Annotated in this window: 64 protein-coding genes and 3 pseudogenes (2 of these 67 cut by a window edge); 18 read left to right on the top strand and 49 right to left on the bottom strand. The window is 36.8% G+C overall.

The annotated features are described in order from the left end of the window. The 13 genes from purN to AADV52_RS00695 all read right to left on the bottom strand — a co-directional run. A protein-coding gene (purN, locus tag AADV52_RS00755) for a phosphoribosylglycinamide formyltransferase (protein WP_014918438.1) crosses the window boundary here: on the bottom strand, positions 1 to 131 show its beginning. The gene continues 466 nt to the left of window position 1, outside the view; the window shows 131 of its 597 coding nt (coding positions 1–131); the start codon lies at positions 129 to 131; the stop codon falls past the left edge of the window. Positions 132 to 140: 9 nt separating this feature from the next. Continuing rightward, positions 141 to 1178 carry a phosphoribosylformylglycinamidine cyclo-ligase gene (purM, locus tag AADV52_RS00750; protein ID WP_014918437.1) on the bottom strand — a complete coding sequence of 346 codons (1038 nt, stop codon included), beginning with the start codon at positions 1176 to 1178 and terminating at the stop codon, positions 141 to 143. 1 nt (position 1179) lies between these two features. After that, entirely contained in the window at positions 1180 to 2631 is a 1452-nt protein-coding gene (gene purF / locus AADV52_RS00745; RefSeq protein WP_014918436.1) for an amidophosphoribosyltransferase, read from the bottom strand. Then, positions 2607 to 4835, bottom strand: coding sequence for a phosphoribosylformylglycinamidine synthase subunit PurL (gene purL, locus AADV52_RS00740; protein ID WP_014918435.1), 2229 nt, complete (start codon positions 4833 to 4835; stop codon positions 2607 to 2609). Before purL ends, purF begins: the two co-directional genes overlap by 25 nt. Beyond that, entirely contained in the window at positions 4832 to 5503 is a 672-nt protein-coding gene (gene purQ / locus AADV52_RS00735) for a phosphoribosylformylglycinamidine synthase subunit PurQ (protein WP_014918434.1), read from the bottom strand. Before purQ ends, purL begins: the two co-directional genes overlap by 4 nt. After that, positions 5500 to 5754 carry a phosphoribosylformylglycinamidine synthase subunit PurS gene (gene purS / locus AADV52_RS00730; protein ID WP_014918433.1) on the bottom strand — a complete coding sequence of 85 codons (255 nt, stop codon included), beginning with the start codon at positions 5752 to 5754 and terminating at the stop codon, positions 5500 to 5502. The genes purQ and purS overlap by 4 nt, the downstream gene beginning before the upstream one ends. Then, positions 5755 to 6471 (bottom strand): phosphoribosylaminoimidazolesuccinocarboxamide synthase, encoded by a 717-nt coding sequence (gene purC, locus AADV52_RS00725; protein WP_014918432.1) that lies wholly within the window; start codon positions 6469 to 6471, stop codon positions 5755 to 5757. A 203-nt stretch (positions 6472 to 6674) separates the two neighbouring features. Further along, complete coding sequence (gene purK, locus AADV52_RS00720; protein WP_014918431.1) at positions 6675 to 7850, bottom strand: 5-(carboxyamino)imidazole ribonucleotide synthase; 1176 nt, start codon at positions 7848 to 7850, stop codon at positions 6675 to 6677. Further along, entirely contained in the window at positions 7816 to 8301 is a 486-nt protein-coding gene (gene purE, locus AADV52_RS00715; protein ID WP_014563196.1) for a 5-(carboxyamino)imidazole ribonucleotide mutase, read from the bottom strand. Before purE ends, purK begins: the two co-directional genes overlap by 35 nt. A 12-nt stretch (positions 8302 to 8313) precedes the next feature. Further along, a complete protein-coding gene (locus AADV52_RS00710) occupies positions 8314 to 9975 on the bottom strand; it encodes a formate--tetrahydrofolate ligase (RefSeq protein WP_014918430.1) in 1662 nt (553 codons plus the stop codon). A 167-nt stretch (positions 9976 to 10142) separates the two neighbouring features. Continuing rightward, positions 10143 to 10796, bottom strand: coding sequence for a flavodoxin family protein (locus AADV52_RS00705; RefSeq protein WP_003629695.1), 654 nt, complete (start codon positions 10794 to 10796; stop codon positions 10143 to 10145). A 144-nt stretch (positions 10797 to 10940) separates the two neighbouring features. Then, positions 10941 to 11822 (bottom strand): SPFH domain-containing protein, encoded by an 882-nt coding sequence (locus AADV52_RS00700; RefSeq protein WP_003627167.1) that lies wholly within the window; start codon positions 11820 to 11822, stop codon positions 10941 to 10943. A gap of 17 nt (positions 11823 to 11839) precedes the next feature. Continuing rightward, on the bottom strand, positions 11840 to 12154 hold the full coding sequence (locus AADV52_RS00695) for a type II toxin-antitoxin system RelB/DinJ family antitoxin (protein WP_012212140.1): 315 nt from the start codon (positions 12152 to 12154) through the stop codon (positions 11840 to 11842). A 169-nt stretch (positions 12155 to 12323) separates the two neighbouring features. Between AADV52_RS00695 and AADV52_RS00690 the strand changes: the two genes are divergently transcribed. Beyond that, positions 12324 to 12446, top strand: coding sequence for a hypothetical protein (locus tag AADV52_RS00690; protein ID WP_014918429.1), 123 nt, complete (start codon positions 12324 to 12326; stop codon positions 12444 to 12446). 114 nt (positions 12447 to 12560) lie between these two features. Here AADV52_RS00690 and AADV52_RS00685 read toward each other — a convergent pair whose 3' ends face one another. After that, positions 12561 to 13538: a class III bacteriocin gene (locus AADV52_RS00685; RefSeq protein WP_014918428.1), complete on the bottom strand. Its 978-nt coding sequence runs from the start codon at positions 13536 to 13538 to the stop codon at positions 12561 to 12563. A gap of 137 nt (positions 13539 to 13675) precedes the next feature. Here AADV52_RS00685 and AADV52_RS00680 point away from each other — a divergent pair. After that, a pseudogene (locus AADV52_RS00680) lies at positions 13676 to 15190 on the top strand (M1 family metallopeptidase). 98 nt (positions 15191 to 15288) lie between these two features. Beyond that, positions 15289 to 16266, top strand: a complete 978-nt coding sequence (locus AADV52_RS00675; RefSeq protein ID WP_014563193.1) for an SLAP domain-containing protein — start codon at positions 15289 to 15291, stop codon at positions 16264 to 16266. Positions 16267 to 16320: 54 nt separating this feature from the next. Here AADV52_RS00675 and murC read toward each other — a convergent pair whose 3' ends face one another. The 10 genes from murC to AADV52_RS00625 form a co-directional block, all read right to left on the bottom strand. Continuing rightward, positions 16321 to 17634 carry a UDP-N-acetylmuramate--L-alanine ligase gene (gene murC, locus AADV52_RS00670; RefSeq protein ID WP_014918427.1) on the bottom strand — a complete coding sequence of 438 codons (1314 nt, stop codon included), beginning with the start codon at positions 17632 to 17634 and terminating at the stop codon, positions 16321 to 16323. A gap of 88 nt (positions 17635 to 17722) precedes the next feature. After that, entirely contained in the window at positions 17723 to 19624 is a 1902-nt protein-coding gene (locus tag AADV52_RS00665) for an SLAP domain-containing protein (protein ID WP_014918426.1), read from the bottom strand. Positions 19625 to 19790: 166 nt separating this feature from the next. Then, entirely contained in the window at positions 19791 to 19943 is a 153-nt protein-coding gene (locus AADV52_RS00660) for a hypothetical protein (RefSeq protein WP_014918425.1), read from the bottom strand. A 218-nt stretch (positions 19944 to 20161) separates the two neighbouring features. Then, positions 20162 to 20809: a YtpR family tRNA-binding protein gene (gene ytpR, locus AADV52_RS00655; RefSeq protein WP_012212147.1), complete on the bottom strand. Its 648-nt coding sequence runs from the start codon at positions 20807 to 20809 to the stop codon at positions 20162 to 20164. 19 nt (positions 20810 to 20828) lie between these two features. Further along, a complete protein-coding gene (locus AADV52_RS00650) occupies positions 20829 to 21149 on the bottom strand; it encodes a thioredoxin family protein (protein WP_014918424.1) in 321 nt (106 codons plus the stop codon). Positions 21150 to 21218: 69 nt separating this feature from the next. After that, complete coding sequence (gene trmB, locus AADV52_RS00645; protein ID WP_012212149.1) at positions 21219 to 21872, bottom strand: tRNA (guanosine(46)-N7)-methyltransferase TrmB; 654 nt, start codon at positions 21870 to 21872, stop codon at positions 21219 to 21221. A 19-nt stretch (positions 21873 to 21891) separates the two neighbouring features. After that, complete coding sequence (locus AADV52_RS00640; protein WP_014918423.1) at positions 21892 to 23070, bottom strand: ABC transporter permease; 1179 nt, start codon at positions 23068 to 23070, stop codon at positions 21892 to 21894. Continuing rightward, entirely contained in the window at positions 23063 to 23806 is a 744-nt protein-coding gene (locus tag AADV52_RS00635; RefSeq protein WP_003627193.1) for an ABC transporter ATP-binding protein, read from the bottom strand. The genes AADV52_RS00640 and AADV52_RS00635 overlap by 8 nt, the downstream gene beginning before the upstream one ends. A 14-nt stretch (positions 23807 to 23820) precedes the next feature. After that, positions 23821 to 24156, bottom strand: coding sequence for a HigA family addiction module antitoxin (locus AADV52_RS00630; protein ID WP_014918422.1), 336 nt, complete (start codon positions 24154 to 24156; stop codon positions 23821 to 23823). Positions 24157 to 24172: 16 nt separating this feature from the next. Beyond that, positions 24173 to 24364 (bottom strand): hypothetical protein, encoded by a 192-nt coding sequence (locus tag AADV52_RS00625; RefSeq protein WP_014918421.1) that lies wholly within the window; start codon positions 24362 to 24364, stop codon positions 24173 to 24175. 286 nt (positions 24365 to 24650) lie between these two features. Between AADV52_RS00625 and AADV52_RS00620 the strand changes: the two genes are divergently transcribed. The 4 genes from AADV52_RS00620 (at position 24651) to AADV52_RS00605 (ending at position 27014) form a co-directional block, all read left to right on the top strand. Then, positions 24651 to 25088, top strand: a complete 438-nt coding sequence (locus AADV52_RS00620; protein ID WP_014918420.1) for an HIT family protein — start codon at positions 24651 to 24653, stop codon at positions 25086 to 25088. A gap of 9 nt (positions 25089 to 25097) precedes the next feature. Then, positions 25098 to 25433 (top strand): hypothetical protein, encoded by a 336-nt coding sequence (locus AADV52_RS00615; RefSeq protein WP_014918419.1) that lies wholly within the window; start codon positions 25098 to 25100, stop codon positions 25431 to 25433. Between the two features lie 117 nt (positions 25434 to 25550). Beyond that, entirely contained in the window at positions 25551 to 26453 is a 903-nt protein-coding gene (locus AADV52_RS00610; RefSeq protein ID WP_014918418.1) for a peptidylprolyl isomerase PrsA, read from the top strand. Positions 26454 to 26591: 138 nt separating this feature from the next. Continuing rightward, complete coding sequence (locus tag AADV52_RS00605) at positions 26592 to 27014, top strand: PAS domain-containing protein (RefSeq protein WP_014918417.1); 423 nt, start codon at positions 26592 to 26594, stop codon at positions 27012 to 27014. 42 nt (positions 27015 to 27056) lie between these two features. Here AADV52_RS00605 and AADV52_RS00600 read toward each other — a convergent pair whose 3' ends face one another. From AADV52_RS00600 to AADV52_RS00580, 5 genes are read right to left on the bottom strand one after another with little or no spacing between them, the layout of a single operon-like run. After that, complete coding sequence (locus AADV52_RS00600; RefSeq protein WP_014563184.1) at positions 27057 to 28034, bottom strand: 3'-5' exoribonuclease YhaM family protein; 978 nt, start codon at positions 28032 to 28034, stop codon at positions 27057 to 27059. Then, entirely contained in the window at positions 28027 to 30528 is a 2502-nt protein-coding gene (locus tag AADV52_RS00595; RefSeq protein ID WP_014918416.1) for an ATP-binding protein, read from the bottom strand. The genes AADV52_RS00600 and AADV52_RS00595 overlap by 8 nt, the downstream gene beginning before the upstream one ends. Then, positions 30509 to 31729, bottom strand: coding sequence for a metallophosphoesterase family protein (locus AADV52_RS00590; protein ID WP_014918415.1), 1221 nt, complete (start codon positions 31727 to 31729; stop codon positions 30509 to 30511). Before AADV52_RS00590 ends, AADV52_RS00595 begins: the two co-directional genes overlap by 20 nt. An 8-nt stretch (positions 31730 to 31737) precedes the next feature. Further along, on the bottom strand, positions 31738 to 32088 hold the full coding sequence (locus AADV52_RS00585) for a YlbF family regulator (RefSeq protein ID WP_003627204.1): 351 nt from the start codon (positions 32086 to 32088) through the stop codon (positions 31738 to 31740). Between the two features lie 20 nt (positions 32089 to 32108). After that, positions 32109 to 34166, bottom strand: coding sequence for a PBP1A family penicillin-binding protein (locus AADV52_RS00580; protein WP_014918414.1), 2058 nt, complete (start codon positions 34164 to 34166; stop codon positions 32109 to 32111). An 88-nt stretch (positions 34167 to 34254) separates the two neighbouring features. Here AADV52_RS00580 and AADV52_RS00575 point away from each other — a divergent pair, with 88 nt between their 5' ends. Then, on the top strand, positions 34255 to 35112 hold the full coding sequence (locus tag AADV52_RS00575; protein WP_014918413.1) for an RluA family pseudouridine synthase: 858 nt from the start codon (positions 34255 to 34257) through the stop codon (positions 35110 to 35112). Between the two features lie 39 nt (positions 35113 to 35151). On the opposite strand, the pseudogene AADV52_RS00570 reads toward AADV52_RS00575, so the two are convergent. The 4 genes and pseudogenes from AADV52_RS00570 to AADV52_RS00555 all read right to left on the bottom strand — a co-directional run. Beyond that, positions 35152 to 35304 (bottom strand): annotated as a pseudogene (locus AADV52_RS00570) (family 1 glycosylhydrolase); the annotation flags it as partial. Beyond that, positions 35267 to 35395: a hypothetical protein gene (locus AADV52_RS00565; RefSeq protein WP_003627211.1), complete on the bottom strand. Its 129-nt coding sequence runs from the start codon at positions 35393 to 35395 to the stop codon at positions 35267 to 35269. The pseudogene AADV52_RS00570 and the gene AADV52_RS00565, both read right to left, overlap by 38 nt. 17 nt (positions 35396 to 35412) lie before the next feature. Further along, a complete protein-coding gene (locus AADV52_RS00560; RefSeq protein ID WP_237458673.1) occupies positions 35413 to 35709 on the bottom strand; it encodes a hypothetical protein in 297 nt (98 codons plus the stop codon). Then, positions 35697 to 36071, bottom strand: coding sequence for an MgtC/SapB family protein (locus AADV52_RS00555; protein ID WP_230856756.1), 375 nt, complete (start codon positions 36069 to 36071; stop codon positions 35697 to 35699). The genes AADV52_RS00560 and AADV52_RS00555 overlap by 13 nt, the downstream gene beginning before the upstream one ends. Before the next feature lie 271 nt (positions 36072 to 36342). Here AADV52_RS00555 and AADV52_RS00550 point away from each other — a divergent pair, with 271 nt between their 5' ends. Continuing rightward, positions 36343 to 37095, top strand: coding sequence for an MIP/aquaporin family protein (locus AADV52_RS00550; protein ID WP_014918411.1), 753 nt, complete (start codon positions 36343 to 36345; stop codon positions 37093 to 37095). 67 nt (positions 37096 to 37162) lie between these two features. On the opposite strand, the gene AADV52_RS00545 is transcribed toward AADV52_RS00550, so the two are convergent. Next, positions 37163 to 38500 (bottom strand): PTS sugar transporter subunit IIC, encoded by a 1338-nt coding sequence (locus tag AADV52_RS00545; protein ID WP_014918410.1) that lies wholly within the window; start codon positions 38498 to 38500, stop codon positions 37163 to 37165. Positions 38501 to 38700: 200 nt separating this feature from the next. Between AADV52_RS00545 and AADV52_RS00540 the strand changes: the two genes are divergently transcribed. Then, complete coding sequence (locus AADV52_RS00540; protein WP_014918409.1) at positions 38701 to 39432, top strand: MurR/RpiR family transcriptional regulator; 732 nt, start codon at positions 38701 to 38703, stop codon at positions 39430 to 39432. 128 nt (positions 39433 to 39560) lie between these two features. Further along, on the top strand, positions 39561 to 40988 hold the full coding sequence (locus AADV52_RS00535) for a 6-phospho-beta-glucosidase (protein ID WP_014918408.1): 1428 nt from the start codon (positions 39561 to 39563) through the stop codon (positions 40986 to 40988). Positions 40989 to 41053: 65 nt separating this feature from the next. Here AADV52_RS00535 and AADV52_RS00530 read toward each other — a convergent pair whose 3' ends face one another. The 3 genes from AADV52_RS00530 to AADV52_RS00520 all read right to left on the bottom strand — a co-directional run bounded on the left by AADV52_RS00530 (position 41054) and on the right by AADV52_RS00520 (position 43649). Then, positions 41054 to 41383, bottom strand: a complete 330-nt coding sequence (locus AADV52_RS00530; RefSeq protein ID WP_023191303.1) for a hypothetical protein — start codon at positions 41381 to 41383, stop codon at positions 41054 to 41056. A gap of 91 nt (positions 41384 to 41474) precedes the next feature. Beyond that, on the bottom strand, positions 41475 to 42293 hold the full coding sequence (locus tag AADV52_RS00525) for a triphosphoribosyl-dephospho-CoA synthase (RefSeq protein WP_014918406.1): 819 nt from the start codon (positions 42291 to 42293) through the stop codon (positions 41475 to 41477). Between the two features lie 132 nt (positions 42294 to 42425). After that, positions 42426 to 43649 carry an RNA-guided endonuclease TnpB family protein gene (locus AADV52_RS00520; RefSeq protein WP_126096230.1) on the bottom strand — a complete coding sequence of 408 codons (1224 nt, stop codon included), beginning with the start codon at positions 43647 to 43649 and terminating at the stop codon, positions 42426 to 42428. 40 nt (positions 43650 to 43689) lie between these two features. Between AADV52_RS00520 and AADV52_RS00515 the strand changes: the two genes are divergently transcribed. From AADV52_RS00515 to AADV52_RS00500, 4 genes and pseudogenes are all read left to right on the top strand, one after another. Next, entirely contained in the window at positions 43690 to 43947 is a 258-nt protein-coding gene (locus AADV52_RS00515) for a helix-turn-helix domain-containing protein (RefSeq protein WP_157951900.1), read from the top strand. A gap of 73 nt (positions 43948 to 44020) precedes the next feature. Beyond that, positions 44021 to 44284, top strand: a complete 264-nt coding sequence (locus AADV52_RS00510; protein WP_006351721.1) for a hypothetical protein — start codon at positions 44021 to 44023, stop codon at positions 44282 to 44284. Beyond that, positions 44271 to 44453 carry a hypothetical protein gene (locus AADV52_RS00505; RefSeq protein ID WP_014918403.1) on the top strand — a complete coding sequence of 61 codons (183 nt, stop codon included), beginning with the start codon at positions 44271 to 44273 and terminating at the stop codon, positions 44451 to 44453. Before AADV52_RS00510 ends, AADV52_RS00505 begins: the two co-directional genes overlap by 14 nt. A gap of 117 nt (positions 44454 to 44570) precedes the next feature. After that, a pseudogene (locus AADV52_RS00500) lies at positions 44571 to 45721 on the top strand (IS256 family transposase). Positions 45722 to 45984: 263 nt separating this feature from the next. On the opposite strand, the gene AADV52_RS00495 reads toward AADV52_RS00500, so the two are convergent. Continuing rightward, entirely contained in the window at positions 45985 to 46824 is an 840-nt protein-coding gene (locus tag AADV52_RS00495) for a DegV family protein (RefSeq protein ID WP_014918401.1), read from the bottom strand. Between the two features lie 143 nt (positions 46825 to 46967). On the opposite strand from AADV52_RS00495, the gene AADV52_RS00490 reads away from it, so the two are divergent. Further along, complete coding sequence (locus AADV52_RS00490) at positions 46968 to 47453, top strand: DUF1836 domain-containing protein (protein ID WP_014918400.1); 486 nt, start codon at positions 46968 to 46970, stop codon at positions 47451 to 47453. A gap of 307 nt (positions 47454 to 47760) precedes the next feature. Here the strand turns inward: AADV52_RS00490 and AADV52_RS00485 are convergent, their stop codons facing one another. The 5 genes from AADV52_RS00485 to AADV52_RS00465 all read right to left on the bottom strand — a co-directional run bounded on the left by AADV52_RS00485 (position 47761) and on the right by AADV52_RS00465 (position 49836). Then, entirely contained in the window at positions 47761 to 48027 is a 267-nt protein-coding gene (locus AADV52_RS00485; protein WP_230856755.1) for an MFS transporter, read from the bottom strand. A gap of 88 nt (positions 48028 to 48115) precedes the next feature. Then, positions 48116 to 48286, bottom strand: coding sequence for a multidrug MFS transporter (locus tag AADV52_RS00480; protein ID WP_227028457.1), 171 nt, complete (start codon positions 48284 to 48286; stop codon positions 48116 to 48118). Beyond that, complete coding sequence (locus AADV52_RS00475; protein ID WP_014918399.1) at positions 48279 to 48926, bottom strand: GyrI-like domain-containing protein; 648 nt, start codon at positions 48924 to 48926, stop codon at positions 48279 to 48281. Before AADV52_RS00475 ends, AADV52_RS00480 begins: the two co-directional genes overlap by 8 nt. A gap of 9 nt (positions 48927 to 48935) precedes the next feature. Then, positions 48936 to 49139 (bottom strand): hypothetical protein, encoded by a 204-nt coding sequence (locus AADV52_RS00470; RefSeq protein ID WP_014918398.1) that lies wholly within the window; start codon positions 49137 to 49139, stop codon positions 48936 to 48938. A 142-nt stretch (positions 49140 to 49281) separates the two neighbouring features. Beyond that, a complete protein-coding gene (locus AADV52_RS00465) occupies positions 49282 to 49836 on the bottom strand; it encodes a hypothetical protein (RefSeq protein ID WP_014918397.1) in 555 nt (184 codons plus the stop codon). A gap of 145 nt (positions 49837 to 49981) precedes the next feature. Here AADV52_RS00465 and AADV52_RS00460 point away from each other — a divergent pair, with 145 nt between their 5' ends. Next, complete coding sequence (locus AADV52_RS00460) at positions 49982 to 50632, top strand: Crp/Fnr family transcriptional regulator (protein ID WP_014918396.1); 651 nt, start codon at positions 49982 to 49984, stop codon at positions 50630 to 50632. 44 nt (positions 50633 to 50676) lie between these two features. Here the strand turns inward: AADV52_RS00460 and AADV52_RS00455 are convergent, their stop codons facing one another. The 4 genes from AADV52_RS00455 to AADV52_RS00440 all read right to left on the bottom strand — a co-directional run bounded on the left by AADV52_RS00455 (position 50677) and on the right by AADV52_RS00440 (position 54464). Further along, complete coding sequence (locus AADV52_RS00455) at positions 50677 to 51318, bottom strand: hypothetical protein (RefSeq protein WP_014918395.1); 642 nt, start codon at positions 51316 to 51318, stop codon at positions 50677 to 50679. 150 nt (positions 51319 to 51468) lie between these two features. Then, a complete protein-coding gene (locus AADV52_RS00450; protein ID WP_126096229.1) occupies positions 51469 to 52647 on the bottom strand; it encodes an IS256 family transposase in 1179 nt (392 codons plus the stop codon). Positions 52648 to 52888: 241 nt separating this feature from the next. Further along, positions 52889 to 53689 carry an ABC transporter permease gene (locus tag AADV52_RS00445; RefSeq protein ID WP_012212173.1) on the bottom strand — a complete coding sequence of 267 codons (801 nt, stop codon included), beginning with the start codon at positions 53687 to 53689 and terminating at the stop codon, positions 52889 to 52891. Then, a complete protein-coding gene (locus tag AADV52_RS00440; RefSeq protein ID WP_107775406.1) occupies positions 53670 to 54464 on the bottom strand; it encodes an ABC transporter permease in 795 nt (264 codons plus the stop codon). Before AADV52_RS00440 ends, AADV52_RS00445 begins: the two co-directional genes overlap by 20 nt. 138 nt (positions 54465 to 54602) lie before the next feature. Here AADV52_RS00440 and AADV52_RS00435 point away from each other — a divergent pair, with 138 nt between their 5' ends. After that, on the top strand, positions 54603 to 55460 hold the full coding sequence (locus AADV52_RS00435; RefSeq protein WP_035164034.1) for an IS982 family transposase: 858 nt from the start codon (positions 54603 to 54605) through the stop codon (positions 55458 to 55460). Here the strand turns inward: AADV52_RS00435 and AADV52_RS00430 are convergent. Beyond that, complete coding sequence (locus AADV52_RS00430) at positions 55453 to 56418, bottom strand: ABC transporter ATP-binding protein (protein ID WP_014918390.1); 966 nt, start codon at positions 56416 to 56418, stop codon at positions 55453 to 55455. The two genes, AADV52_RS00435 and AADV52_RS00430, sit on opposite strands and share 8 nt — an antisense overlap. Further along, on the bottom strand, positions 56418 to 56582 hold the 3' portion of the coding sequence (locus tag AADV52_RS00425) for a WbqC family protein (protein WP_014918389.1). 447 nt of this gene lie beyond the right edge of the window; only the last 165 of its 612 coding nucleotides appear in the window; its start codon lies off the right edge, out of view; its stop codon occupies positions 56418 to 56420. Before AADV52_RS00425 ends, AADV52_RS00430 begins: the two co-directional genes overlap by 1 nt.

Below are 56582 nucleotides of genomic sequence, written 5' to 3'. Positions count from 1 at the left end.
TTCACTACCGGGGCATTTGGATGATTGCAAAACATTAAAGCCTCGGTTCCGGGAATTTCGCCAGCTTGAAACTTTTTAGTTAAAGCTTCAAAGTTGGTTCCATTCCCAGAAGCTAAAATAGCAACTCTCATTTTTCTCCTCTATTTGATTACGATCTTTTCTTCCCCTTCGGGGCGTGCAACTAATTGACCAATTTCGTAGAATTTTTCATTCTCGCGATTTAGTTGTTCTTTGACTGCAGCAACGTTTTCTACTGGAACGGCTAAAACTAAACCAACGCCCATATTGAAAGTGTTGTAGCAATCTCGTTCATCTAAATCGCCTAGTTTTTTCAGATAATCAAAAATTGGTAAAACAGGCCACGAACCTTTATTAACCACTGCTTGCAAGTCATTGCCATAAATTCGAGGTAGGTTTTCGATAAAGCCGCCACCAGTAATATGGGCAATGCCGTGAACTAAATGCTTTTTTACTAGTGGCAAAACTGCTTTGACATAGATTCTGGTTGGCGTAAGGAGTGTTTCGCCTACGGTTTTGCCCGCTAATTCTGCTGGTTTGTCGCTTAATGAAACGTCGTGATCTTTGAACAAAATTTTTCTAATTAAACTGAAACCATTAGAATGGACGCCACTCGATGGCAAAGCAATTAAATGATCGCCTGCTTTGGCTAAAGAACTAGATAATAAGTCCTCTTTTTCCGCAATCCCAGTTGAAAAACCAGCCAAATCATATTCGTGGGGTTCATACATATCGGGCATTTCCGCGGTTTCACCACCAATTAAGGCAGAGCCGCTTTGCTTGCATCCCTCAGCCACGCCCTTAACTACGTCAGCCAATTTCTTTGGATCGTTATGTCCGCATGCAATGTAATCTAAGAAAAATAAAGGTTCAGCGCCTTGGGCTAGCACATCGTTAACGCACATGGCCACGCAATCGATGCCGACCGTGTCGTTTTGGTGCATCTTTTGCGCAATCATTAATTTGGTACCTACACCATCCGTGCCTGAAACAAGAACGGGATGCTTATAATCTAATTCTTCTAAGTCGAACATCCCGCCAAAACTGCCAATGCCGCCCATCACGCCTTTACGCTTAGTTGCAGCTACCATCGGCTTAATTCGATTGACTAAATCGTAACCAGCAGTGACGTCAACACCTGCTTCTTTATAACGATTCATTTTATAAATCCTTTCTTTGTCGCCGTTCTTGAGCATTGAGAGAAGCTAAATAGCCAGCTTCGTAGTCATCCAATTTTGTTGGATATTTGCCATTAAAGTAAGCAACTGTCAGACCCGATGAGTCTCCTCGATCAGGCACATCGATTGCTTTGATCAAGCTATCAACGCTTAAAAAGCCAAGGCTATCAGCACCGATAATTTTCCGCATCTCTTCTACTGAATAATGAGCTGCCATTAATTCGGCTCTAGTTGAAATATCAATGCCGTAAAAACATGGAAATCTAAATGGAGGACTAGCGATTCTAAGGTGTACTTCTTTAGCACCAGCATCTTTAAGCATTTTGACAATTTGCTTAGAAGTGGTTCCCCTTACGATCGAATCGTCGATGACCGCGATCTTTTTACCAGCAACGACACCACGAACAGCTGACAGTTTTAACTTAACACTCTTTTCACGCAAGGCTTGAGTTGGCTGAATGAAGGTTCTGGCAACGTATTGGTTTTTAACCAGACCCATTTCATAAGGCAACCCCAATTCTTCGGCGTAACCAGAAGCAGCTGACAAAGATGAGTTTGGTACGCCAATTACCATGTCAACATCGGCTGGAGCCTCACGAGCTAGCAGCCGCCCCATTCTTTTTCTAGCATTATGAACAGTCACACCATGTATGATTGAATCAGGACGAGCAAAATAGATGTATTCCATTGAGCAGATTGCTAAATGCGTATTTTTAGTAAAATGATCAATTTTCATCCCATCTCGATCAATGATAATTAATTCACCAGGCTGCACATCACGAACGAACTTGGCACCGATGATGTCAAGTGAACAAGTTTCGCTAGAAACAACGTAGGCGCCATTGTCCAATTTACCAATACATAAGGGACGAATCCCATTAGGATCAAGTGCCGCAATCATGCGATCTTTTTGCAAAAGCAGGAAGGCAAAACCACCGTGAACTTCATTCAGGCTTTGCTTTAAAGCCGAAATAAAGCCATCTTTGATATGATTACGAATCAAGTGAATCAAGATTTCGGTATCAGATGAGGATTGAAAAATCGCACCTTGTTTTTCGAGCTTGTTTCGTAAAGACACGGCATTAACTAAATTGCCGTTGTGGGCTAAAGCAACATCACCGTCTAGAAAATGAAAGAGAAATGGTTGTACGTTTTGAATCGAATTACGCCCCGTTGTACTGTAGCGAACGTGACCAATGGCACTGTCGCCGACCAATTTTTTTAAATCATTCGGATCAGCAAAAGCATCGGATAAAAGGCCACGATCGCGGTGTTGATACAAATGCTCACCATCGCTTGAGACGATGCCGGCCCCTTCTTGTCCGCGGTGCTGCAGGTTATGCAAACCCAGATATGTTAATTGACTAGCATCAGGAGCGCCGAAAACACCGAAGACGCCACATTCCTCATTTAGGCTTTTGATTTCATTAAACAAGGGATGCACTCCTTCCAAATCTTTTGCAATTCAGCTACATCTTCATTTACTTGATCGTTGGCCAGCGAAATGTTCAATTGCTGATCAGCAGTAACTTGACCAATTTCACTAACGGAATCGCCCATTTCTTGTTCAAATTTTGTCGCATTTGCAGGATCAACTGAAACGATCAAGCGACCTGGAGTCTCACTGAAAAGCAGATTTTTATCAAAATCAAGTTTTACCTTTGCACCAAAGTCTGTATCAAAAAGTGTTTCAGCTAAGGAAACGCCTAAGCCACCTTCGCTTAGATCGTGTGCACTTTTGACTAAGCCGTTAGCCATTAATGCTTGCAATTTGTAAAGGTATTGCTTTATCTCTGGCAAGTTTGGCGCATGTGGCAATCCGCTAATTTCACCAGTGATCATCTTTTGCAATTCTGAGCCGGCAAAATCATCATCTGTCTTACCCACTAGATAAATCTTGTCGCCTGCTTTTTGCATGTGCATTGGAATGACGTGATCATAATCCTTGATTAAACCAACCATCCCAATCATTGGTGATGGATAAATTGCCTTGCCATTATTTTCGTTATAAAGAGAGACATTTCCTGAAACAACCGGTGTTTCTAAGATTTCACATGCATCGGCAATCCCTTGACAAGATTGATGCAATTCCCAGAAAATTTCTGGATCATTAGGGTCACCATAGTTAAGACAGTCAGTAATTGCTAAAGGTTGGGCACCACTAGCCACGATATTTGTTGCACTTTCAAGGACAGTTCTTTGACCACCAACTTTTGGATCAAGATAGACAAAGCGTCCATTAGTATCAGTAGTCATCGCAATTGCCTTCTTAGTATGGCGCACACGCAAGACTCCGCTATCTGAACCAGGACCTACAATCGTGTCCGTTCGAACCTGTGAATCATATTGTTGCGTTACAAATTGATCGTTAGCAATGGTTGGCTGGTTCAAAAGATCTTTTAAAGTTTGACCGGCACTTTCAATATTTGGTTGCCAATTTTCACTTTGCTCAGCATCAATGATTCTTTGTGGTTTCTTTTCTGCACTTTTTTCTTCAAGGACTTTTTCAGTTAAAGTTACCACTGGAATATCACATACCACTTGATCATCGTGATGAAGCACGTATCTACCATCATCAGTAATGCGACCAATAGTTACAGCGTCAAGATTAAATTCATCGAAGATCTTTTTAACGTCCTCTTCATGGCCCTTCTTTACACAAAGGAGCATTCTTTCTTGCGATTCGCTAAGCATAATCTCGTAAGCTGACATGTTAGGTTCACGCTGAGGTACCAAGTTAAGATTGAGATCCATCCCGGATTTACCTTCAGTGGCCATTTCAGCACTTGAAGAAACGATGCCGGCTGCTCCCATGTCTTGAATACCAACAAGCCATTCACGATGATTCAAGATCAGCTCCAAGCAAGCTTCCATCAACAATTTTTCCATAAATGGATCACCAACTTGAACCGCTGAACGTTGGGTCGCATGTTCTTCAGAAAAGTCGGCTGAAGCAAAGGTAGCGCCGTGAATACCATCACGCCCGGTTTTAGCACCGACGTACATTACCGCATTGCCAACACCTGTAGCATCCCCATGCTCCATATCTTTGATATCCATAATGCCGACATTCATCGCATTTAATAAAATGTTGCCGTTGTAACAAGGATCAAATGTAGTTTCGCCACCTAAGTTAGGAATTCCCATGCAATTGCCGTAGTCGCCGACGCCTTTGATGGTTTCTTCCATCTTGTAGCGCATTGTTGAGTTATTTTTTAATTCACCAAAGTGAAGTGAGTCAAGAATTGCGACTGGACGAGCGCCCATACTGAAAACGTCTCTTAAAATACCGCCAACACCAGTGGCTGCACCTTGGTAAGGTTCAACTGTAGTTGGGTGGTTGTGACTTTCAGCCTTAAATACAACTGCTTGACCATCATCAATATCAACTACACCAGCACCTTCACCTGGACCTTGAACAACACGCTTGCCCTTGGTTGGGAAAAGCTTCAAAACTGGCTTAGATTTTTTGTAAGAACAGTGTTCACTCCACATTGCGGAGAACAAGCCGATTTCTGTGTAGTTGGGCAAGCGATGAAGCAAATGATCGCAAATATAGTCATATTCACGTTCTGATAAACTCCAATCAAGGTAAGGTTTCTTTTCTTTGATTTCTTCTGGTGTCATCGCTTGTTTCATGCTTGAACTCCTGCTTTTAAAAGTGACTTAAATAAAGGCAATCCATCTGTTCCGCCGAGAATTTCTTCAACGGCTCTTTCAGGGTGAGGCATCATGCCCAAGACATTGCCTTCTTTGTTACAGATACCAGCAATATCATGAAGACTACCGTTAGGATTTTCACCATGATATCTAAAGACAACTTGATGATTATTTTCTAATTCTTCAAGCACATCTTCGTCTGCGTAATAGCTGCCGTCGCCATGAGCAATAGGAATACGGATAAGTTCTTTATCTTCATACTCAGTAGTAAATGGCGTATGTGTATTTTCAACTTCTAGCGTTACGGTTTTGCACACGAATTGAAGACTATCGTTTTTCTTAAGTGCTCCAGGTAGAAGTCCCATTTCTGTTAAAATTTGGAAACCATTGCAGACACCTAATACTAATTTTCCTTCATCTGCCATCTTTTTAACGGCTGGGATGATATTTGAAAAACGAGCGATTGCACCAGTTCTTAAGTAGTCGCCGTAAGAAAAGCCACCTGGTAAAACAACTGCATCAAAGCCATCTAAGCTTTTTTCTTTGTAAGAAACGTATTCGACATCTGCTTTGCAAACAGTGTGAAAGGCTTCGTACATGTCGATATCGCAATTAGAGCCTGGAAAAACTACTACTGCAATTTTCATGCATTTTCCTCCAAAACTTTAATCTTGTAAGTTTCCATATTGAAGTTAACCAGTAAAGATTCGGCGATATCTTTAACATCGGCCTTTACCTTATCTAAGTCATCTTCATCTAGCGTTACATCGAAGAACTTACCAACAACGATTTTCTTAACTTCGTCATGACCAAGGGAATTAACGGAATCGGTGATTGCGGCTCCTTGTGGATCAAAAACTGAAGGCTTGTAGGTTACGTAAATACGGACAGTAGTCATTTAGATCTCCTTAAGTGCTTGCTTGATGCGGGCTAAATCTTGTTCATAAACAGTGGTTAAATCACCGATGTCTCTACGGTAAACATCTTTATCCATGTGCTTCTTGGTCTTTTTATCCCAAAGACGGCAGTTATCTGGTGAAAATTCATCTGCAAGGATGATATTTCCATCTGCATCTTTACCAAATTCAAGTTTGAAATCGACTAATTCCATTCCAGCCTTATCAAAAAGCGGAATCAAAAGCTTGTTAACTTGACGAGACAATTCCCAGATCTTCTTTTGCTCTTCAGCGGTCGCAATATGTAATGCAATCGCATCAGATTCGTTCATGATTGGGTCGTCTAGCTCATCACTCTTATAAAAAAGTTCTTCGACTGGCGTATCGAATTTTTCACCTTCGCCCAAGCCATAACGACTTGAGAAATGGCCAGCTGCAATATTTCTAGTAACAACTTCAAGTGGGAACATGTCGCACTTTTTAACTAATTCTTCAGTGTCTGAGATTTTCTTGATGAAATGAGTTGGAACTCCGTTTTTGGACAAGTATTCAAAAATCAAAGTTGAAATTTCGTTGTTTAAATAGGCTTTGTTCTTAAAGTCATCCTTCTTCTCGCCGTTACCGGCAGTTGCCTGGTCTGTATAAACCACACGTAAAACTTCTGGGTCATCTGTAGACCACATTTCCTTAACTTTACCGGTATACAACAACTTTGCCATTTTATTTTTCTCCTTGGTAAAAACACGAATATTATTAAAGATCAAATACTAATTTGTTCACTTTATGCTGACAATATTATCAACTATTGCTTATAATGTCAATATATTATAGAGCATTAAAAATACTATCACGAAGTATTGTTCGTGTTTTAGTGAAAATGATAAATAAAAAACAGAGCTTTAATAGCTCTGCTTAAACAAGATTAATTTACTTTTGTTTTCCAAATATGGGTGTCATTAATTTCTTGCAACGTTTTTTCAATATCGTCAGTAAGAATTGTAACGTGGCCCATTTTACGATTATGACGGATTTCGGCCTTGCCATAGTAGTGAAAATGCCAGTTGCTCTTTTCAGGAATGACTTTTCTTACGCCGGCTACATGTTGACCCAAAACATTCACCATTACCACTTTGGACAACAGCTTAATCTTAGGCAACGGCCAATTGCAAATAGCACGATCATGGATATCAAACTGGTCAAAATTGCAGGCTTCAATCGAATAGTGACCTGAATTATGCGGACGTGGTGCTAGTTCATTGACATAAATATCACCGTTATCCAGAATAAATAGCTCCACACCCAAAATACCGCACAAATGAATTGCTTCTGCAATTTGCTTAGCAATAGCCTGTGCTTTAGCATAAATTTCTTTTGAAACACGTGCTGGCACAATACTAATATGCAAAATTTCATCGGCATTGTAGTTTTCACTAACTGGGAAAACTGTCACTTCGCCTTTTGCATTTCTTGCGACCATGACAGAAGCTTCAACTTTGAATGGCACCCAGCCTTCAAGAATGCAGTCTCCTGTAGCTAAAATTTCTTTGATATGCGCATTATTTTTCAGATCGGCATCGCTCTTTAAAACTTCTTGGCCGTGGCCATCGTAGCCACCTTCACAGGTTTTAAGGACACAGTTATAGCCAATCTTTTTAATCGCTTCTTTTAAATCAGCCATGTTTTTAACAGGAAGATAAGGTGCGGTCATACAACCAGCACTACGCAAGAAGTTCTTTTCACGCAGTCTATGCTTAGTAATATAGAGCAGATTGGTGCCTTGAGGAATTTTTACTTTGTCAGCAACATCCTTTAAAGCTTGAAGGTCAACATTTTCAAATTCATACGTTAATACGTCGCTCTCTTTAGCCAGCTCTTCAATTGCATTAATGTCTGAATATTCGGCCACAATCTGCTTGTCAGCAACCTGACCACAAGGACAGTCTGGCGTTGGATCCAAGGTGATGACTTTCATTCCACCATACTTGGCTGACAAAGCCATCATTTGACCTAGTTGTCCGCCTCCAATGATGCCAATAGTCTTTCCTTGTTCAATAAAATCTGGATCAATCAAGTTCCGCACTGCTTTCTTTTGCTTCATCATGCATCTTTTGGCGATAGTCTTTCAATTGCTGTCTTATTTTTTCGTCACTAATTCCCAAAATTTCTAGTGCAAGAAGTGCCGCGTTGCTTGCACCAGCATTACCAATGGCAGTGGTAGCTACAGGGATACCGGTTGGCATTTGAACAATCGATAAAAGAGAATCCATCCCTCCCAATGCTTTAGTTTGTCCAGGAACACCAATTACTGGAATCACGGTATTAGCGGCTGTCATCCCAGGCAAATGCGCTGCCATACCTGCACCAGCAATGATCACCTTGGTGCCTTTTTCTTCAGCGGCTTGGGCAAAATCGTACATTTCCTTTGGCATTCTATGGGCTGAGATAACATGTTTATCATAGCTAACATTGAACTGATCCAAGATTTCACACGCATGCTTCATCGTTGGCCAATCTGACTTACTACCCATAATTACGCTTATTTCAGACATGATTCTTCCTCGTTAAAATAGTCCTGTAATTTGACCTTGATCATCAATATCCATATTTTCTGCGGCTGGATGCTTTGCTAGACCAGGCATAGTCATCATGGTACCTGATAAAGCGACAATGAAGCCGGCACCTAATTTAGGTACAAAGGAACGAATATGGAAATCAAAATCAGTTGGAGCGCCTAGCTTAGTTTGATCATCTGTAAATGAATATTGGGTCTTAGCAATACATACAGGCAGCTTGTTCCAGCCTTGTTTATCAAAAGTCTTAATTTGCTTTTTGGCTTTGTTAGACAAAACTACACGTTTTGCACCATAAATCTTGGTAGCAATGGCGTTTAATTTGTCTTCAATTGAATCAGAATTCTTATATAATTCGTGGAAATCAAATTTTTGGTCGGCAAGTTGAACTACTTCTTTAGCCAAATCTTGCGTGCCTTCTCCACCTTTGGCCCAAGCGTCAACTTCAATAGCTTTTACGCCCATTTCAGCACAAGCATCTTGGATTGCTTTGATTTCAGCCTCAGTATCACTAGTAAAGTGATTAATCGCAACCACAATTGGCAAATTATAGCCTTGCATGTTTTTAACGTGTCTGCGCAAGTTTGCCATACCTTTTTGCAAGGCTGGAAGATTTTCTTCAGTCAAATTATTCTTATCGGCACCACCGTTGAGCTTAAGTGCACGACAAGTTGCGACAATTACCACGGCATTTGGCGTCTTGCCTAAAACTGGACGCTTGATATCTAAGAACTTTTCAGCACCGAGATCTGCACCAAAGCCTGATTCAGTAACTGTGTAATCAGAAGTCTTTAAGGCGATTTGAGTAGCTAAAACTGAGTTACAGCCATGAGCAATGTTGGCAAATGGTCCACCGTGAACAATAGCAGGAGTGTGATCCAAAGTTTGAACTAAGTTAGGCTTAATAGCATCTTTCAATAAAAGTGTAATTGCACCAGTGAAGCCCAATTGATCAACGGTAACAGGCTTCTTGTCATAGGTATAACCAACAACGATGCGACCAATTCTCTTCTTTAAATCGTGCAAGCTCTCAGATAAGCAAAGAATGGCCATCATTTCTGAAGCAGCGGTAATATCAAAGCCGGTTTCTCGAGGAACACCTTGCATGATGCCACCGAGTCCAGTAACCACGTTTCTTAAAGCACGATCGTTAACGTCTTCGACTCTCTTCCAAATGATTCTGCGTGGATCAAGTCCTAAAGCATTGTCGCGCATAATGTAGTTATCGATTAGAGCCGCCAAGGTGTTGTTAGCAGAAGTTAAGGCATGCATGTCACCAGTGAAGTGTAAATTAATGTCTTCCATTGGGACAACTTGGCTATAGCCACCACCTGTTGCACCGCCTTTGATCCCAAAGACTGGTCCCATTGATGGTTCACGCATGGCAATGGTAGTTTGATGGCCTAATTGGTTAAGCGCATCCCCCAAGCCAACTAAAACAGTAGATTTTCCTTCACCAGCAGAAGTTGGGTTAATACCTGTCACCAAAATCAATTTGTGTTTCTTGCCTTCAATTTCCTTAACAGGCAAGTTGATCTTAGCTTTATAGTGACCATATTGTTCAATATCATCACTGGACAAGCCTAACTTTTGGGCAATTTCAGTGATCGGTTGCATTTTGGCTGCATCAGCAATTTCAATGTCAGTTGGCATGATTGTTCCTTTCATATACCGTACAATGTTACTTAATACTTATAATATCATTCTTATTTATTTTTATATTAATACAATACATCACTATGTAAGTATTTGCAAAGCTATATTTTACGAACCATATTTTATTTAAGCAAAAATAAAAAAGCCTAAATCGAGGCTATATCCTAAATAGTCTTCAACCATCTCTTAACTTCCACATCACTTTCGTCAACGCGATTGCCATCGACTACCAATGCAGAAGTATAAGTATTATTTTTACCACCATCACGTGCAATAAACTCACGGATCAATTCAGTACTATCACCCGAACCATAGCCACCTTCAGAAAGGAATGGCGCAATCTTTTTATTAGAAAATTCGCCGCCATATTCAAGTAGGAATGCCCTCATTGGTTGACTTAAAGTCATTGCCCAGGTCTGATAGCCTAAATAAATTGTGTCATATTGGCTCAGCATCTCAAGCTCAGGTGGATCATTTTGAATTCTTTCACAGTTAGCGCGATTGAGCGTTTTACGGTAATTTGCTGGATAAGGATTTCTTAAAGTAATTTCTAAAATATCAGCACCGGTTTCACGCGCAATTTTACTTGCGAGCAACTTAGTTGAACCGGAACACGACCAAAAGATAATGATGCTTTTGGCATCTTTAGTTAATTTTCTAACTGGTTGACCATCACGATTAGTATCTTGTCCATCGGATGGAGTGCCATAACCATTCTCCCAATCATAGCCACGTCTCTCTAATTGATTTGCGCGAATATCTTCACCATTAATTTGTCCTACAACTGGACCTAAATCTGAATAAGTACGACCAAACATAATTTTCTTTCCCCTCTTATTCTCAATTGTTACTACAAGTATAAGTTGTGCAAGAGAGTTTGAAAATTACTTAATGTTGATGCTGGTATACGTTAAGAGTATAAAAAAGCTCAATCCTCATTTGAGAATTGAGCTAATTTTTATTTATTTATCTTTCTTATCGTCGCTGGCATCCCACACCTTTCTCAAAGCAGGAACCTTACCCAAGTCGGTCATTTCATCCTTGCCAACCACGATCAAGTTGTTAGGGCCTTGAGCCAATTGGTTAAAGCTGTCCAAACTTTGGTTTCTGAAGTAACCTTCGCCAGCCTTTGACAAGGCTTCTTGCATCTTTTGTACACGGTAAGCGTCGGCATCAGCTTGCGTCTTAACTGCCTCAGCGTTGGCCTTAGCAGTAGCAACCAAAGCATCGTTCTTAGCCTTAGTGGTCATTCCAATGGTACGAGCTTCACCTTCGGCCTTAGCAATTGCGGCAGTCTTTTCACGGTCGGCAGTAAGTTGTTTGTCCATGGCATGTTGAATTTCAGCACTTGGTAAAAGTTCATCAACGTTGACACGAACGACCTTGATACCGTAGATATCAGTCAGGTCACCAGTTGCAGTGAAAAGTTGATCGTTAATTTCCTTAGTTGAGCCAAGGGCTGCGTTCAAATCCATACGACCAATAATGTCACGCAAGTGACCACGGATTAATTGCACCATTGATTCAACTGAGTCGGTGTTGTTGTAGAAGTAACGGTATGAATCAGTGACCAAGTAGTTCAAAGTTAAACTAGTAGAAATTTCAGCGTTATCTTTGGTAATGATTGAGTACTTAGAAATTTCAAGTGGTTGAAGTGCTAATGGAACTTTGCGAATTCTTTGGAAAAGTGGCCAGACAAAGATAAATCCAGCTTTTACTGTCTTAGAATACTTACCCAAGGTTTCAACCAAACCTTCATTATTTTGTGGAACGATTTTAAAACCACAACAAACATACACAATAACTAAAACAACAATAATGCCAATAATAATTCTTGCCATCATAATTTTTACCTCAAAACTTAGTTGTCTTTCTTTTCATTCTTTTCCGCATCAAGCCTCTTGGCGATATCTCCAAGTAAATCTTCCCTTCCGTTCAATGTGTTCAGGCGCTCGTCAAGCAGTTTGGCGTATTCATACTTATTCATTTGATCCAAATTATCCCATGCATTTGGAATCTCTACTCTGAAAGGAATACCATTATGAAGAATAATCTGATCATAGAACATGTTAATTGCCGTAGCTGAATTTAACCCCAGCTTTTTCAGAATAGCTTCTGCCTTTTCCTTCTTTTCTGGATTCATTCTGACATAAAGTCCTGTTGTTTTTTCTGCCATAATTTTTACTCCTTTCTGAATTTGGTACTATTATATATCGTTTACATATAAATTGCATATATTTTTGTAAAATATTTCATTTTGAATTAATCGATCTTAATAGCTAAAAATAGGTTTGGTTTTCAGAGTATACTTATATTTATAGAAAGTGAAAATGAAGGAAACAACAATGAAAACTAACAGAAATTCAAAGATTAAGAAAAACAAGTCTAACTTTTGGGATACTCTTCCTCAAATCAATAACAAAGAAAAAAGACAAGAAATTGAAGAGTTAGGTTATAATCCTTCCTAACAACGTGCTGTTGGGAAAGAAAGAATTACTGATTAATATGAAATAAAAAGTGCTGATAGTCTTCATAAGCAAAGACACATCAGCACTTTTTTACTTGGTTAAATTTTTATTATTCTACAAATCAGTAATATGGAAAATTTGGTTTTCCAAAGTTTTTAACTTATATTCTCCACCCTTAATGTACTTTTGGTGGTAAGCCACAGTTAAGTAAATATCATTTGCGGCATTAACATGGATACTTTCCATTTCACTGTAACGATCTGGTAAATCAATACCATCAACCATAGCTACTTGCCAGTTATCACTGTTTGTTTCACCCCATGGGAACTTAACAATCTTACGTGACCAAGTAATTACTTCACCAGTTTCATGGTTAATCTTTGGTGACAATTGGTTAGAAATATAGATATTCTTGTCATCATCAATAGCATAGCCTTGAACTGAATCAATCATTTGTGGCATTTCTTCATCTGGAGCAACACTTGGATTATCGAAGTTGTCGATGTGGAAAGCACTCAAGCAATGTAAATCAGTGATTGGCGTGTTCTTAGTGCCATTTTCATTCAACTTTTGGTTTACTTCATTTAAGTCAAACAAACCAAAGTGACCTGAACCATCATCCCAAATTGAAGCAATCATGAAGTACTTGCCATTTGGTGAAACTGAAGCTTCTACTCTGTGCAAGTGATCATGACCATCATAAGGAACGTCGGTTACGTGATTCAAGTGTGACAAACGTGGAAGTTGTGTATTTGAAGTATATCTTTCTGGTAAAAGTCTTGGGTACTTTACTCGTGCAATTTGAGTAGTCCAGTTGCCTGAATTTGGTTTAGCACCTACGAAATATTCATCCTTGTCATTAGCTGGTACCCAGGTTTGCGTGTGGCCAAAGCCCATCATTACTAAGTGTGGATCAGTATAATCGATGTTCTTGGTTAAACCTTCATGTTTTCTATAAACCAACACATCATGTGCACTGTGAAGAAGTTGCAAGGCAAAAACATGATCACCATTTACTACACCAACTTGCGCTACAACATGGTGCATCCCATTCAAGCGATAAACCAAATGAGGTGTAATACTTTTAACCATTCTTACTTATTTATCTTCTTTCTTTATATCTATTCATTTTCACTTATACATAAATTATATCCTATCATCAAAAAATAGATTGACTTTATGCCGATAATTTCCAATAATTAGAGTAAATTTTTCTTGGAGGGAAAATTATGAAAAGAAGAACAACACTTTTATTGTCGAGTGCAGTAACCATTGCGGCATTATTTAGCTTCAACTCAAAAGTTCAAGCTGCGGCTGATCCTACGATCAAGGCAACAAACTACAACATGACCGTGAAGTTGAACACTCGCAAGAATCAATTAACAGAAAAAGTTACCATGCACGTTGTTAATAACGGCAATGAACCTGTTAAAAATTTATTGGTTAGAAATATTGCTAGCGGCGTGTTGAAATACGACCACAAGCATTTTTAGGCTACAAGAAATGCGACAACTTCAGTTAAAAGCATTTCATCAGATGGTCAAAAGCTTTCCTACACTACTGGCAAAGACAAGAGCAATTTATTCGTTAACAAGAATTTGAACGCCGGTGAATCCACTGATTTAACGGTTAACGTAGTTACCGGCGTGCCTAAGAGACAAGATCGTTTTGGCTACCAAAATATCAACGGCGGTAAGGTTTATAACCTGTCATTCTGTTTCCCATACTTAAGCGATTATCGCAACGGTAAGTGGAATTATCACCCATACTACGATGCTGGTGAAAACCGCAACAGTGCTGTAAGCAACTTCCACGTTAGCTTTTTCGCACCAAAGAGCTACAAAGTTGCCGCTTCTGGTCAAAGCACAACCAAGAATGGCAAAACTACAATTACCGCCAACAACATGCGTGAGGTCGCAATCGCTGCTTCCAACAAATTCAAGGTTGACCACGCTTATGCAAACGGCGTAAGAATCAACGACTACTACCTTGCAAGCAAAAACAGCAAGCAATACAACAAGCTTGCTTTGATGACTGCCCAAGACAGTTTCCACATTTTTACCAAAAAGATCGGCAAATATCCTTACAAAGAAATCGATATTACTGAAGGCTTGCTTGGTAAAGATACCGGTGGGATGGAATATCCTGGCTTGATCATGATCGATGCCAGCGGCTTTTTACAAAAGAAGCACCCACTTGATAGATATAATGAATTAACTGAAGATGTTTCTCACGAAGTTGGTCACCAATGGTTCTACGGCACTGTCGGCAGCGACGAATACATGGAACCTTGGCTTGACGAAGGTCTTACCAACCTCCTTGAAAATGGCGTTTAAGATTTGACCTACACTAAGAGTAAGGCCTACTGTGCTAAACTGATGCACAGCAAGTTCTACACTCGTAAGAACGTCAAGCGTGCTAACAAGATCTTAAAAGAAAATGCTAACCAATTCATTAATAAGAATCAAAAGGACAGCTACATCAACTACCCTGTTAATAATCCACCAAAGGGCGTTGACACTGAAGACATGGCTTACGAACTTGGGATGGACTTCCCTGCTGTTTTAAAGGTTGCCATGGGCGAAACCAAGTTCTTCGATGCTTTACACGATTACTATCAAACTTACTACTTGAAGCAAGCAACTACACAAGACTTCTTGAACATTATCCGCAAGTACGATAATTCAAAGAAGGTTAACAACGTGATCAATAAATTTATTGATCCTAAGTACTTAAGTGAATAAAATCAAATAACCCCGAAAACGTTTGAGTTTCGAGGTTATTTTTATAGTCTCATAAGTGCTAAAATCAACTTAAGGGATTATTACAAAGGAGACAAAATATGACTACTAAAAAATTAGCAACTATCGCAGCAGCTTTATTAATCAGTGTTGCACCAGCAGCTGCTATTATCAATCAACCTGTTCACACAGTTCAAGCAGCTACGCAATCACAAAAAGGTAAAGTTACTCTCAAGAAATCCTTTAACGGCACAGTTCAAGTCTTCAACAGCAAAGGCAATGCCACTACCACTACCCAAAAAGTCAATGGCAAGAAGATGACTGTTGCTTCAACGGTTAAATCAGGCTCAAGTTTTAAATATTATGGCAAGCCTATCCTGATCCAAGGTAAAAAAGTAGATGCAAAAACTTCTAAGAACTACCACTACACTACCGCTTCTTACGTTAACATCGGTAAAAAACGCTACATCAAATCTTTGAATGTTAGCTCAATGGATGGACAAAATGTTTTAATCTTGAGTTCCAACTCTCGCATTTATGATAAAAACGGTCACCGCACTACTTTCAATGGTTTGTCACTCATCCCTAAATATATGCTAGTTAAAACACCAGCTAAAACCCACGCCACAACTAAGAATGACGTATTTTACTACTTCTCAAATCTTAGCGGATCTAAAAAGAGAAGTTTGAACACAACCACTATCAAGGGCAAGCCATTCTATGCCTTAGGTAATGGCGCTTATATCTATGCTTCAAATGTTGGCTTTGTCAACGGCAACACCCTTTACCAAGCTTCTGGTACTACTACCGCCACTATTTTAAACAAAATCCATGTTTTGAATAATAAGCTTAAGTCAACCAGCAAGTTGCTCAAGATTGGTCAAAAAGTTAAGGTAGATGCCACCAAGACCACTGGTGAAGGTGATGAAGCTGGCCTTTACTTCAGAATTGCTGGCACCAAAGGTAAAAACGCACAATACATTTACTGGGGCGACGATTCCGAATATGGTATGGATCAAGAAAGTACCACGGATGAATTCCAAGGCAACTTCAATTTAGATAATCACCTGGCAAATTAAGACTAAACAAAAAATGCTCTCTTTTGAGAGCATCTTTTATGCCTATTTTTTTAATTAAAGCAACTTTTCAAAAGCATCTTCGTACTTAGGAATATCGCCGGCACCCATGAACACGATGACAGAATTCTTATTCTTAGTTAAGTCAGCAATATTATCTAAGTCAATCACTTCTGAACCTGGGATATTCTTAACCAAGTCTTCACTTGAAATATCACCATTAGCTTCACGGGCTGAAGCATAAATTGGAGTTACGTAAGCCTTGTCTACGCCACGTAAGATTTCTTCGAAGTCCTTTTGGTACTTCTTAGTTCTTGAGAAAGTATGTGGTTGGAAGACAACAACTAACTTCTTGTCTGGGAACTTTTGACGAGCAGCTTGGATAGTTGCACGCATTTCAGTTGGGTGGTGAGCATAGTCATCAATAACCGCAATGTCGCCAAAGTCTTTTTCACTAAATCTACGCTTAGCACCCTTAAAAGTAAGAAGACCATCACGGATATCATCCATTGGTACCTTTTCAGTGTAGGCAACAGCGATAACAGCAGTTGAGTTCAAAATGCTGTGGTCACCAAACAAGTGAATTTCAAATTCACCAAGATCTTTGCCATGAGCTAAAACGTGGAACTTAGAACCAGTAGTTGACTTCTTAATTTCAGTAGCTTGGAAGTCATCAGTATCGTTAAAGCCGTAAGTGTACTTAGGAATATCAGTCTTAAGGCTTTGAAGACGCTTGTCATCGCCCCATACGAACAATGCCTTCTTAGTTTGATCAGCTGCTGATTGGAATGCGCTGGTGTAATCGTCTTGATCCTTGAAGTAGTCTGGGTGGTCAAAGTCGATGTTAGTCATAATTTGGTAATCTGGGTGATATGCCAAGAAGTGACGACGGTATTCATCAGCTTCGTAAACGAAGAAGCGTGAATCTGGAACACCCTTACCACGACCGTCACCAATTAAGTAAGTAGTTGGTGCAACTTCACCTAAAACGTGTGACAAAAGACTAGTGGTTGAAGTCTTGCCGTGAGTACCTGAAATACCGATTGAAGTGTGCATTTGCACGATTTCTTCAACAGTATCTGGGTAGCTTTGCCACTTAACGCCCTTATCAATGCAACCCTTAACTTCTGGGTTATCTTCCTTAAAAGCATTCCCCTTAACGATTACTTGTTCATCGTTGCTCTTGATGTTGCTTGGGTCAAAGTCCTTAACTTCAATACCAGCTTTTTCAAGTGGAACTTGAGTGAAGGTGTACTTTTCAATATCACTACCGGCAACGTTGTAGCCTAAGTCGTGAAGAAGTAGTGCTAAAGAAGCCATACCGGTTCCTTTAATACCAATAAACCAAATTTGTTTGTTTTTATCTAACATATTTAACTCTCCATAATGTTAAAAATACTCGTAACATATTTAACTCTCCATAATGTTAAAAATACTCGTCTTTTATTCTAACATTATTTCATTTTTCCGTAGCAAAATCAGAGAACTTTAGAAGTACTTTTTTAGCCCCGCTGCTTGGGATTAAGTAATATCTTGTCTTTTGGTTACCTTTCCAATCTTCTGCTGGATAATAGCCTGGCTTGTGTGCCCACTTTTGATATACCTCGACCATTGGATAATTTTTGTCACTATTGTAGGCTTGACGCATTAAATTCAAGACTTGTTGTGCTTCTAGAGGCGTTAAGTTGTTGATGTCTTTTGCTTTGACTTTTACACCCTTCAAATTTTTCTTAGCAAAATTAACTTGCCATAAAGCTTCGTTAACTGCAGCCTTAGTTGCATCTTTATCCGCTGCAACAGTCTTCGCATTTTCTATGGCTTGGTCGTACAAGCTACGATTTACCCAGTTGTCTAGACGATACTTATCGGATGCCTTAACAGTACTTTCATCAGAAATTGCATTGGTAAGTGAAGTCTTTTCACTAGCAGTTGCTAATGCACTATTTGCTTTGGCTTCAGCTTCTGTGTTGCTGGTCTTAAGTTTTCTACCACTGAGTGCTACATCACTAGCTTTGACATAGAGATTGCTGTAGGCAGTATTTTGACGATCGTCTTCTGCACCTGATTTGTAAACCAATGAGTTTTGAACATGGTAGTACAATTCAGCTTTGTTTTCCTTGGCATCCCACAAATAAAGTTTTTGGTTAACGGCCAACTCATCACCGTCAAATTTAGTATCAACCTTTTCACCGTTGACATTGTAGAAAGCAGTTTGACCTATCTTGAAGTCAGCTACGCTATAGCGCATGTTGTACACATCTTCGCCGCTAAGATATTGTTTAGCCAAAGTTGGACCTCTATCACCACTCCAAACATAAGGAACGTCTGGACTGCTTTCTTCATATAAGCCAGTGTCAATATAAACTGGATTCTTACCGCCCTTTACACGATAGTAAGAAGCAGTATAGTCTCCCATCCCGCTTTGAACCACCATATCGGCTGTTACAGTTTGTCCTTTCTTGTACAGCTTATTGATTTGTTGGAAGTCTTGATTGTAAGCAAGTGTATCGGCAACAATCTTAACCTTGATAGGACCTTTGGTATAAAGGGCATTACCATTAATGGCATTTACATTGTTAGCCTTGATGTACTGATTTTTACCAATTCTGAAGTAATAGTTGCCCTTAATCTTGTAGGACTTAAGTGAACGAACATTGTGTTTCTTGTTGTTAGCCATATAGAAATATTGGCCATCTTTGTCTTGAACTTTACCAGCATATGGTACTAATCGACCAGCTTTAATTACTCGTCCTTGACGTTGGCCGCGAGAATTATAAACGGAGCTATTTTGAGAAACGAATAAAACTCCTTTGCCATTTACTTTGGCAATTTGATCACTTTGGACATAAGTATTTTTACCAATATTGTAGTAAGTGTAAGGCTTGCGGTAGTATTCATCTTTGGCTGGTGACTTAACCTTAGTGTTATAAGGTAAGTAATCACGCTTGCCGCGGTAGGTCTTTAATCTCTTACCATTCTTATCGTAAACATATGAATTGCTGGTAAGTACATATGTACCACCCTTCATTACATACGCATTATTTTGTTTAATATATCCACCATTGCCGATGTAGTAATAAGATTCTTGGTTAATCAGACTAGGTGTTGTAGCACTAGCATAGACCACTTTATCACCTTTAGTTAAAGTAGGTTGACCATAGAATTTATAATTCTTAATCTTGATACTCTTATTTGCATGGATAAATTCGCCCTTTTGTCTAATATAAGGCGTTGCAGTTTTATCGTAGCCTTTATGTAAAGTAATGCTTTGTGCATTAACTGTTTGAGAAGTTATTAAACCTAAAGAAACTGTTGCTAAAACAGCCGCTGCACTAGATAAAATTTTATTATTGAGTTTCATTTTCTCCACTCCCTTGTGGCTTTGTTTCAATAACTTTTACAGTTTCATTATACCTTGATTAGTTATTTCAAGATGAAATTTGATTTACGGCACAAAAAAGCGTTGAGATTTTTTCTCAACCCTTCTTTTATATATATTGACCTATTACAATATCTTCTATTTAACTTTATTTAGCTACAGCAACTGCCGCCTCTTCCTTAGCTTCCTTGGACAATCCAGCAAGGTCACCTAATAAAGTAAAATCAATTTGAGGTGCTAAATCTGGCTCTTTACGCAAGCTCAGATGGTTTAACATTTTCAGTTGGATGGTCTTTGTCAATTAACTCTTGTGAGATTTCACTATCAGTTAACTTCTTATCCTCTAATACGCTTTATGCTTCTTTGACTTCTTTTTCATATTTTCTTGTCATAAAAAACGCCTTCTTCAACTCTTATTGTAGTTGCTTTTACAAAAAGGTTTAGCAAAACGTACTTTTTTATTTAACTGCAGCAAAAAAGCATCAGACTAACATTTAGTAGCCCAATGCCCTTTCTCAATTATAAAGTGATTTCACCACTAGCGATCAATTCGTCGCACTTAGTTGGTTCAAATTCTGCACCAACTTCAAAGTTATCAGGAACAACCATGATACCACGCTTTTGTGGTGCATGTGGAAGACCTAATTCACGAGCTGAACAAATCATACCGTATGAATCAACACCACGAAGAGCACCTGGCCAAATTTGTTCACCATTTGGCATTAAAGTACCTGGAAGAGCAACAACAACCTTTTGACCTTGAGCAATGTTAGGAGCACCACAAACGATTTGATGTTCTTCACCGTCCCCCACTTCAACAGTAGTTACGTGAAGGTGATCTGAATCTGGGTGCTTTTCACAGGTCTTAACGTAGCCATAAACAAGGGTTGGCTTGCCATAAGCTAACTTATCATCAAAACCAACTTCAGCAAGCTTCTTATTTAAGGCTGCAAGTTCATCATCTGAAAGCTTAACTGGACCATTTGGTAACTTATCAAAGTCGATTAACTTATCAACGTTGAAGAAGTTAAAACCAATAGTCTTGCCTTCATCGTTAGTTACGCGAGTAACGTCTTCTTTTTCTTCAAATGAACTACGGCCTTCATCATGACCCATAATCACGATCAAAGTATTAGGATAAGCTTCTTTATTAGTACTAGTAATCATGCTTTTTCTATTTCTCCTTTTAATCAAGTGATCGTAAAAAATTTTCTACTTCATCTTTAGTTTTACGGTCCTTATTTACTAGTCTACCAATTTCTTTGCCATCTTGGTAGACAACAAATGAAGGAATTCCCATAATCATTAATTTTTTTGCAACATCCATTGAGCCATCACGGTCAATTTGATAAAACTTAGCATTTGAAAAATCTTTTTCAATTTCTGGTAAGAATGGATCTAAGAAGCGGCAATCAGGGCACCAATTGGCAGAGAATTCCAATACAACGCGACCTGATTTAGTGATTTCTGTTAATTGATCTTCAGTTAATTCTTTAATCTTTTCCATAATTTTACCCCTCATTATCAACTTACTATTTATAAGTATTTTAATGATTAAAAATATATTTTACAAGTGCTATGCTTCAAAATCTGCATGCAATGCATAAATTGGATTGCCTTTAGCAGCAAATTTATGTTCATATTCAGTTTCAATATTCTTTTCTACGATTTCAGGTTTTTCGTGATGTAAGTCTACTGAAACAAAATCAAAATGCATCCCAAAATTATTCATACTTTGCACAGAATAAGCAAATAAGCCTGAATTATCTGTCTTAAATTCAATATGGCCATCTTTAGTTAAGACCTGTTGGTACTTAGCTAAAAAGCTCTTATAAGTCAATCTGCGCTTCTCGTGACGAGTCTTTGGCCATGGATCACTGAAGTTTAAGTAAATGACATTCGTGCTGTTTTCAGGGAAGAAGCAGTTAATATCAGCTGCATCCCCGCGCAAAATTTGTAAATTGTCTAGGCCTTTTTCTAGCTTAGTTCTCAAAATAATACCAGCTGCAGTAGTTTGAAGTTCAAGCGCTACATAATTTTTATCTGGATTATTTTCAGCTAAGGTAGTAATAAAATGGCCCTTACCTGAACCCACTTCAATTTCAATTGTATTGTCATTGCCAAAACGTGCCGCCCAATCAATCTTCTTTTCAGGGTCAGGATTTTGCAAAACACTTTCAGGATGTTCATTAACAAGCTTTACAGCCCAAGGTTTATTTCTTAATCTCATTCTTTCAATTCCTATCTCTTTATTTTTGTTGTTTAACTCTAACTGGCAAATAACCATAATTGATAATCATCGTGAATACAAATAATACTGCAATACTAATCCAAAGATGAGAATCAATTGGCAATAGTACTAGCCAGAATACGCTGATCAATAGCCATTGGATCAGAAGTCCTAAGTTTAAGACTTTGACTAAATCCTTTCCGCGATTGTCACGCACAATTGGATAGACACGATACATGATGTTTGAATCAAACTCGGTTGCCATCGGTAACAGTTGGTAAACGGTCAAGAAAATCACTAAGCAAGACAAGCCAAGTGCCCAACGCCAATCTTGTACCAGCCAAGAAATCAACACGGCAAAAGCTGTCATTCTAACTAATAAATTCAAGTACTCTGGATTTCTGAGTAGTGATCTCCGATACAAGAATAAGTTAGGATTTTCTTTAGCGATTGACTTAGGTAAAAGAAAATCAAGATATTTTCTACGTTTAATCGTTACTTGCTTTTCTTCAACATCGGTAAACATGCTAAAGATGCTGTAAACGCGATCTTTTCTTGCTTTTTCACTTTCAACGGCATAACGCCAATCGAATAATAGCTGTTTATTTCTTTTAACTGATGCAAATAATCCTGCTATGGCAAATCCGATTATCGGATAGTATGTAGTAAAAATCGACACTACCAAAGCAGCTAAACTAATCCAACTAAACTTTATTTTTTGACCAAAATATAAATTCTTTTGTTCAATATCTAATTCTGCCACTTTAATAAAAAATAGCGTCAAAATTAACAAAATATAGCTAGGAGTATTAAGCCCCGCTTTGATCATAGCAAATGGAAACAGGATACCAGCAAGCAATAATTCTAAGATAAACGGTAAAACCAAACTGTATTTAAACATCGGTTTCAAATATTCATCCATCCGCTCATCTTGAGTGAACAAGAACTGCATATCCGCGTCTTTTAATAGCGTAACCAAATGTCCCGTCAATAACGGCAGCCATAACAGTAAACCTGTCAATGGCTTGTAAAACCACAAACTAGTTGGCATCGACTTCATGGCTTGCGCATACCAGAACATCAAAGCCCCGAATAAAAAGATCAAAGCCAAGATAAAGAAGTCATTGAAAACCAGTGTTAAATACTTAACTGATTGCTTAAGGTTTTCGTTTAACCTTTTTTTTGCTAACTCACGCATTGCCATTATCCTCTCTATTCAAAGCTAAATAGAGCTTGTCAAACGGATCATCAGGCTTCAAACCATAGTGCTGACGAATTTCTTGTAAGCTGCCAATCACTTCAATGGTGCCGCGGTTTAAAACAGCATAGTTAGAAATTGCTTGTTGTGCATCAGCTAAAACGTGAGTAGTCATCAGCACCATTTTGCCGTTAGCAATTGATTGCTTAATTAAATCAATCAGATTAGCTACAGCAAGTGGATCAAGACCAGTAAATGGCTCATCGATTACAAGCAAGCTGGTATCAGCTAAAAAGGCGGATACGATCATGACTTTTTGCCGCATCCCTTTAGAAAAGTGAATCGGCAGCCAATCAAGCTTATCATCTAATCTAAACATTTTAAGTAGTTCATGCGCCCTATCCCATGATTTGCTAGGATCAAGACCATAACTCAACATCGTTAACTCCAAATGCTCTTTTAAAGTTAATTCTGGATATAAAACTGGCGTTTCAGGAATATAAGCAACTTGCCGCTTAAACTTGGTTGGCTGCATCGTCAAATTCACATCATTGAGCAAAATTTTACCTTTTTGCGGTCTAAGCAAACCCAAAATATGCTTAATCGTAGTTGACTTACCTGCACCATTTAAACCGATTAAGCCCAGTGCCTCTCCTGGCTTAATCTCCAAATTAATATCTTTGATAACTGGGACACCAGTATAGCCCCCAGTTAAGTCTTCAATTTTTAATGTCATTTTTTCGTTTCTTTCTATGCACTTACCCAATCATACCGTCTTAAAAATAAGGGGTTCTTCTTATCATTCTTGGTAATCTCATTATTGGCTTTAGCTTGCTCTAACTTATAATGTGAATCTAAGGTCAATAATAATTCACTAGAAATTCCCATTACTTTTTCTAACCGCAAAGCTAATATTTCATTAATAAATCTTTTACGCTTTAAAATATCAGAAATATTTTTTTGACTTACACCTAATCTTTCAGCTAAATCTGTTTGAGTAATATCATAATATTCCATTGTCTCTTGAATTAAATCAGCAGCAGAACTAACATGATATTTTTTAATTTTATTCTCGCGATGAAGCATGATAAAGCCCCTTTCTTTAATGATAGTCTTCAATGGAAATTATTTGGACTGTCACAATTTCTGTTTTTTTCGTAGATATCACATCATTTTTATCGTAACCTTCAAAAATCATACGATAATTTCCACTAACATCTACGGCAAATTCACCTTGCAAGTTTCCTTGAAGTTTATGGCACCTTGGTGGTGAATCTGAAGGAATTTGAGCCAAATTTTTGCCGCATCAAATTCGTCTAATCTTGCCATAATTCGCCTGGCACGATCTTTTCCAGACTCTTTTGTCATTAGCCTTGGACTATTTAATATCTTAGTTAATTTTTTGTCTCTGCAAAATATTCCACATATTCACCTCACCGTAATTATACCATATCGGTATATTTTTAAACAAAAAGCAATCTTTCTTTCATTTTTTTAGTATTCTAATTATTGATTAAGTTCGTTTCATGATACCATGAATGTTATAAGAAACTAAAGTCTAACAAATAAGAGGTAATTATATGGAAAATAAAAATTTAGTTGACGATTGTTTATTCTGCAAAATTATCCGCGGTGAAGTTCCAAGCTACACGGTCTTCGAAAACGATGATGTCAAAGCTTTATTAGACATCTCTCAAGTTAACCCAGGTCACACTTTGATGATCCCTAAGAAGCACATCACTAACTTATTTGACTATACTAAGGAAGATGCTCAAAGATATTTGCAATACATCCCTGAAATTGCTAACGCAATCAAGAAGGCATTTCCTAACGTTACTGGGATGAACATTACCACTAACAACGGTAAGTCAGCTAACCAAGTAGTTATGCACTCACACATTCACTTCATTCCTCGTTTTGAAGGCGATGGCTTGAAGCTCCTGACTCGTAACAACGCCGATCAATACGATGAAGCAAAATACAATGAAGTAGCTGATAAGATTAAAGCACAATTTTAAGGTGAAATAATGAAACATTTTCTTTTAGGCACTGTTTTCGGTGCTACAGCTGGATTAGTCTTTTCTTGCATGAAAGATGATGAAGGCAATCGTCCAGGAAAACCACTTAAGGATGAATTTGATGCCTTTAAGCATGAAGCCAATCGATTCAATCAAGCTTTGCAAAAAGCAAAAAAAGCAAGTCAAGAATTAAATGAACAAATGCCTCAAGCTGAACGAACTATTAGCGACCTCAGCGATGATGTTGAAAAGTATTCAAGACATATTGATCCAACTGTTGATAAAATCAAACAAAAAAGTGATCAATTAAATCAAGATTTTGGTGAAAATAATATTGTTAAATAAGAAATATTAAAGAAAATTTAGTTTTTTTGTGAATATTGCTTATTTAAAAACGAAACAACTAATTTTATGGTATATTAGTTGACAGTTACTTAATTAAGGATGTGGAGATTTATTTATATGAAGAGTTATATGAAAAAAGTTGCTGCAGTTGTTGCTGTAGCTGGTGTTGCTTTATCTACTGCTGCCTGCTCAAATAGCGGCAACAATGCTACTGTTGCTTCTTACAAGGGTGGTAAGATTACTCAACAACAATACTACGATGAAATGAAGAAGTCTCAAGCTGGTAAGTCAGCTTTGGCTAACATGATTATTAACCGTGCTTTGGAACAACAATACGGCAAGTACGTTTCATCAAAGAAAGTTGATAAGCAATACAACAACTACAAGAAGCAATACGGCTCACAATTTAGTGCTGTTTTACAACAAAATGGTATGACTGCTTCAACATTCAAGCAAAACTTGAAGACCAATTTGCTTTCTGAAGCAGCTTTAAAGCACATTAAGAAGATTTCTAAGAAGCAAGAACAACAAGCTTGGAAGAACTACCAACCTAAAGTAACTGTTCAACATATTTTAGTTGCTAAGAAGTCAACTGCTGAAGACATTATCAAGCAATTGAAGGATGGTAAGAGCTTCAAGAGCTTAGCTAAGAAGTACTCACTTGATACTGCTACTAAGAATAAAGCCGGTAAGCTTCCTGCATTTGATTCAACCGACAACACTTTAGACAGTGCATTCAAGACTGCCGCATTCAAGCTTAAGACTGGTGAAGTTACTGAAAGTCCAGTTAAGTCACAATCTGGTTACCACGTAATCAAGATGATTAGTCACCCAGCTAAGGGTAAGTTTGCTGATCACAAGAAGGCTATCGATGATGAAATTTACGCATCAATGGCTCAAGATCAAGCTGTTATGAAGGACGTTATTGCTACTGTATTGAAGAAGGCAGACGTTTCTATCAAGGATAACGACTTGAAGGATGTATTATCAGCTTACGTTTCAACTGGTGCTACTAAGTAATAAATTTTACTAAATTAAAAAATCCAATTCTCGCTTGAGAGTTGGATTTTTTCTTTACTCTTAATTGTCTATCCTTTTAGTAACGGCGTAAGTAACCGCTTTAATGCTAAAATTAAAGTATAGAAAGAAGCTTTAACTATGAATGAAATTAAATTAAAAGGTGGTCACTTATCACTTCCAGAATTAAACGCTATTTTTACTACCATTCCTCAAGAATTTGACGTACTCGATGAAAATGATATTGTTGTCTGGTCATCAATAAATGAGCATCGCATCTTCCCTAGAACTGAAAAAGATATTGGCAAGACTGTCTTCAAAGTTCATCCCGGTCACTCGCAAGGTCGAATTAAAGCTGTTTTAAAACAAATGCATGAAGGTGAACGCAATTCAATTTCAATTAATATTCATAAGGATGGACAGCCTCTTAACATTTCTTTTTACAGTCTCCACGATGATAATGGAAAATATTTGGGATGTGTGGAAGTCACGCAGCCTATTAAAAGTTATCAGGTTAAAGGCAGTAAATGGCGCAATCTTCTAAATATGATCCACAAAAAATAATCGTTAATTAAAAATGGCAGTACTATTGTACTACCATTTTTTCTATTCTAGATGTCGTGCCTTTTCCAATGCTGGATCATGCTTAGGGTGATAATATCTCTTGCCATCTTGGCTAAGCAAAGGCTCAGTAAATTGACCTTGAGGCGTATGTTGCAAAGCATTCGTCACAGCATAAACCGCTGCATCTAAATCGTCAATTCGGTGAAGCAATTCAGCTTCAAGCAGAGCTGGCAACTTAGGCGAACCATATTCAAACTTGCCATGGTGCGACAAGACCATATGTCTGAGTAAAAGCAAATCCTCTGATTCAAGATCAAAATCCAAGTCATTAGCTGCAAGCATAATTTGCTCATCTATTAAAACTAAATGACCAACCAAATTTCCTTCAGTTGTGTATTGTGTTGCAGCTGGACCTGTAAGCTCCAATACTTTGCCCATATCATGCAAAATACATCCCGCATAAAGCAAGGAACGATTGACTTGTTCATAATTATCAGCTAACCCCTTAGCATCCTTTAACATTGATAATGTGTGAAATGCTAAACCGCCTCGAACAGCATGGTGGTTGCTCTTACCTGCTGGATAATCATAGAATCTTTTGCCCCACTTTTTAAGCAGATATTCTACGATTGTTTTCCAAGTCTTATTTTGAATCTGTGCTACGAAATTATTTATCTCCTGCTCCATTTCATTAATTGGCTCAGGAGCAGATTTAATAAATTGGTCAAGATTATAGCCCTCTTGAGGTCCTACAACACGCAAACTATAAATGCGAATCTGAGGGCGCCCTTGATACTCTTCTCTTTTACCATTTAGCTCAACAATTGTGCCTGTACTAAAGGTTGCTGCATCTTGATTATTAGCATCCCAATAATTGCCATGGATTTCACCTGAGTCATCACCAAATTGCATGGCCAAATAAAGATTATTTTTCTTATTATGACGCAATTGTGAATTCTTAATTAAAACAACGATATCCATTTCTTCGCCATCGTTATAATCTAATAATCGTTTAAGCATCTTGAGTTCCTTTCGTAAAAGTTAAAGGCGAAATTTCTAATTGATCAACCAATTTTTCTTGAGCTGTAAAAATCAATACCTGATTATTTTCACTAACCTTTTCAAGTAATTTCTTAATATAACCAATTCGGCGATCATCAAAATTAACAAATGAATCGTCAATTAAGATTGGCAAATTAATCTTATCTTTAATTTGTTCAATAAATGCCAATTTCAATGCAAAATAAAGCTGTTCTGCAGTACCACGAGATAAATATTTAACTTCACGCTTTTTTCCATCTTTACGCGTAACCGTTAATTTCTTATCTAAAATGATATCGACATAACGGCCACCTGTAAGCAAAGCAAAATACTCTTTAGCTGCACTAAGCATCTTAGGAAAACGCTCATTAGAAGCCAAATCAAGTGAACGACTAATCCACCTTGATGCTACTAAATTAGCCAAATATTCTTGACTGCTGTTAACAAAATTAGTCTCCGTATTAGCTAATTCCTGCTTTGCTTCAAATACTGCAGTTGAATCAGCCAAATTGTCCAATTGAACTTGTAATTTAGCAACTTGAGCTTGCAAAGCATCAATTTCTTTCGTTGTATCAGTAGCTTGAGCAGCCAGATTTTGCAATTGTGCCAAAACCTTGCCAGGTTCCTTAGCTTCTTGCTTCAATTCATCCAGATCATCATGCAAATTCTTTTCTAGAGCATCGTATTGAGCCTTAATTTTAGCTTGAGCTAAAAATTCTTGATAAGCTGCATCATATGCTGCCATATCTTCCACATTAGCTTGAGCTAAAACAGCTTTCAACTTCAAATTCAACTCTTTTAAATCTTGCTTGTCCTGACTTAATGCATTAGATAAATTAGATTTTTTCTGCACTAACTCTTGTTGCTTATTAATTTGTTCTTCAATCTCGTCTAAGCCATTCAAAATCTGATCAAAACCATCATCGACTGGCTTTCTTATAATATTTTGAACATTAGCAGCAAGCTGAGCAACTTTTTGATTAATTTCATTTAATTGTTCAGAGTTAGTTTTTTCAGCGCTTTCTTTAAGCTTATATTGATTTAAATTGGTCAACAAACTATTTAAATCCAACATGTCGGGATCTAAATTATATTTTGAATAAAATGCCTGTCTCTGATCTTTAACTGCCTTTTGTTTTGCCAAAATAGCTGCTTGCTGCTTATTAGCTTGTTCACTTTTTACATAGCCAAAACCTGCAAGTCCAATACCAGCTATTAATGCAATAATGCCTACCACTCCAGCAGTACCCAATAAAATTAGACCTATAACTGCTAATACAGCACCAACAATATACCAAATTTTATCACTAGAACTATTTTCATTAACTTCTTCATTTGGTTTTGATGGCAAAGCCAAGAAGTCCTCTTTAAGCTGCTTAATGTCATCCGTTTGCAAATCAAGCAATTGATTAATTTCAGGTGATAAAGCAAGTAATTGCTCTTTTTCTTGATTTAACTGATTTGCCTTTTGCAAACAATTGCGATATTCGGCCTGCCATTGCAATAATTGTGGCTTTTGTTGTACGACTTTCTTAGACTCAGCTGCATCATTTATTTCATTATCGGTTAAGGAAGATAATTGCTCTTGCAAGGATTGCATTATCTTTTGTAAATTTCGTCCTTGTGCCATTAAATCTTGAGCTTTTTGATAATTTTCACTATCAAATTTGATATCTTTTATCTGTTTTTGCAAATCTAGTAAAGTCGTATAGTTGCTCAACTCTTTTTGCAACTCATGCAAACTAGCTTGCTTATTTTGAATATTCGCTAAAGCCTGCTGTGCTTTTCTCAAGCGATCTTTATAGTCTTTTAGATCTTGAGCTAACTTCTCATAATCACTAAATTCTGCCTTGGTTTGTGCCAATTGATCACGATCAGTTTCTATTTGCTTTAATAAACGGTTAACTTCAGGCTTTTTACCAGTCTTTTTAAACAGTTTGCCAGCTTCTTTAGCAAAATCATCGCGCAACTTTAACAATTGGCCACTATTAGCAGCACCTAAGTAATAAATACGCTCAAGTAAATCTTCTTGGCTCAAACTAGTAACTTGGCCTAGCATTTCTTGATTAAAAATAAAGCTATCTGCATAAAACGAACCGTCAATATTTTGAATTTGATCAAAAAACAAATTTTCAGGTACAACTTGACCGTCTTTTTTAACGGTTAAAATTCCTTGTTTGGTTTTATCGCCCTTGGCGTACAGACGCTCTAATTCATATTCTGAATCATCATTTTCAAAAACTAAACTACCACCCATCGGACTAACATGTGCTAGTGGCGTATAGTCTTCAAAAAACGGCGAGGCATTGCTGCGCAAATGAAAGCCAAACATTACCTGCTTAATAAAAGCAACGGTTGTACTCTTCCCCGCTTCATTAGCTCCAAAGAAGACGTTGATTTGATCACTAGGTAAGTCAAAAGTTTTATTAGAGAATTGCCCAAAATTGACTATTTTAATTTGTTTCAGTCTCATCAGTAATTCCTTTCAATTTACCCATTAATTTAACTTCGGTCAGTTGCTTAACCGCATCAATAAATGCAGGATCTTCTGCTAATTGAGCTGATAGAGGATCCTTTTTCTTCCAGTCACTCACAATCTGATCAAATTCGTCATTTTTAAATATTTCGCTTTTGGCTTGTTCAAAAGCCTGCTGATCATTTTCATTGAGTTCCAAATTAGAACTTATTTTCAAGCGTACATCTACCAACTGCGAATCAAACGACAAATTTTGCGAAATATTTTGCCAAAAATCTGTGTCTTGAATTAATTCCTGTTCCTCTTCAGTCATAAATTGGGCACCAGCAATAGTTAAGCTGAAATAAGTCTTTTGCTCAGCATTATTTAAACTTGCAATAATTCGATTCTGTAAATCAGCTTTACTAATTTGAGCATCTAATTCAACTTGCACTCCTTGCCACAAAATAGGTTCTGTTGCCTTAAATTCAATACTTGTTTTTTTGGTACTTTCATCAATTACGCCAAGATAGCATCCCTTGGCACCCATTTCATTGATATGACGGCCCTGAATATTACCTGAATAGACAATCCACGGCTTTTCACTCAAATTACGTCGAACATGAATATGTCCTAAAGCAAAGTAATCATAATTTAATGCCTGAACTTCAGCAACCGTAAATGGTGCATAAACATTTTTACGACTATCAGTTTCTTTTTCTTGGGCATGCATTAAACCAAAAGTATAATTTTGCCCTTTTTCAGGGAAATCTGGAATTTTATCTTCTGTAATATGATTATTTAAATACGAAAAACCAACTACATCATAGTTAAAATTATCTTTAGTCTTAAATGATGCTTTTTCTACTACTTCATCTGCACCAAGCAATTTAAAATATGGGCTCTGGTTAACCAATAAATCTTCACGTCGCATATGATCATGATTACCAAAAATCATTACTACTTGAATCTGTGCATCAGTCAGTCGCTTAACCTGCTCTGCAAAAAACAACTGCGAACGTGGAGATGGCTTAGCACTATCAAAAGTATCACCTGCAATCAAAACAAGATCAACTTTTTCAGCTAAAGCTAAGTCTACAATCCGTATTAATGATTGATCAGCTGCTTGATATATCTGATTAAATTCCTTAGATGGCAAAAAAGATAGCCCGCGAAATGGACTATCTAAATGCGCATCTGCAAAATGAATAAATTTCATCGCAAATTCTAGTTTCTAAGACCTTCATAAAGATCATTAATTGGCTTAGTGTAAGCCTTTTGGATTTCACCTAACAAATCATACAAGCCTTGTTCACTCTTAAGAAGAGCAACAATCTTGTCGTTCTTTTGTACTTGAGCGTTTAATTCTTGGTAAGCCTTTTGATCTTCATCAGATAATGGCTTGCCAGTTTGTTGAGCTTGCATAATCTTAGCTTGAATCTCATCCATCTTCTTAAATAAAGCTGCACTTTCGTCGTCTGCTTGAACAGCCTTAACAGCGTCACCAACAGCCTTGTATTGGTCAGTCTTTGTTAAATCTTGTGCTAATTGATTAGCTGAATCATAAATATTAATCATTAAATTGGTCCTCCTAAATTTTATTGGCCAAATAAACCTTTGACATCATTATACCATTCATTAATTTTCTGTCCTGCTGATCCAATGCCAGCTTGAATTTTTTGTCCTAAGCCATTGGTCCAATCAAAATTAGATCCATTGTTTTTAACAAGTTGACCAGGCGATTTTTCGGTAAATTGCGTTTGAGCAGTATACGGTAAAATCCCTTCCATTTCTGCCTTATACAATCTAGTGATCCCTGTTTCTGATACTCCTTGCATATAACGCTGCTTGCTTGTTTGGTCAAAACCAACCCAGGTAGCTAACACAATATCAGGAGTATAACCGACAATCCATTGGTCCTTTGTTCCAAAACCATATGAATTAGGAACTTCAGTTGAACCAGTTTTACCAGCAACCCGGAAGCCATTAGGTTGAGCAGTTTGCGCAGTACCATTAGTGAAAACGCCAAGCATCATTGTTGTCATTTCTTTGGCAGTATTTTCAGAAATAATTCTATGATTACCTGGATTATTATTTTCAACCAAAACATTGCCACTAGCATCGGTAATTTTAGTAATAAAGTAGGAATTATTAGGCAAATTACCCTTATTGGCAAAGGCAGAATATGCACGAGCCATCTGTAAAGGTGAAACCCCTGTAGAAAGTCCGCCTAAAGCCAAAGATAAGTTACGATCTGACTTAGGCACCTTTATACCAAAATTCTGAACAGATTGGACGCCCTTGTTTACACCGATTTTATCGAGTAACCATACTGCAGGAACGTTTTTACTTTGAGCCAAAGCCTCATACATTGGAATTTTATCAGAATAGCCATTATCTACGTTGTGGGGCGCATAACCATTTTTACCAAACTTCTGCAACTTATTGGAAAGTTCAGAATCATAATGATAGCCATTTTGAAGAGCTGGTGCATAAACAGCAATTGGCTTTATTGATGAACCAGGCTGACGCTTCATTTGAATTGCACGGTTATAACCGCGGAAGACATGCTTTCCGCGACCACCAATTACCGCTCTTACAGCACCTGTTTCTGGATCCATTGCCACACTCGCACCTTGACACTCTGTGCCATCAGCACCATTTTGTGGGAAAAGCCAGCTTTCATTAAAGGTATCTTGCAATCTTCCTTGGTAATTTTGATTAAGAGTAGTGTAAATCTTAAGTCCTTTATTCATTACCTGCTCTTCAGTTAAGCCATATTTGCTAATAGCTTCATCTACTACAGCATCAAAGAAATATGGATAACGATAACCATCTTTATTTCTAAACGTATTTTTCAGAGTTAATCCTTGTTTAGAATAAGCTTTAGCTTGAGCGGCAGTTAACTTACCATTGTCAGCCATTAACCCCAAAATTAAATTGCGTCGCGATAAAGCGTTAGCCATATGATCAACAGGATTGTAAAAACTTGGATTACGCAAAATTCCTGCTAACGTTGCAGCTTCACCTACTGTGACATCGCTAGCATTTTTACCAAAATACCTGCGACTGGCATCTTGAACGCCCCAGACTCCATTACCAAAATAAGCATTATTCAAATACATCGTCAGAATATCTTTTTTGGAATAAACATGGTTAATTTCAATCGCAAAGAATAGTTCTTCTAATTTACGTGAAAAAGTTTGCTGCTGAGTTAAAAGCGAATTTTTGGCTAATTGCTGCGTTAAAGTTGAACCACCACCGGTTACTTGTCCGTGATGAATAATCAAACTTATCGCAGCACGGGCCATTCCCTTAATACTAAAGCCAGGATTCTTCCAGAAAGTACGGTCTTCTGTAGAAATCACCGCATTTTGAATATTAGGAGAAATTTTATCATATTCAACAAACGTTCCTTTTTGTGAATATAAAGAACCAGCTTTTTTGCCTTTATAGTCATAAATAGTTGTAGTCGTTGAAAGTGATGCCTTCAAATTTGAAATATTCGAAGTTTTAACTTTAATTGTATAATATGTACAAGTTATCAATATAAGAGTGAGCAGGATTAAAATAATCCAGCGGCCGATAAAGAAGCGGCGATCAATTCGATGCCAAACATCTTTAAAGCCACTTCTCTTTGGTTGGTCATTATTCATTAATACAATGCTCCTTTTTAGAAACAAGAAAATTGTATCACATTGCTAGTACACTTGTTTAGAAATGAAATAGTCTTAGGAAATATTTATGGTTTATCATTTTACACTTTTTTATCCTAAAAATCTCGAGCCCTTACCTGTAAATGACGTATTATGCAAATTGCTTATTCCGAGAAAATGGCGTCATTACTTAAGAATTGAACAAAATATTACAATTAACGGCACATATCGCTATTTTAATCAAAATGTTTTGCCAGGCAATAAAATTGACATTATATTAGATCAGGTTGACTCTGCTCAGCAAAAATATCCAGCTAGTGGAAAATTGCCTGATATCATTTATGAAGACGATAATCTTTTAATCATTAACAAAAAGAAGGGGCAAAAAACTCACCCCAACTTAAATGAAACCAATACCGCCTTAAATGATTGCGCCACCTATTTAGGACAAAGTCCTTACATTGTTCATCGATTGGACATGCTTACTGGCGGCTTACTGCTTGTCGCAAAAAATCCTGCAGTAGTGCCGATTTTAAATCGTGAACTTACCAGTAAAACCTTCCATCGCAATTATTTGGCTAAAGTTGACCATGCAGATAAATTAAGCGATCAAGGAACAATTAATCAGTCAATTGATCATGATCCTGAAGATCAACGAAAAAGAATGATCTCACCTGCTGGACTTCATGCCGTAACACATTATCAAGTGTTAAAAAGAAATGATAATAATACAGCGGTAGTTAAACTAACTTTGGAAACTGGTCGTACTCACCAAATCCGTGTGCACCTCGCATCCCTTGGTACACCAATTATTGGCGATCCGTTGTATAATCCCAACTTTGGTGGAGAAGACTTGACACTCGACGCTTATGAGATTTCATTGATTAAACCTTTTTCTTTTGAAAAATTAACAGTTAAATTACCAGAAGAAGAAATTAAATTATAAACAAAAACCGTAGCCTTATCAAAGACTACGGTTTTTGCTCTAATTATTTTCGTTTTCATCTAACGCTGCACCATTAGTTTCAATTATATGTTTCATCCAGTTATAAGACTTCTTTGGTGTACGTGTCAATGATCCGTGTCCCAAATCATCCATATTAACATAAACAAAACCATAGCGTTTCTTCATTTTTATTTTTGTCAGGTTCCATTAAAGATGACCCAGAATTAACATCAATAGCTTGTGATGCACCAGTCACTACATCATTTTGATCGTTTTTATTCATAAAAATTCTCTTTCAAATCACAACGTAACAAGACTGATTTCAAAAATATTGTTATTCATCGCCAAATCTTGCGCCATTTTTAAATAAGTCATATTTTTTGGAAATTTAAGATTGCAAACACAAATATACACATTTTTCTTATTAATTTGGTTATTAGTATCTACCTTAAAACTAAAGTGTTTCACCTGAATTTTATTCTGTTTAAAATATGGCTGCAAAACTTGATCAAGCGTATGGCGATCAATATATTTGAATTCAACCTGCTTATATGTATTTACTTTAACAATTTTACGTAAAATGACTACCACCAGCAAAACAAACGCTCCACCGACGATTGCAATACAATAATACCCCATCCAATTGCTAAGCCGATACTTGCAGTAGCCCACAAAGAGGCTGCTGTAGTAAGACCCATGACAAAATGATGGGTATTACCTGCACCGATGAAGCCGATGCCGCCTATTACTTGAGCAATCAAACGAGCTGGATCAGACTCAAGTACCGTCGATAAAGTGTGGAAATTCTTCGCATAATATAGAACTTGATTGCAAATTGCTTCTTGAATTAACGCTAAAATGCATGCGCCTAAGCATACCAAGATATGCGTTCTAAGACCAGCTGGATGATTATGTTCTTTCCTATCCAAGCCAATAATTGCTGCAAAAGTTGTAGCCATCGATAAGCGTAAAATTATTTCTAAGAAACTAAGATTGAAACTCATCATAATTTTGGGGAACTATGTTCCATACCCATATGGGCAAAAAGCATTTTTGTTTACACCTTCATTCAAAAGAAATAATTAATAATAGTCAAATAAAAGCCATTTCAGGACAAAATTCTTGCATTTTTTAAAAATAACTATATCTATTTTCTGAGTTAAGAGTATAATCTTTGGTTGTACTATTTTTCACATATTTTTTCTACTGGAGGAGTAAAAAGTATCTACTATGGAACATACTTGGTTAATGAAATATTTTGCTGAATTTTTCGGCACAATTATTTTAGTTGTATTTGGAAATGGTTCAGTTGCCAACTCAGTGTTGAGAGATACTGGTGGTAACAGTCGTGATGGTCAAGCAAACGGTGGTTGGCTTTTAATCGCATTCAGTTTTGGATTCGGTGTAATGCTTCCTGCCATGCTATTTGGTTCAATTTCAGGTAACCACTTGAATCCTGCCGTAACTTTAGCTCAAGCTTGTGCCGGTGCCTTTCCATGGGATGAAGTTGTACCTTACATCTTGGTACAAATGCTTGGTGCTATTGTAGGTCAACTTTTATTAGTTGCTGTATATTGGCCATACATCAAGAGAACTGCTAGCGATGATGCTGTTTTTGCCAGCTTCGCTACTGGTGATACAGCTCATAGCCGCTTAAACGGGTTTGTTACTGAATTTGTTGGTACAGCTATTCTTTTATTCGTAGCCGTTGGTCTTTACCGTGGCATGTTCTTCAAGCAATCAGAAGATATTGCTAACATCGGTGTTGGTTTCTTAATTACCGCATTAGTTATGGCTGTAGGTGGTCCAACTGGTCCCGCATTAAACCCTGCAAGAGACCTTGGTCCACGTATCGTATATGCACTTTGCCCATTGCCTCATAAGGGTTCTGCTCACTGGGACTACGGTTGGGTACCAGTAGTTGCTCCAATTGCTGGTGGTATCTGCGGTGCATTGTTATACAAGATTGCATTTGGATTATAGAAAAACAAAAGATCGATGATCTTCGTTAAAAAACGGTGATCATCGATCTTTTTAATTACAATTTTATTTAAGCTTTTTCTTCAGTTACTTTAGCTTGTTCCTTTTCATACAACATCTTATCGTAACTACGTACGAATGGAAGATATACAAAGAATGAAACTACCAAAATCATAGCTTGCCAAATGGCAACTTTCCAACCACCGATCAAGAATCCAGAAACAACTGGTGGTGTGGTCCATGGTACTTGTACACCATTCAAATATGGTAAAATCCCTGCTTTAATTAATAAATAAGTTGAACCTGCAGAAAGTGGTGGCATGATGAAGAATGGAATAGCTAGCATTGGGTTCATTACAATTGGCAAACCAAACAGAACTGGTTCATTAATATTAAAGATTCCTGGAACTAATGCCAACTTACCAATACTCTTCAATTGTGTCGACTTAGCCATAAAGGTCATAAAGACTACCAAACCAATAGTCATGCCGGCACCGGTAACTGTTGAAAATTGGTCAAACAAACCTTGAATAACAATGTGACCACCGTGAGCAGCATCAACGTAGCCTAATTTCTTAAAGATTGCAGCATTTTCTAGAGCATTCGCACTCAAAATTGGTCCTGCAATACCACCGACTAAAGTAGATCCATGTACACCAAAGAACCAGAAGAATGGTACTAATAATGTTAATAGTAAAATACCACCAAATGAATCAGTTACACCCTGCAATGGAGTTTGAATAGTAGTGTAAATCCATTGAGTTAAAGTTGTGTGAGCTACTTTATCAAAGAAAATATAAACTAACAACCACCAAACAGTCAAAACAGCTGATGGAATCAAAGCAACAAATGAGTTAGCAACTGCTGGTGGAACTTGATCTGGCAACTTGATTGTAATCTTCTTTTTAACAAACCAAGTATAAATCCAACCAGTGATCAAACCTACAATGATAGCAGCAATCATTCCTTGACCACCAAGCCAAGTACGATCGATGAAGCCAATCAATAAGTTTGGAGCTTTAGCAGCAGAAATAACGGTCTTAGCGCCATCCTTAACCGGAGTGGTTGAATTCATAATGATTAAAAATCCAACAAAAGCAGTCATCCCTGCTGGTAAGCCTTCAACATGTTCATTTTTAGCCCATGTATAAGCAATACCAACAACTGCGAAAACGGCAACTATCCCAAATGAAGCGTTATAAGCTTGATTCCAATATGGGGTTAAGCCCGTTTGATTCATCCAATTTGCTACTGCTGGAATTGGAAATGAAGCTAAAAGTAAAAATACTGAACCTACCATGATAAATGGTAAAGAAAGTACCATCCCATCTTTTAGAGCTTTAATTGCTCTAGTATTAACGAATTTCATGATAGGAGGTAGAATTTTTTGATTAATAAAGTTCTGCATAAAAGTACTCCCCTCAATACTCTCAATATTTCATATGACACTTACATTTTATGAAAGCGATTTTATATAAGCAATATATTTCAAAGAGTTAGATATCAACAGCCAATTAAGTTTTATATTCCATCTATGGAACAACTCGTTTCATAAGCAAAAATTCTATGTTATTCTTTAATCAATAGTTAGTTATAGGGAGAAATATCATGGCCTTTTTTGGATTTAAAGATTTATCATCGTTATCAAACATTGATATGACTATTTATCGCTATGTTACTCAAAATTCTGACAAAGTCGTTTACATGCGTGTACGAGATATCGCACAAAATGCACATGTTTCAAGCTCATCAGTCATGCGCTTTATTCATAAAATTGGTTTTAATAGTTTTCCGGAATTTAAAGCTTATCTTAAAAACGATACTTTACAACATAAACCTAAAAATACTAAATTTACTTATATTAATGAAAGCAACTTTCCCAAGGATATTGAAACTCGTTTGATGATAGTAGCTAATACCGTTTTTCAAAGCGATAATATTACTACCGTTGGAATGGGTGATTCTGCCTTCTTAGCAGAATATGCAGCCAGAAGAATTGCATCCCTTGGCTTTAACACAACTGCTGTAACAGATCCTTTCTATCCTTTACATGCCAAACTAGAAAATACTACCAATAATATTATTTTTTGTTTCTCTGTTTCTGGGGAAACAACTGAACTGATTGAATTGATCAATGAATTCGTTAATGATGAAGACGTAAAAATTGTCTGCATTACTAGCAATGAAAATAGCAGTATCGCAAAAATGAGTCGCTATGTTCTTAACTATTATGAAAAGACTCGGCGACTTAATAATTATTATGATATGTCTTCACAAGTTCCTGTAATGTATATCATCGAAAGTCTTGATCGCATATTAGAAAATATGATCAAGAAATAGCACACCCTGTATCATTTCTGAAACATAAAACTAATTTTATATTCTATTCCTAAACTTCTTTGTTCTCTTACTCAATCGCAACCGATTTCATATAATGCAAGTAAGCAATGAATCAAAGGAGTTTTTTTATGACTAGAACTTTAGATAAGAATTTTTTATGGGGTGGCGCCGTTGCTGCCCACCAACTTGAAGGCGCATATCAAGAAGGCGGAAAAGGAATCTCTATCGCTGATATTATGACACTCGGCGATCGTGATCATCCTCGTGAAATTACTAAGACAATTGAAAAAGATAAATATTATCCTAACCATGTAGGAATTGATTTTTACCATCATTACAAAGAAGACATTAAGATGATGGCAGAGATGGGATTCAAGGCGTTTAGAACTTCAATTGCATGGACGCGTATTTTTCCAAATGGTGATGAAGATGCACCTAACGAAGCTGGACTTAAATTCTATGATGATTTATTTGATGAATTATTAAAATATGATATTCAGCCTGTCGTCACTCTTTCTCACTTCGAGATGCCATATCACTTAGTAACCAAATATGGCGGTTGGTCTAATCGTAAGTTAATTGATTTCTTTACTCGTTTTGCTCACGTTTGTTTTGAAAGATATCACAACAAAGTTAAATATTGGATGACCTTTAATGAAATTAACAATCAAGCCAATTATGAAGATATCGGTAATGTGTTAAAAAATTCTGGTCTTCTTTTCAAAAAGGGTGACGATAAAGAAAAAATGATGTATCAGGCAGCCCACTATGAATTGGTTGCTAGTGCTGAAGCCGTTCAAATCGGACACGCTATTGATCCATCATTACAAATTGGCTGTATGCTGGCCTTCTGCCCTATCTATCCTGCATCATCTAAACCTGAAGATATTCTTTTTGCCCAACGTGCAATGGACACGCGTCTCTACTTTGGCGATATCCACGTTAATGGTGAATATCCAAATTGGTTAAAAGCCTACTTTGACCGTAAGAATTACCATTTAGATATTACTGAAAAAGATTTACAAATATTGAAGAATGGTACAGTAGATTACATTGCATTCTCTTATTACATGTCGTTCACTGCAAAATATACTGACCATATGGATTATCGTGAATATCAAGATCTCGTTGAAAATCCATATATTAAAACCAATGATTGGAGTTGGGCTATCGACCCCATTGGCCTGCGGTACGCAATGAACTGGATGACCACTCGCTGGCACAAGCCTCTATTTATCGTAGAAAATGGACTTGGTGCTTATGACAAAATGACTGATGATCATCAAATTCACGATGATTATCGCATTCAGTACTTCCGAGATCATATTAAACAAATGGAAAAGGCAGTAATTGATGATGGCATAGACTTAATCGGCTATCTGCCATGGGGATGTATTGATTTAGTTAGTGCAAGTACCGGTGAAATGAAGAAACGCTATGGCTTTATCTATGTTAATGAAGATGATCATGGTAAAGGCAGTTTCAAGCGCTACCCTAAGGATTCTTTTTACTGGTATAAAAAAGTAATTGCCTCAAATGGTGCGGATTTAGATTAATGAAAAACAAAAGATCGATGATCTTCGTTAAAAAACGTTGATCATCGATCTTTTTTGATATTATTTTAGAATTCAAACAAACGATGGTTAATAATAATTCTGAATTCGCGGTCTTCTTCATCAGCTAAACAACTAGCAACCAACGGTTCATAGCCTCGCTTTTCTTCATCAAATTGATTTCTTTCCGCATCTAAATCATGAAAAACTTCATCAGGTAATTTATCAACCGGAATCTTAGCTGCCTTAGCTAGTTCATCAAAGCTGACCACTACTCCATCTTGCAAAACGTCATCGTCTTTACTTTCATTATATTTCTTTACTAATAACTTCATAATGGCTAAAGTCTCTGGCTTCAAGTAACTTAATGAATCAAAATCAATTACATAATCGTCCATTGCATTTTCCATCCTTTCGTGAAAAATCATTTTTCTCACTTTCAGTATGGTGTCCTTTTTGAAAATACCCAAACAATATGACTTAAGATTTTTATATCATTCCACGCTGCAACCCCATAAAGATAGTAATAATCAGCAAATCAGCACTACCGCCAAGGCTATAATTCTTTTCTTTAAAAATACGATTTAACTCTAACATGAATTGTTTGCCAGCTTGAGTGCCATAACTACCCAATGACAAATATTTCTGTGCCTGCTTATGTGCCCAATCAATTACTTCAACATTGCCAGCTCTTTTAATCAAATTAGAATCTTCAATTTCACTAACAATCTTCATCAAGGTATCAAGCAAGCGTGTGTTCAAATCGCCACTTGTCTGTGCTAAAAATGGCAATGCGACATCCCTCACCAAAGGATATCCCGCCTCTGCTTCTGCTCTCACGCCACCTTTGCCATATTGCAAAAATTGTCTTTCTCCAGCAGTCTCGCTCTTCTTTCCCAAATCATGCTTAACTAAGCCTTTAGTCATCATCTGAATTATTTCAAACTCATTACCGCCGTGTTTTTGACAATAACTACTAGCACAGACAAACAATCCTAACGAAAAAACCGCCCCTTTATGAGTATTCACATTATTTGTGGCAGCAAACATTGTTTTTTCTGCCTTAATCCCAGCTTGGCGCAGCAATTCAAACATTTGTCTCAAATCTTGTCTAGCAAAGTTAAAACCAATCTCAGCAGCTTGAACAAAATATTTTTCCAAACTTAAACTACTATCAATAAACATATAAACGTTCATATCGGGATGCGAACCCACATCAACTGGATCAACCAAACCAGGTTTGGGATTAGTAACTACTTCATAAAGCAATGCTTTCAATGCATTTTGAGCGATCTCTTCTATTGCCATTTGTCTCTTCCTAATTACTTAAATATCCATTCTTTAATGAACTACACCGACACTGAAGTGCCGGGTTTCTGGGAACACTGAGTAGTGTTTAGGATCTTACATTGAACTAGTCAAATACCTAACTCACGGAACTCAGCTTGTTACCATGGCCAGTCCCTGAACAGTTGGCGTTGCTTTATGCAGGATATTAACTGCCGCATTAATATCTCGGTCATGCTTGGTTTGACACTTAGAACAAGTCCATTCACGAATTTCTAATGGCTTAGCGCCACTATTATAGCCACATTTTGAACAAATTCTGGAAGTATTCTTAGGATCAACTGCAATTAGCTTTTTTCCATACCATTCGCATTTGTATTCTAGCATTTGTCTGAATATCCGCCATGAAGCATTGGCAATTGACTTAGCCAAGTGATGATTTTTCTGAAGATTCTTGGTTTTCAAATCTTCAATCGCAATTACATCATATTGCTTAACTAAATGCGTAGTTAGTTTATGCAGATAATCTCTGCGCTGATTTGCTACTTTAGCTTGGCACTTAGCTTTTGACTTTTGCGCTTTTTGCCAATTAGTGAAGCTTTCTAAGCTTCTAGGACAAAGCACCTTTTTATTCCTGTCTTGCAAAACTAATAATTTAGCTAAATGTCTGCGACGAGCATATTTTCTTTGCCAGACTTTGGCTTTCTTTTCAAAATAAGAACTGTCAAAACTAGGATATTTTAGCCCATTAGACAGAATTGCTAAATCAGCTACGCCAACATCAATTCCAACCTGTTTGTCAGTTAAGCTATACTTCTCTGGTTCAGGTATTTCAGCTTGTAGAGACAAATAATACTTGCCCGTTGGTTCAAGCAGAACAGTGTAGCGCTTAATCTTAGTGTTTTGCAAAACTCCAGTCTTGCTGGTTTTGACATAGCCTAATTTAGGAATCTTCAAGTACCTTTTACCTGCAGTTTTTATGATTGACTTGCCTGTATAAGACTTTTTCAGATACTTGCGTGAATGAAAACGAGGCTTGCCAATTTGAACAGTTTTATCTTGAAAGAAGTTCTTCCAAGATTGAGTTAGGAATTCATTAACTACCTGCAAGCTTGAAGAATCGCTGTTTTTCAAAAAAGGATATTCTTTTTTAAGCGGCTTAAGCAGATAATTCAGCTTGAACTTGCCTAAAAAAGGCAAAGCTTTATTATTCTGATAGCGCTCATTCATCATGGCCAGCATTTGATTCCAAACAAAACGATCATTGCCAAACATCTGCTCAAGCTGGTTTTGTTGAATTTTATTAGGATAGAGTCTTAATTTGATCTCTTTTAGCACATTTGTTCCCTCCTTTCTTTTTAAGATTATATCAAACATATGTTTAAGAAAGAAGGGAAAATAAGCAACTACGATTACTTTGGATACACTAGCACAGAAATTTAATTACGACAAAGCTTATTTGGGTAAGCTAATTTTCAAAAGTTCGGACTACTCTTTTAATTATTTAATAAATTATTATCGCATTAAAAAAAGCTGCCAACTTCTGCAATTTACTGATCATAGCATTGCAGAAATAAGCAACTTGACCGGCTATAGTTCGCCTAATCATTTTGAACGTTGTTTTCATCAAATTATGAAGATTTCTCCGAGTCAGTATCGGAAGAATAATCGATAAGGATTAATGAAATTTTTTTATGTTATAACATGTTATAATCTAATTAACATAAATAATACGAGAGGTGATTATCATGAAAGAACTTAAAGTTAGAAAAATTGGTAACTCTTTAGGAAGCATTTTCCCTAAAGATTGGGGTGTTGAAGATGGTGCTAAATTGGAATACAAGGTCGATCAGCAACATCATAAAGTAATTATTGATTTAAATTCTACTGCTGTTAAACATGATCGTGAACTAATAGAAAAAAGCTTTGCCGAATTTGATAAAAAATCATTGACGGAACAAGACATGCAAGCAAAGTTTGGAAAGTATGGATGGGATAATGTATCAAATTAAATATAGTGAGAGCTTCGCTTCATCGTTATCTCAAACCATAACTTATTGGCAAATGGATTTAGGATTTTCCGATGATACAATTCAAAATTATATTCCACTGATTTCTAAAAATATTCACTTACTCAGTGATTTTCCTTTTATCAGCCAAGATGTAGAGACCGTAAAATAATTTGTGTAAGGATGAATGATTCCTTAAATTAATTTCTGAAAACATTAGAAAAAGGAGTTCCTTTCTCGTATGATTGGATTGAACAAAAAAACAACATACAGAAAGAAAAACTCCTTCATGAATGATTTTACCAAAAATATGGCTCAAGCACTATTCAATCAAGACAAAGTTAATGATTTTTTGCGCAAGGAAATTCAAACTGCAGTTAATCAATTGCTTGAAGCTGAATTGACTGCCTTTTTAGGCTATGATCCTTATGCAAAAAGCGGATGGAACTCTGGCAATTCCAGAAACGGCATCTATTATCGCAAGGTTGATACGCAGTTTGGCCAGATCGAAATTCAGGTTCCCAGAGACAGAAACGGCGAATTTCATCAGCACACTCTGCCTGACTACAAGCAGCACTCGGACGTCCTGGAAAGCATGATTATCAAAGGCGTCACTACCAGAGAAATAGCCGATCTGATTGAAAAGATGTACGGCAGCCATTACAGTCCGGCTCAGGTATCAAATATTTCCAAGCAAATGATTCCAAAGGTTGAAGCCTATCACAAACGCAAGCTTAGCGACAGGTTCTTTTGCGTTTATCTTGACGCAACGTATCTTCCGCTGTGCCGAGAAACGTTTGAGCGTGAAGCCGTCTATATTGCCATCGGCATCAGGCCCAATGGCCATAAAGAAGTAATCGACTACTGCATAGCACCCAGCGAAAACGTCGAAGTTTGGACTGAAATGCTTCAAAACATGAGATCGCGGGGTTTGAAGCAAGTCGAGCTTTTCTTGTCTGACGGTGTTGTCGGCATGAAAACAGCTCTGGCAAAGACTTATCCCAAAGCACATTTTCAGCGCTGCCTGGTTCATGTCATGCGCAATATTTGCAATAAAGTGCGTGTTGACGATCGTGAGACAATCATGAACGATTTCAAGCAGATTAGACAGCCGCTGTACAAACTCTTCATGCATTCTATGACAAATGGAACAAGGCATACAATCATGTCATTAGGAATCTAAAAGACATTGAGCCTGATCTATTGGTCTTTTACAACTATCCCAAACAGATCAGACCCTCAATCTATTCCACCAACATGATTGAATCCTTTAACAATGTCGTTAAACGCAAGGCAAAGCCCAAAGCAGAGTTTCCAAGCGAGCAGTCGCTTGATACTTTCATTGGCATTCAGGCAATAAGCTACAATGATCGCTACTTCAACCGAATCCATAAAGGCTTCGGCCAAGTGCAGGATACATTGGAATCCTACTTTGACTAAGAAAAAATTAAAAAATCAATTTACGAGAAAGATCTATTTACACAAACTATTTGACAGTTTCAAGATGTAAGTTCAATTTATCATTTTCCGATCCCTACCTACCGTATTACTATTGGTAAAAAATATGCTATCTTTTATCGAGTAGATGAAAAACAAAAAATCATAATGATTGGTAGTTTCTTCAGTAATAAGCAAATGAAAATTGAGTTTTAATTTCATTCAAAAAGCTCAAGGTATACTACACACCTTGGGCTTTTACATTACTAATTTTTCTCGTAACCAATCATCAAGCCGCCATCTTCGGCATAATAAGTACAAAGCCCACCACATTCAGACAAAGAAACCTGAGCTGATGGATATACAGATAGGATAGTCTCCTTCATCTTAGCTGCCTTATCGCTAAAGCCAACATAATCGATCAATACTCTGCCGCCACAATAACCAGATTTTTCCATGATCTTAAGCATTTTTGAAAAGATCTTCTTACTACTGCGAATCTTGCCGAGCATCTCAAACTTACCAGCATCGCTAGCTGTACCAACAATATTCAACTTAAGTGCATGTGCGATCCGCGCCATTGCAGGATTGATCCGACCATTATTGGCTAGATTATCCAGGTTCTCCAATACAAAAAGCAAATCCGTCTGACGAATGCGATACTTCATCGTTTCAACAACTTGGTCAAAATGCAATCCATCATTGATCATCGTCGCAATATCTTCCGCAAGCAACCGAATCTGTGGTCCTGCTGACAAGGTATCGAATACATGAATCTTCACATTAGTATGTTTTTCAGTAAAAATCTTGGCTGCTTGCACTGCAGAATTATATGTTCCTGACAATGCACTAGTAATCGTTAATACAAAAATTTCATCTGCGCCAGCAAAAGCATCTAACCAGTCGTGAACACTGGGACAAGCAGTCGACGTCCGTTCATTAGTCTGCTTCAATGCAGTGACAAACTCTGGAATATTAAGCTTGCCATCGTCGATCCAAGAAGATGAACCTGCTCTAATTGTTAATGGAACGGATTGATGTGCTACGCCTTCGATCGAAGACACAAAGGCATCAGCACCGGAATCTGTAATTATCTTTATCGTCATTTTCGTTACCTCACTTATGTCCTTGATAATATACGTTTTTAAATATCATGTCAACGGTTTTTAAAAAACTTATAGCAAGATATTAATTGACAGAACCTTCAAAATAGAAAATAATTAATTTAACCAAAGTGAGGAGAAAAAATATGAAAAAGGAAGTAGCAGTAGAACAATTAAAATTTCCTTCATACCAAGAAATTCCCGCAATGGGATTATATTTAAAGCAAGTAGTGAACTATATAAATCAATGTTTAGCGCCCTTAGGAAATATCAAGATTACGAGTTCAATGGTCAGCAATTATGTTAAACATGATCTAATTGCATCCCCTGAAGGCCGGCTATACAGCCGTGAGCAAATCGCCACCCTACTTTTTATCACCATTGCAAAAAACGTGATGGATCAAGAAGACCTGCGCAAAGCGATTGCCATCCAGCAAAAGACCTATTCAACCGAAGTCGCTTATAATTACTTTGCCGCTGAATTGCAGAATGTCTTATTATATGTTTTCAACCAAAAGAAAGAACTGCAAAAGATCGGTCACAATAATACCAGTCAAAAACAAATGCTGCGCAACGTCATCATGGCCTTCGCTTATCGGGAATACTTGTATCAATTTTTCAGGGAAATTTAAAAGACTCAACTTATGTTGGGCCTTTTACTTTATGCCTTCTATATTAATCAAAATTACCATAATTTAGCTTAATGTATTGATCAATTTTTCAAAGATTTTAATTATTAAACAAAGCAAAATAAAAAAGTTCAGCTTTCACTGAACTTACAAATCATAAACTATCTATCCACTGATCTAGATCTTTTAAACTACCAATTTTAGTAATGGCATGAATTTCTACTTTTTTTGCCTTGTAATGCTTCCGCAGTATCTAAAAATTTTAAATTTTTGTCATTATTTAAATTCATAGACTTCCCCTTTTAACTATTCAATTATTTACTTTGCTTCGGTACAAATACCAGCGCCAATTAAGCGCATCAGTCACGATACCACCGAACACCGGACCAAAGGCTACGGCACAAGCGGTAATTATCGTCACGATTCCCATCATGAAGCCCAGCTTTTCTTTTGGCACCTCAGCCAAGATAATGTTATACATCAGCGGCAAGCCTATACCGGTACCAATTCCTTGCAAGGCTCGACCTACTAACAAGAGATCAAACCATGGAGTAATGATATCAATCAGTAAGCCCAATATAAATAATGAAACTCCTAGAATAAATGTTTTTTGATAGGAATTCTCAACCTAATCTGTGAACTAATTGGCACAATCGTTGCAATCACTAGCAACACCGGGTATTAACCCATTGAACTTGATCGGTAGTAATCGCAAAGTCTCTAGTCAAGATTGGAAAAGTAACTGTCGTTGCCGTTTCATCAAGGATTCCCAAAAATGAGAGCATCCCCGCCGATAAAATCGCCATCACCAAACGTGGTGTAACTTTTTTAGTCATTTTTCATCTTCTTTTCTTTAACTGGCAAGCGAATAATCGTTTTTAAATTTTCTAACTTTGTGCGTTGAGGATTTAATAAATAGATCTCATGATGACGATGCTGATCTGAAAAGTCTAATTCCAAATCATTTTTAGCAATGAATTGGTGCATCTTAGCGATAGTAGCAGGCTCATCATCATAACTACCATGATGCATAATTTGTACGCATTTTCCTTCTGTCAAAGTAATTAACTTGACTGATGAAAAATCCAAGCCTTTTTTAATTGCAGATTCTTTTTTAGCCCAAGCCAAAACTTCATCTGTCACAAACTCAGGCATTCGAATGCAGGAAATAAAATTGAATCTTTCTTTATGAGCATAATCAATGCCTTCATCGCTATCCTGCCACCAAAATCCTTCAAGCGGTGGAACCACGAAGTCAAAATAATCTTTAATCTGATGTGAGCCTTTTTTACTCATTTTAATTGTATAGGCTAAACTATACAATAATTGTAGATCCTGCTTGTATTCTCCGCCCTCTTGATTTGGATCGCCCTGACCTTGAACAGCAAGATATTGCATCTGCGGAATATCAATTAATTCAGGCTTTTTGCCTGGACGATAAAACTGCTTTTCTTCTTTTTTAAAATCGTATGCCATGTCCTGCCTCTATAATTGATGAAACTTAACTGTCTTGTTCTTGAGAGAAATCTTTTTTACCTCAAAACCATAGTCAGGCAGCTCTTTCTTATAGCGCAAAAATGAATGGTCAATTGGCCGTCCTGCTGCTTTTTCAACCTCATCAAATGAGAGCTCAAAGTTGCCAGTTTTGTTGTCTTTAATGTACTGCCATAATTGATCGTATTTGCCCATATCTATATCTTCACTTTCTAATACTTTCATTAAGATACATCTAATTCTATACTTCTTTGATGGTCGGCTCAATTTATACAAATTTATGCATGAAAAAATCCTATTCAGAAATTACAGTAACTCATGAATAGGATTATATTTATTAAACTTCTTCAATCTTACCTGCTGCAATTGGCAAAGTAGTGTGTGCGTCATAGCTCATTACGCAGCCACCAACGGTGTCAGGCAATTCAAGATCTTTTGGTACACCGTGTACGTAAACTACACGCTTATCTAGTTGAAGATCTTCGCTGCCAAAAGCATCCTTGAACTTAGCTTGCAACTTTTTCAACGGAACATCGATTTCATATTCGTAATGACCTTTTTCGTCTGCGACAGGATAACCATCGTGAGGGATGTTCATATCTTGTGGTGCCTCATCTAATGGCACCATAGTTGTACCTGATACTTCTTCAGTTCCTGGCAAATCAATAAAGCCATCATAGTTCTTATCTTGCGCCATAGTTGGAACATTGGCTTCCTTACCATCAGGAAAGCCGTGGAAGTGTTCCCAGTGTTCAATATTCTTAGGAGTATCGAACATCTCTACTTTAACATGAAGCTTGTCGCCATCTTCAGTAAATTCAGCGGTGCCGTGAGCTTCGCAACCAATCTTATCTGCATTTAATGGAGTAATGTGTGCAATATATTTTTTCATCTTGATGATCCTTTCTATATTTCAAATTCATCTTACAATCTTTGAGTAATAATTTATTGTCTCAACACTTATCGTAATTAATTATAATAAGAAGCTATTATGATAAAATTGATTTAAATCAAGAACTTTAGAAAAGATGATTTTTATGACAAAACATTCACCTGTTGCTTGCTTAAGTAAAGCAGCCCTTTTTACTGATTTACCAATTGAATTAAAAGAAAAACTAATAGCCGTCTCCGAGCACCAGCAAAGATTTCCTAAAGGAAGTATCATTAGGCAACCTGACGACGGCAAAGATGGCATGATTGTCATCGATCAGGGAAAGGCTAAAGTTTACAACCTATCAAAAGATGGCAAAGAAGTTGTGCTAGGTATACTCCAAAAAGGCGACATTGAGGGACAACAGCATTTATTCAAACAAGGCGAAAGTGAAAACTTTGTTGAAGCTGTGGAGGACACCTGGGTTTGCTCAATTAACCGCGCAGATTTTCAAAAACTTTTGCAGAAAACACCAGATTTGTCATTGAAGCTTTTAAATAATTTCGGTAAAAAGTTAGTCGCAATTGAACATAATTCGGTGCTTAGAAACACCTTGGATGCCAAAGAACGGATATTAGCTTACTTGAATGACCTTGCCAATGAGCAAGGCAAAAATGAAGTAAAATTAGAACTAAAGAAAAAGGACTTAGCCAGTTATTTAGGAATTACGCCGGAGACATTCAGCCGTAAGTTAAAAGAACTAGAAAAAGATGGCAAAATTGAAGTTCATGGTCGCTGGATTAATGTGAAAAGATAAATTATGCAAAAAATAAAGCCCAGCAAATGCTGAGCTTATTTATTTTATTGCAAACCAAAAATTAACAGATTAGTTCCACCCACGTTCATTGAGCCATCTTTCTTTAACTGCTTCAAAAAACGTAAAACAAACTTTCTTTGATTACCATGTAACTTTTTAGCAGCCTTCATAGCAGCATTAAAGTCACGTTTGTTGTTTGCTTTCTTAAGACTAGTATTCAATCTATTAGCAATTCTCATCAGTGGCTTTTTCACATTCTTCATTGCTTTGCTATTTAAGTAATAGTATTGCAAACCAGATTGAGTAGTCCAACTAGAATATTTCTTATCCTTAGAAGCAACCAAATATACTGGTGCACCAGCACCACGGCCCTTAACGTTAAGAACTTTTTCTATTCTAAACTTAACTTTTTGAACCTTTTTAGGACTAATAGTTTTTGCTTTCTTTGAAGGCGTGATATTTTTAACTAATTTCTTGTAGTTGGACTTACCAACATAAATCTTTGACGCATCTTTATCATTAAGAATGCGCATGATGTAGCCTTCCTTGGTAAAGTTAGTTTTGTTTTGAACTGCTACAGGAGCATTCTTGCTAGTTGCAGCATTTACTGATACAGGAGCAACAGCCAGTGCACTAGCAGTACCAGCCACTAACAATACACTCATTACTAATTTTTGAAATTTCATTTTAAATACAGCCTCTTTATACAAAAAAATAATTGTAAGCTGCTTAATTTATCTTTTGCAACTTTCAAATACATTCTAGCACATATTAGGAAACTGTTAAATCTTTTGTGTAAATAGATCTTTCTCATAGATTGATTTTTTATTCTTTATTTAATCAAAGTAAGATTCTAAGGTGTCCTGAACCTGACCAAAGCCTTTGTGAATTCGGTTGAAGTAGCGGTCATTGTAACTCATTGCTTGAATGCCAATAAAAGCATCAAGCGACTGTTCAGTCGGAAACTCTGCTTTAGGCTTAGCCTTGCGCTTAATGACGTTGTTAAAAGATTCAATCATGTTGGTAGAGTAAATTGAAGCTCTGATCTGCTTAGGATAATTATAGAAGACCAGCAGGTCCGGCTCGATGTCTTTCAGGTTTCTTATGACATGATTATAACTCTTGTCCCATTTGGCATAGAAGGCATGCAATACATCAACAGCAGCTGCTTTATTGGCTTGCTGGTGAATCTGCTTGAATTCGTTCATAATTGCCTCGCAATCCTCCACGCGTACTTTAGCGCAGATATTACGCATGACATGAACCAAGCAACGCTGGAAATGAGCTTGAGGATAGGTCTTTGCCAGTGCTGTCTTCATGCCCACAACGCCATCTGAAAGAAAAAGCTCTACTTGCTCTAAGCCGCGAGATTTCATGCTTTGGAGCAGCTCCGTCCAGACTTCAATGTTTTCATTGGGCACAATGCAGTAGTCGATAACTTCCTTGTGGCCATTAGGTTTGATGCCAATGGCAATATAGACAGCTTCACGTTCAAAAGTTTCTCGGCGCAGAGGAACGTAGGCAGCGTCTAGATAAACGCAGAAGAACTTATCGCTAAGCTTACGCTTGTGATAGGCCTCTACCTTGAGGATCATCTGCTTAGAAATATTGGATACTTGAGCGGGGCTGTAATGGCTGCCATACATTTTTTCAATCAAATCAGCTATCTCTCTGGTAGTTACGCCTTTAGAGTAAAGCTTGATGATCATGTTTTCCAAAACATCGGAGTGCTGCTTGTAGTCAGGCAGCGGGTGCTGATGAAACAGGCCGTTGCGGTCTCGTGGCACCTGGATTTCAATCTCGCCAAACTGCGTATCAACCTTGCGAAAGTAAACACCATTGCGTGAACTGCCTGTATTCCAGCCAGCTCTGGCATAAGGATCATAGCCTAAAAACGCAGTCAGTTCAGCTTTCAATAGGTCATTAACTGCTTGCTGGAGTTCTTTGCACAATAAATTGTTTATTTTGTCTTGATTGAATAGAGCTTGTGCCATATTTTTGGTAAAATCATTCATGAAGGAGTTCTTCTTTCTGTATGTGTTTTTTTGTTTAAACCAATCATACGAGAAAGGAACTCCTTTTTCTAATATTTTAAGAAATTAAATTAAGGAATCATTCATCCTTACACAAACTATTTTACAGTCTCAGATTTACAGTTAAATTACGAATAGTACTGAGCAATGATTTTTTTCCCATAGTTACTTGAGCAATGATTTTTTTCCCATAGTTACTATGGGAAAAATTACATCATAATTATTATCTACCTGAACCATCATATTTTTTAACTCCTAGTTTCCATAAAAATATATCAAGACTTACAAAAATTACAGTTACAATTAGTTGAATTAACATTATTTTGTAAGACGATAAAATTAATACCATAGCTGATGGAGTTGCAATTAAGCCAAAAGGCATCAAAAAATTAAAGATAAAGTATCCCACTCCTTTATAAATAGGAGCTGGATACCTTCCAATTGTAATCATGCTTAAAAACAAATCCGTTCGCCCAAAGTTTGTAGGGAACCAAAAAGCCGAAATAGTCCAAATAAACCAAATAGAATAATAAATACTACATCCCAACAAACAAGAAAGAAAAGACAAGAACAAATTAATCCCTGTAAACTTAATAGAAATTAAAGCATACACAATTACAGCTACACCTAATAAAGAATTTAAAAGCTGCGTAAAATCTATAGATCGAAAAAAATAATACAATTGTGCATTCATGGGTTTAATCAATACAGAATCTAATTCACCTTCTCTGATATCATATTCAAGTTTAGGCATGGAGCGAATTAAAAAACTCATCATAATTCCATCAATAAATGTGTATATGCCAACTAGCAATAAACATTCATTAAATGACCATCCTACAATATTATCTACGTTTAAAAAAATGATTTTAAAAAAGATTATGGGTATACCCATCCAGATAATAGAAGAAAAAAGTCCAAATAGCATATCCAATCTAAACGAAAAACTATCTAAAATAGCTATCTTAATTAATGCCCTAATTAAACGAATGTTTTTATTTATCTTATCCCATAATATCTGCATATCTTTTTAGCCCTTTTTTAATAACTACCAATAACACAATGTACAATACAAACATCCAACCTAATTCAATTATTGTATTTTCAATCCAGTTATTTATAGGCTGATTTTCCAAAATAATGTTAACAGGATAATTACCGAAATATTTAAACGGCAATAAATTAACTACCTTTTTCCAAAAATCAGGCAAAATGCTTAAAGGAAAATAATACCCTGCCAATAAGCTTATAAGGACATCTTTTACCAGCAAAACAAAAAATAAATTTTCAAACCAAAAAGCTAAGCATCCAATTATAAATGAAAATAAAAACCATAAAACAGCTGTGAAAGTCAAACTAATTATAAAAAGTATTCCGCTAATTAAATTGATGTTTGTCTGTCTTACTAATATTAAATATATGACACCTACGATAAATATTGGTAAAAGTACAATTATATTTGCTATTCTGTCACCTATCATCTTATTAAAATAATATCTTTGAATAGTAATAGGTCTATGTAAAATATTAGATACTTTTCCCGAATGGATATCATTATTTAGTTCCCAATCAATGGCATACCAAATAAAAAAATTAATAAAATTTACTCCAACATAGTAAGTAATCATTTGACTATTAGTTAGTCCACCTATTTCTCTATTTCCATTTAAAATACCTGACCATAAATAAAACATAACTAATACAGGAATTATTGATTGTAATAAAAGGATAAATATACTACTTCTATTATAAAGAGAAGATTTTAAAGAAAGTTTAGCAATAGATTTATTAATTTTCATTATGCATTCCTTTCTTTAAGTAACTCAATAATTATATCTTCTATACGCGTGGTGCTAGTTAAATCGTTTTAGTTAATAAAAAAGTCCAATCGGACTAGACTCAAGTTGTAGTATCAAAAAGAAAAGAGTCTGATCTGATTGAACTGCCTTAAGCTTAAGCGTTTTAGCCACCATTTACAAGTTAGTTTTAAAGATTTAGTGATAATTTGTCGGCACTGGTATCGTTTGTATGCACCAGCTGAGTTTACTCATCGGCGAAATATTGATCAAATTAAAACTACGGACAGTCTGATTTTGGCTTTACTTATCTGGCAAGCTAAGACAGGAATTGAATCACAAAGAAGATTCTGTGAATGTTTCAATTGTTTATCACACTCACGTTTTAATCGGCGTTCACGTCAGCTATTGCAATTGATTTATCAGATACGGCAAGAAATGAATAAAAAGGTTGACCTGAATGGACAGTTCTTGATCATTGACAGCTTTCCGGTACCTGTTTGCCAACCAATTCGCAACTATCGTGCTAAAATTTTTCGCGGTTATGCCAACATTGGTTATAAGGCCACCAAGAAAATTTACTTCTATGGTTTCAAAGTTCATGCTATTGTTAGCGATGACGGTTACATTCTTGATTATGTCGTAACAAAAGCATCAGTTCATGATGCCAGGGAGACAGTTGAACTGATGGAAAATACCCATCCATCTAATTACTATCTTCTTGGCGACGAAGGCTATTTAGGCAAAGAACTGCATCAACAGCTAAAACAAATGGGTTATGAACTTTGGACACCATATCGTAAAAATATGACAGGAGCTAAAAAGCACAATGATCATCAATTGATGGCTATTCGCAGAACAATAGAAAGCGACTTTTCGCTTCTGACCTATTACAATGCCGAGAACAATCGAGCACGTAGTCTGATAGGCTTTCAAAGCCGGTTAGAAATTGCAATTTTAGCTTATAATTTGGCTTATTGTCTAGAACGATTTAACTAGCACCACGCGTATCTTCTATTTTTAATTCATTAATTTTATAATTCGTGCCTTGTCTTTCTTTAGATAATCTAGTAATTTCACTTTCTAATTTATTATTAGGAACCTTTATAGTGATAGTTGTATCTGTCTCTTTCACTATTTCATAAATTAACTTTTTCTTGTCAAACAATTCCTCTTTAGTAAAACTTATATATTTTACTCCTTTAAACTTATTTATAAGTTCTTGTGTTGACCCATTCCATATAAGATCACCTTTGTCCATAATTAATAATCTATCACACACTGTAATTATGTCTTCCATATCATGTGAAGTTAAAAATATGGTTATATTTTCTTGTTTATTAAGGTCAATCAAGAAATTTCTTATATCTCTTTTGGAAATTACATCTAATCCAATAGTAGGTTCATCGAGAAATAAAATTTTAGGTTGTATTATTATGCCAGCAAGAAATTCCATTTTCATACGTTCACCCAATGATAGCTTTCTTGTCTGGATATCTAATTTATCTTCAATATTTAACATGTGAGATACTCGAGTAAGAGTTTTATCAAAAACAGAATCATCAATTTCATAGATGACTTTTAATAAATTAAGATAGTCTCTGGGCGTCAAATCTGGAAAAAGTTGACTCTTATTTCCCATAACGACAGCAATGGATCTTTTAAAATCATTGCTTTGATCTGAGGGATTAAAACCTGAAACACGACAATAGCCTGAAGATGGATATAATGTTCCCGTCAACATTTTTATCGTTGTCGTTTTCCCGGCACCATTTTGTCCAATAAAACCAACACTTTCACCTTCATATACAGAAAAGCTAATAGAATTCACTGCAATAAGATCTTTCACTTTTGGATGAAATAAATTTTTTATTCTTTGACCAATACCATTTTCATGCAAATTAATTAAATACTTTTTAGTAAGATCTTGGACTTGGATTATTTGTTGCCTTTTCATCAAGGATTCTCTTCTTTCCCATTACAATTCAAAATTTCTATTACTTCTTCTGGATTATATGAAAATAGTAGTCTTAAAATTGAATCTCTTTCATATAAGGAATTAAAATTATAATTTATAAGTTTAATATTTATATTTCTGCTTTGAAAATTGGATAAATTTAG

The sequence above is a fragment of the Lactobacillus helveticus genome (assembly GCF_046109915.1).
GTDB classification, from domain to species: domain Bacteria; phylum Bacillota; class Bacilli; order Lactobacillales; family Lactobacillaceae; genus Lactobacillus; species Lactobacillus helveticus.
The sequence above is the reverse complement of the archived record's forward strand: the minus strand, read 5'-3'. Positions and strand labels throughout refer to the sequence as shown.

Excerpts from the sequence above, each read along its gene's own strand:
- purM (WP_014918437.1), bottom strand. The coding sequence starts at position 1,178 with ATGAATCGTTATAAAGAAGCAGGTGTTGACGTCACTGCTGGTTACGAT.
- AADV52_RS00605 (WP_014918417.1), top strand. The coding sequence starts at position 26,592 with ATGAATGAAATTAAATTAAAAGGTGGTCACTTATCACTTCCAGAATTA.
- AADV52_RS00700 (WP_003627167.1), bottom strand. The coding sequence starts at position 11,822 with ATGATGGCAAGAATTATTATTGGCATTATTGTTGTTTTAGTTATTGTG.
- AADV52_RS00650 (WP_014918424.1), bottom strand. The coding sequence starts at position 21,149 with ATGGAAAAGATTAAAGAATTAACTGAAGATCAATTAACAGAAATCACT.
- AADV52_RS00540 (WP_014918409.1), top strand. The coding sequence starts at position 38,701 with ATGGCCTTTTTTGGATTTAAAGATTTATCATCGTTATCAAACATTGAT.
- AADV52_RS00455 (WP_014918395.1), bottom strand. The coding sequence starts at position 51,318 with ATGAAATTTCAAAAATTAGTAATGAGTGTATTGTTAGTGGCTGGTACT.
- murC (WP_014918427.1), bottom strand. The coding sequence starts at position 17,634 with ATGTTAGATAAAAACAAACAAATTTGGTTTATTGGTATTAAAGGAACC.
- AADV52_RS00470 (WP_014918398.1), bottom strand. The coding sequence starts at position 49,139 with ATGGGCAAATACGATCAATTATGGCAGTACATTAAAGACAACAAAACT.
- AADV52_RS00505 (WP_014918403.1), top strand. The coding sequence starts at position 44,271 with ATGTATCAAATTAAATATAGTGAGAGCTTCGCTTCATCGTTATCTCAA.
- purK (WP_014918431.1), bottom strand. The coding sequence starts at position 7,850 with ATGAAGCAAAAGAAAGCAGTGCGGAACTTGATTGATCCAGATTTTATT.
- AADV52_RS00620 (WP_014918420.1), top strand. The coding sequence starts at position 24,651 with ATGGAAAATAAAAATTTAGTTGACGATTGTTTATTCTGCAAAATTATC.
- AADV52_RS00465 (WP_014918397.1), bottom strand. The coding sequence starts at position 49,836 with ATGAAAAAATATATTGCACACATTACTCCATTAAATGCAGATAAGATT.
- AADV52_RS00690 (WP_014918429.1), top strand. The coding sequence starts at position 12,324 with ATGAAAACTAACAGAAATTCAAAGATTAAGAAAAACAAGTCTAACTTT.
- AADV52_RS00590 (WP_014918415.1), bottom strand. The coding sequence starts at position 31,729 with ATGAAATTTATTCATTTTGCAGATGCGCATTTAGATAGTCCATTTCGC.
- AADV52_RS00440 (WP_107775406.1), bottom strand. The coding sequence starts at position 54,464 with ATGAAAATTAATAAATCTATTGCTAAACTTTCTTTAAAATCTTCTCTT.
- AADV52_RS00630 (WP_014918422.1), bottom strand. The coding sequence starts at position 24,156 with ATGCTTCATCGCGAGAATAAAATTAAAAAATATCATGTTAGTTCTGCT.
- AADV52_RS00685 (WP_014918428.1), bottom strand. The coding sequence starts at position 13,538 with ATGGTTAAAAGTATTACACCTCATTTGGTTTATCGCTTGAATGGGATG.
- purS (WP_014918433.1), bottom strand. The coding sequence starts at position 5,754 with ATGACTACTGTCCGTATTTACGTAACCTACAAGCCTTCAGTTTTTGAT.
- AADV52_RS00710 (WP_014918430.1), bottom strand. The coding sequence starts at position 9,975 with ATGCCAACTGACATTGAAATTGCTGATGCAGCCAAAATGCAACCGATC.
- AADV52_RS00460 (WP_014918396.1), top strand. The coding sequence starts at position 49,982 with ATGACAAAACATTCACCTGTTGCTTGCTTAAGTAAAGCAGCCCTTTTT.
- AADV52_RS00580 (WP_014918414.1), bottom strand. The coding sequence starts at position 34,166 with ATGAATAATGACCAACCAAAGAGAAGTGGCTTTAAAGATGTTTGGCAT.
- ytpR (WP_012212147.1), bottom strand. The coding sequence starts at position 20,809 with ATGATTACTAGTACTAATAAAGAAGCTTATCCTAATACTTTGATCGTG.
- purE (WP_014563196.1), bottom strand. The coding sequence starts at position 8,301 with ATGTCTGAAATAAGCGTAATTATGGGTAGTAAGTCAGATTGGCCAACG.
- AADV52_RS00665 (WP_014918426.1), bottom strand. The coding sequence starts at position 19,624 with ATGAAACTCAATAATAAAATTTTATCTAGTGCAGCGGCTGTTTTAGCA.
- purC (WP_014918432.1), bottom strand. The coding sequence starts at position 6,471 with ATGGCAAAGTTGTTGTATACCGGTAAAGTTAAGGAAATGTGGTCTACA.
- AADV52_RS00430 (WP_014918390.1), bottom strand. The coding sequence starts at position 56,418 with ATGAAAAGGCAACAAATAATCCAAGTCCAAGATCTTACTAAAAAGTAT.
- AADV52_RS00555 (WP_230856756.1), bottom strand. The coding sequence starts at position 36,071 with ATGGCTACAACTTTTGCAGCAATTATTGGCTTGGATAGGAAAGAACAT.
- AADV52_RS00545 (WP_014918410.1), bottom strand. The coding sequence starts at position 38,500 with ATGCAGAACTTTATTAATCAAAAAATTCTACCTCCTATCATGAAATTC.
- AADV52_RS00695 (WP_012212140.1), bottom strand. The coding sequence starts at position 12,154 with ATGGCAGAAAAAACAACAGGACTTTATGTCAGAATGAATCCAGAAAAG.
- AADV52_RS00480 (WP_227028457.1), bottom strand. The coding sequence starts at position 48,286 with ATGACTAAAAAAGTTACACCACGTTTGGTGATGGCGATTTTATCGGCG.
- AADV52_RS00575 (WP_014918413.1), top strand. The coding sequence starts at position 34,255 with ATGGTTTATCATTTTACACTTTTTTATCCTAAAAATCTCGAGCCCTTA.
- purQ (WP_014918434.1), bottom strand. The coding sequence starts at position 5,503 with ATGAAAATTGCAGTAGTAGTTTTTCCAGGCTCTAATTGCGATATCGAC.
- AADV52_RS00475 (WP_014918399.1), bottom strand. The coding sequence starts at position 48,926 with ATGGCATACGATTTTAAAAAAGAAGAAAAGCAGTTTTATCGTCCAGGC.
- AADV52_RS00520 (WP_126096230.1), bottom strand. The coding sequence starts at position 43,649 with ATGTTTGATATAATCTTAAAAAGAAAGGAGGGAACAAATGTGCTAAAA.
- AADV52_RS00635 (WP_003627193.1), bottom strand. The coding sequence starts at position 23,806 with ATGACATTAAAAATTGAAGACTTAACTGGGGGCTATACTGGTGTCCCA.
- AADV52_RS00510 (WP_006351721.1), top strand. The coding sequence starts at position 44,021 with ATGAAAGAACTTAAAGTTAGAAAAATTGGTAACTCTTTAGGAAGCATT.
- AADV52_RS00705 (WP_003629695.1), bottom strand. The coding sequence starts at position 10,796 with ATGTTTGGTCGTACTTATTCAGATTTAGGTCCAGTTGTAGGACAAATT.
- AADV52_RS00565 (WP_003627211.1), bottom strand. The coding sequence starts at position 35,395 with ATGAATAAAAACGATCAAAATGATGTAGTGACTGGTGCATCACAAGCT.
- AADV52_RS00675 (WP_014563193.1), top strand. The coding sequence starts at position 15,289 with ATGACTACTAAAAAATTAGCAACTATCGCAGCAGCTTTATTAATCAGT.
- trmB (WP_012212149.1), bottom strand. The coding sequence starts at position 21,872 with ATGAGATTAAGAAATAAACCTTGGGCTGTAAAGCTTGTTAATGAACAT.
- AADV52_RS00450 (WP_126096229.1), bottom strand. The coding sequence starts at position 52,647 with ATGAATGATTTTACCAAAAATATGGCACAAGCTCTATTCAATCAAGAC.
- AADV52_RS00490 (WP_014918400.1), top strand. The coding sequence starts at position 46,968 with ATGAAAAAGGAAGTAGCAGTAGAACAATTAAAATTTCCTTCATACCAA.
- AADV52_RS00600 (WP_014563184.1), bottom strand. The coding sequence starts at position 28,034 with ATGCTTAAACGATTATTAGATTATAACGATGGCGAAGAAATGGATATC.
- AADV52_RS00615 (WP_014918419.1), top strand. The coding sequence starts at position 25,098 with ATGAAACATTTTCTTTTAGGCACTGTTTTCGGTGCTACAGCTGGATTA.
- AADV52_RS00640 (WP_014918423.1), bottom strand. The coding sequence starts at position 23,070 with ATGCGTGAGTTAGCAAAAAAAAGGTTAAACGAAAACCTTAAGCAATCA.
- AADV52_RS00610 (WP_014918418.1), top strand. The coding sequence starts at position 25,551 with ATGAAGAGTTATATGAAAAAAGTTGCTGCAGTTGTTGCTGTAGCTGGT.
- purL (WP_014918435.1), bottom strand. The coding sequence starts at position 4,835 with ATGAAACAAGCGATGACACCAGAAGAAATCAAAGAAAAGAAACCTTAC.
- AADV52_RS00530 (WP_023191303.1), bottom strand. The coding sequence starts at position 41,383 with ATGGACGATTATGTAATTGATTTTGATTCATTAAGTTACTTGAAGCCA.
- AADV52_RS00595 (WP_014918416.1), bottom strand. The coding sequence starts at position 30,528 with ATGAGACTGAAACAAATTAAAATAGTCAATTTTGGGCAATTCTCTAAT.
- AADV52_RS00585 (WP_003627204.1), bottom strand. The coding sequence starts at position 32,088 with ATGATTAATATTTATGATTCAGCTAATCAATTAGCACAAGATTTAACA.
- AADV52_RS00525 (WP_014918406.1), bottom strand. The coding sequence starts at position 42,293 with ATGGCAATAGAAGAGATCGCTCAAAATGCATTGAAAGCATTGCTTTAT.
- AADV52_RS00495 (WP_014918401.1), bottom strand. The coding sequence starts at position 46,824 with ATGACGATAAAGATAATTACAGATTCCGGTGCTGATGCCTTTGTGTCT.
- AADV52_RS00550 (WP_014918411.1), top strand. The coding sequence starts at position 36,343 with ATGGAACATACTTGGTTAATGAAATATTTTGCTGAATTTTTCGGCACA.
- AADV52_RS00535 (WP_014918408.1), top strand. The coding sequence starts at position 39,561 with ATGACTAGAACTTTAGATAAGAATTTTTTATGGGGTGGCGCCGTTGCT.
- AADV52_RS00445 (WP_012212173.1), bottom strand. The coding sequence starts at position 53,689 with ATGCAGATATTATGGGATAAGATAAATAAAAACATTCGTTTAATTAGG.